A 55,949-nucleotide genomic window follows, 5' to 3' on the forward strand; every position below is an offset into this window, starting at 1 on the left:
CGCGGCGGTGCTCCGGGGCCAGGCACAGCCCGACCAGCGACCGCACCGGACCCTCAGCGCACAGCAGCGCGTCGGCCAGCTCGAACAGCTCATCGGCCCGCCGACCCAGGCATCCATACAGCTGACCGCGGAACTCTCGCAGCCGGTCCAGCCCCGCCGGCCCCACGAAGCTCTGGTCAATCCCGTCGGACAGGGGAAGACTGTCCATCGCGGCCACCGCCGATCTTCGAAGCTCGCTACTCCGAAGGATCACGCGGTGGCCGCCTTCATGCCAGCCCTCGAATCACACTGATGTGACTCCGCCGGCCACGGAGGTTAAACGGCAAGCTCAGCCCACGGGGGGACGGCCATTGCTCGCGGTGTCGGCCGGAGGCCGACGTTGAACGTAACAACAGAAGGCGGGGCAGTTGGTGCCCAGGCGTGGTTCACCGCCGGCCCGCCGCTCCTCGATCAGCTCGCGCAGCGCCGTCACGAAGGCCGGGTGGGTGCCGGCGGTGGCGGCCCGGGCGAACTCCAGCCCCAGCCGCTCGGCGGTCTCCCTGGCCTCGTTGTCGAGATCCCAGATCACCTCGAGGTGGTCGCTGACGAAGCCGACCGGGAACAGCACGACCGCCTTCTCCCCCGCCTCGGCCAGCGCCTCCAGGTGGTCGTTGACGTCGGGCTCCAGCCACGGCACCGACGGCGGGCCGCTGCGGCTCTGCCACACCAGGTCGAAGGGCCGGCCGGGGGCGGCGCGGTCGACGACCTGCTGCGCGGCGGCCTGCAACTCGGCCTCGTAGGCGTGGCCCTCCGGCCCGGCGACGGCGGCCATCGTGTCGGGGATGCTGTGCGCGGTCGCGACCAGGCGGGCCGAGTCGCGCACCTCGGCGGGGAGCTCGGCGAGCGCGGCGGCGAGGGCGTCGGCGTTGGCCCGCACGAAGCCGTCGGCGTCGAAGTAGTGCGGCAGCTTCTCCGCGGTCGGCCCGCTCGGTGCGGCGGCGTCGCCGGTCAGCGCGGCTCGGGCCCGGGCGACGTCCTCGTGGTACTGCCGGCACCCCGAGAACGATGCGTAGGCCGAGGTGGCCAGCACGTAGGCGTGCTGGATGCCGTCGTCGGCCATCTGCTGCCAGACGTCCTCGACGTAGGGCGCCCAGTTCCGGTTGCCCCAGTAGACCGGCAGGTCGATCCCGGCCGAGCGGAGCTCCGCCTCCAGCGCCGCGAGCAAGGCCTTGTTCTGGTCGTTGATCGGGCTGACGCCGCCGAAGTGGTGGTAGTGCTCGGCGACCTCCTCCAGCCGCTCGCGCGGGATGCCGCGGCCGCGCGTGACGTTCTCCAGGAACGGCATGACGTCGTCGTGGCCCTCGGGGCCGCCGAAGGAGAGCAGCAGCAGCGCGTCCCGCCGTCCGGGCGGGGCGGGCTCGGCCGACGGCGGGAGGCCGCCGTTGTTGCGGACGGCCAGCGACGGGTCCTCGTCGGGACGATGGCCGGCCGGGGTGATGTCGACGATGGCGCGGGGCACGTGGTTCTTTCCTCTTGCGGGGCGTCGACGGATGCAGTCACACGCCGACGGCGTGGAAGCCCCCGTCGACGTGGACGATCTCGCCGGTGGTGGCGGGGAACCAGTCGGAGAGCAGGGCGACGACGGCCTTGCCGGCGGGCTCGGTGTCGGTGACCGACCAGCCCAGCGGGGCACGCCCCTCCCAGGCCTCCTCGAACTGCTTGCTGCCCGGGATGGACTTCATCGCCATGCTGCGCAGCGGCCCGGCGGCGACGATGTTGGACCGCACGCCGTCGGGGCCGAGCTCGCGGGCGACGTAGCGGCTGACCGACTCCAGGGCCGCCTTGGCCGCGCCCATCCAGCCGTAGACCGGCCACGCGACGGAGGCGTCGAAGGTGAGGCCGACGACCGAGGACGGGTTCGCCAGCAGCGGCCGGCAGGCCTGGGTGAGCGAGGCGTAGGACCAGGAGGACACCTGGAACGCGGTGGCGGCGTGCTCCCAGGCGACCTCGGGGAAGCCCTCGCCCATGGCCTCCTGCGGCGCGAAGCCGATGGAGTGGACGACGCCGTCGAGGCGGTCGAAGCCCTGCTCGCGCAGCCGGTCGGCCAGCGTCGACAGGTGCTCGGTGCTGGTCACGTCGAGCTCGACCACCGCCGCCTCCTGCGGCAGCCGCTTGGCGATGCGCTGGCACAGCGACAGGGCGCGCCCGAAGTTGGAGAGGACGACGGTGGCGCCCTGCTCCTGGGCGAGCCGGGCGGTGGCGAAGGCGATCGACGCCTCGGTGAGGACCCCGGTGATCAGGATCTTCTTGCCCTCGAGGATGCCGCTCATCAGTGCCCCATTCCCAGTCCGCCGTCGACCGGGACGACCGCCCCGGTGATGTACGCCGCCGCATCGCTCGCCAGGAAACGCACGACGCCGGCGATCTCGTCGGCGTCGGCGTAGCGGCCCAGCGGCACCTGCCCGAGGATTTCCTTCTGCCGGGCCTCGGGCAGCTCCGCGGTCATGTCGGTGGTGACGAAGCCGGGGGCGACGACGTTGGCCGTGATGCCGCGGCTGCCGAGCTCGCGGGCGATCGAGCGGGCCAGGCCCACCAGGCCGGCCTTCGACGCCGCGTAGTTCGTCTGCCCCGCCGAGCCCAGCAGCCCGACGACGGAGGAGACGAAGACCATCCGGCCCGAGCGGGCGCGCACCATCTTGGCGGCCGCGCGCTTGGACACCCGGTAGGCGGCGGTCAGGTTCGCGTCGACGACGTCGGTGAAGTCCTCCTCCTTCATGCGCATGAGCAGGCCGTCACGGGTGATGCCGGCGTTGCTCACCAGCACCTCGACCGGGCCCTGTTGCTCCTCGATCTCGGTGAAGGCGCGGTCGACGTCCTCGGTGCTGGTGACGTCGCACCGCACGCCGAACAGCCCGCCGGGTGCGCCGCTGCCGCGGTGGGTGACGGCGACCGAGTCGCCCTGCTCGGCGAAGGATCGGGCGATGGCGAGCCCGATCCCCCGGTTCCCGCCGGTCACGAGCACCGACCTGCCCACGTCCCACTCCCCTGCGCCGACGACCTCGTTCCCCGTCGAACCTAGCCCCTGGTCGCAGGTCACACCGCCTACCGGCCGGTAGGGGGCTCGCGGGGCGCCCGCCTCAGTCCTCGGCCGGGCGCGCCGCGCGGTAGGCGCCGCCGCCCTGCGGCGCCCCGGCCGGGCGGTGGGCCCGGGCCCGCTCCGCGTTGTCCTCGTGCCGGGCGAAGACGACGGTGCCGAGCAGGAACAGGCCGGAGAGGATGAGGACGACGGCGGTGAACGCGTTGACGAACGGCAGGTCCACCCCGGCGAGCGTCACGGCCCCGAGCCCCACCAGGACGAGCGCCGAGAGAACGGCACCGGCTGCCCGCCAGGGGTTCCGGCCGACCTCCTCGACGCCCTCCTGGGCCTTCTCCTTGGCGTAGTCCAGCGGCTTCCTGGCCCACGGGAAGCGGGTGGCCAGCACCGCCAGCCCTGCCGCGACGAGGACGAACCCCGGCCCGGGCAGCACGAGCAGCGCGATACCGGAGAGGGTCAGCACGGCGCCGAGGACGGCGATGGCGACGGTCTTCACCACCCGTCGGTGCCCCCGCGCGACCGCCTCCATGCCCGTCACGGGCCGCGCGGTCAGGCTGCGCCCAGCTCGCGGGCGACGGCTTCGGCCGCCTCGGTCAGGTGGGCCACCCACTCCGGCAGCCGGTCGCGCGAGTACCGCACGGACGGCGCGGCCAGGGAGAGCGCCGCCCCCTCGACGCCGCCCGCGGCCGGCACGGCGACCCCGACCGCAGTCAGCCCCGCCTCGGTGGCCTGGTCGTTGAGGGCGAAGCCGCGCCGCCGGACCGTGCGCAGCTCGCGCTCCAGCCGGGCGCCGTCGGCCTCGTCCAGGGCGGCCAGGACGGCGGCGCGCCCGGCGTCGTCCATCGCCGCGAGCAGGGCCTTGCCGCCCGAGGCGAGGTGGGCCGGCAGCGTCCGGCCGGTGCGGTCGCCGACGCGCAGCACCTGCCGGCTCTCCACCGTCGCGACGAACCGGACGACGGCACCGGCCAGCAGCACGACGTTGGCCGTCTCCCCCACCGCGTCGACCAGCCGCCGCAGGTGCGGCACGGCCACCTCCCGCAGGGTGGTGACCGACGCCTGGGGCACCGCGCCCGGGCGCAGCACCGGCCCGGGGGCGTACCGGCGGTCGGGCAGCTGCTCGGCGAAGTCGCGGTAGACGAGCATCCCCAGCAGGCGGTGGGCGGTGGACACCGAGACGCCCAGCCGGGCGGCGACGTCGGTCACCCGCATCGCACCTTCCTGCTGGAGCAGCGTCGCCAGCAGCAGCGCCGAGTCGACCGAGCCGATGGCGTACGCCGGCTTGTTCCTCACAGCAGAAAAGCCTATCCCCTCATGCGGAACCTGCGGGACCGTCGGACCGGGCCGCCGGCCGCGGCCGACCACGACGAGGGAGTCGAGCAGTGCAGTTCTACCTGGACGGTTACCGGCCCGGCGATCCGCTGGTCGAGGAGCCGCACCCGTCGGTCGCGGACCGGCCGGAGGGTCTCCCCGACGAGGCGGACGTCGTCATCGTCGGCACCGGGCCGGCCGGCCTGGTCCTCGCCGCCCAGCTGGCCGCCTTCCCCGAGATCCGCACCGTCGTCGTCGACCGGCGGGACGGGCCGCTGCTGGTCGGCCAGGCCGACGGGGTGGCCTGCCGCACCGTCGAGATGTTCGAGGCCTTCCGCCTGGCCGACCAGCTCGTCGCCGAGGCCTACTGGGTCAACGAGGTCGCCTTCTGGCGGCCCGACCCGGCCGACCGCACCCGCATCACGCGGACCGGGCGGGTGCAGGACGTCGAGGACGGCCTCTCGGAGTTCCCGCACGTCATCGTCAACCAGGCCCGGATGCAGGCCTGGCTCCGCGAGCACATGACCCGGTCCGCCGGCCGGCTGGCCCCGCGCTACGGGCTGCACGCCACCGACGTCGCCGTGGATCCCACCGGCGGCTCCGACCACCCGGTCACCCTCACCCTGCAGCACCTCCGGGGTGGCGAGGCGACCGGCGAGGTCTCGACGATCCGGGCCCGCTACGTCGTCGGCTGCGACGGCGCGCGCAGCAGCATCCGGACGGCGATCGGCCGCGAGCTGGTCGGCGACCCGATGAACTCGTCCTGGGGCGTCATGGACGTCCTGGCGGTCACCGACTTCCCCGACATCCGGCTGAAGGCCGCCATCCACTCGGCCAACCAGGGCAACCTGCTGATCATCCCCCGCGAGGGCGGCTACCTGGTGCGGCTCTACATCGAGCTCGACGCCGTCGCCGACCGCGAGCTGCACGAGCGGCGCGCCGTCACGCCCGAGAAGCTGGCCGCCGTGGCCAACCGGATCCTGCACCCGTACTCGATCGACGTGAAGGACGTCGGCTGGTGGTCGGTCTACGACATCGGCCAGCGGCTGTGCGACCGGTTCGACGACGTGCCCGCCGACGAGGTCACCACCCGGCTGCCGCACGTGTTCATCGCCGGCGACGCCTGCCACACGCACAGCGCCAAGGCAGGCCAGGGCATGAACGTCTCGATGGCCGACGCGTGGAACCTCGGCTGGAAGCTGGCCGCGGTGCTGCGGGGCACCGCCCGGCCGGAACTGCTGCACACCTACTCGGCGGAGCGGCAGGCGGTCGCCCAGGAGCTCATCGACTTCGACCGCGAGTTCGCCCGGATGTTCAGCGCACCGCCGACGGAGGAGGGCGGGGACGGCGAGGGTGTGGACCCGGCGGAGTTCCAGCGCTACTTCGTCCAGCAGGGCCGGTTCACCGCCGGCGTCGCCACGCGCTACGCGCCGTCGATGATCACCGGGGGTACCGAGCACCAGCCGCTCGCCGAGGGCTACCCGGTCGGGATGCGGTTCCACTCCGCCCCGGTGATCAGGATCGCCGATGCCAAGCCCCTGCAGCTGGGGCACGTCGCACGGGCCGACGGTGCCTGGCGGCTGTACGTCTTCGCCGACGCCGCGGACCCGACGTCCCCCGGGTCGCGGGCCCGCGCACTGCTGGAGCACCTCGGGTCGGCGGCATCACCGGTGGCCCGGCACACGCCCGTGGGCGCCGACCCGGACGCCGTGCTCGACGTCCGCGGGATCTTCCAGCAGGGGCACCGGGACCTCGCCGTCGACCGGCTGCCACCGGTCCTGCTGCCGCGCAAGGGCCGGTTCGGGCTGGTCGACCACGAGAAGGCCTTCTCCCCCGATCCCGGCGCCGGGGACGTCTTCGCGATGCGCGGCATCGACCGGGAGCGGGGCTGCATGGTGCTGGTCCGGCCCGACCAGCACGTGGCGGCGGTGCTCCCCTTGGACGACCACGACGGGCTGGCCGGCTTCCTGTCCGGCGTGCTGGTCGACGCCCGGTAGCGGACGGCCTCAGTCGCGCCGGCGGCGCCGCAGCCAGCCGCCGCCGTACAGCGCCCAGAGCACGAGCAGCGGCTGGAAGAACAGCCGGACCAGGCGCTTGCGGTCGGTGTCGAGGCCGAAGGCGTCGGTGCCCTCCAGGTACTGCGCGACGTTGCCCGGGAAGATCACCACGAAGAACGCCGCGAGCAGCCCGCCGACGAGCCGCCGCCTCCGCGGGAGCGCGAGGAACGACGCGCCCAGGGCGATCTCGACGACGCCCGAGCCCAGCACCGTGAGGTCCTCGTCGACGGGGAACCAGGCCGGGACCTGGGCCCGGAACTCCTCCCGCTGGGTGGTCAGGTGGAGCACGCCGGCGCTCACCATGACCGCGCCGAGCAGCAGGCGGGCAGCGGTGCGGGCGGCGGCGGGCATGCACGGACCGTAGCCCGCGCGCCGCACCGCTCGTTGACAGCCGGGCCGGGCCGCCCGTAGACAGCGGGGGTGGCTGACGACGTCCCGCGCCGGGTGGCGCTCACGGTGACCGACGGCGTGGCGACCGTGCGGCTGGACCGGCCGGAGAAGATGAACGCGCTGGACCCGGCGATGTTCGGGGCGATCCTGGCCACCGGGAAGGAGCTGATGGCCCGGGAGGACGTCGGCGCGGTGGTGCTCACCGGCGCCGGCCGGGCCTTCTGCGCCGGCCTGGACTTCGGCTCCTTCGCGGACATGGCCGAACGCGGGCAGGAGCGGACCCGCGAGCGCGAGTCGACCGCCCCGGAGCCGCTGGGCGCGGCCCGCGCGCTGGCCCAGCAGGTGGTGCACGTCTGGTCGCTGGTCCCCGCCCCCGTGATCGCGGCGGTGCAGGGGGTGGCCTTCGGCGGCGGGCTGCAGATCGCGCTGGGCGCCGACATCCGGCTGGTCGCCCCGGACGCGCAGCTGTCGCTGATGGAGATCCTCTGGGGCATCGTGCCCGACATGTGCGGCACCCAGCTGCTGCCCGAGCTGGTCGGCCGCGACGTCGCCAAGGAGCTGGCGCTGACCGGGCGCAAGGTCTCGGGCACCGAGGCGGTGCGGCTCGGCCTGGCCACCCGCGAGGCCGCCGACCCGCTCGCCGCCGCGCTGGAGCTGGCCGCCGAGATCGCCGGGCACAGCCGCAGCGCCACCCGGGCGGTCAAGCGGCTGGTCGACCTCGCCGGCCGGGTGCCGCTCGCCGAGGGGCTGGCCGCCGAGCAGGCGGAGATCGGCGCGCTCATCGGCTCGCCGGAGCAGGCCGCCGTCGTCCGCCGCCGGCTGGAGAGCCGCGGCTGAGTCTCCGGACGGCTACCGCGGCACCAGCACCGACCAGGCGTGGTGGGCCAGCCGCCAGCCGCCGGCGTCCTGCACCTCGCCGAGCTCGCCGTCGGCGTCGACGGGCACCGGGCCGCCCGAGATCCGCACCTCGCGACCGCGCAGCACCAGCACGTCGGGGCGGTCGACGTGCCGGCCCGCGGTGAGCGCCGCCGCGTAGGCGGCCCGGGCGACCGGCCCGGTGGCCGCGCACACGACCACGTCGGCGAGGCCGTCATCGGGCCGCGCGTCGGGGGCGAGCGCGGTGCCGCCACCGATCGTCGCGCCGTTGCACACCCCGACCATGAGCACGGGCTGCTCGCCGTCGGCGGCCCAGCCCTCGCCCTCGTGGACGGCGACCTGCCCGTCGACCTCCACGCGCAGCGGCCAGCCGGTGTCCCCCAGCCCCGCGATCGCCGCGCCGACCGGGTAGGCAGCCGCGCCGAGCCGCTGCTTGAGCCGGTGCGCCTCGGCGGCGGCCTCCGCCCCCACCCCGGCGTGGACGGCGTTGACGACCACCGCGCCGGCGTCGTCGCGCAGCAGGTCCAGCCGGCGCGGCACCCCGGCCAGCACCGCGGCGGCGCCGTCGGCCGGGTCCAGCGGCAGCCCGAGGGTGCGGGCCAGGTCGTTGCCCGTGCCGCACGCGATGATGCCGACCGGCTCGTCGGGCGAGAGCCGCCCGGCCCGGTCGAGGGCGGCGACCACCGCGTGCACCGAGCCGTCGCCGCCGAGCACGACGACCCGACGGCCGGGGTGGGCACCCAGCGCCTCGTCGAGGTCACCGGCGTCGGCGGTCGCGGCGACGGCGACGTCGGCGCCGGCACGCAGCCCGGCCACCGCCGCCTCCACCCGCTCGTCCTCGGCGGTCCCCGCCGACCGGTTCACCACGAGCAGCATCCCCGGCTTCCCGGACATCGGGCCTCCTGCCTGGTCGGACGGACGGCCGACCGTACTGGTCGCACCGCCCGGCCCCACGAGCGCCCCGGGTGAGGAGTGCTCAGCCGCGGCGGGCGCGGGAGGCCTCGGCGAGCTCGGCCAGGAGCTGCTCGGTCGTCGGCAGGTCGACGCAGGCGTCGGTGAGGCTCTTGCCGTACTCGAGGTCGCCGGGGTGCTGCTGGTCGAGGTCCTGCCGGCCGGCGACCAGGTTGCTCTCCACCATCACGCCCCGGATGGCCCGCTCGCCGCCGGCGATCTGCCCGGCGAGGTCGCGCACGACGTCGATCTGGCGCAGGTGGTACTTCTGGCTGTTGCCGTGCGAAGCGTCGACGACGAGCACCTCCGGCAGCCCGCGGGCGGCCAGCCGGCGCCGGGCGTCGGCGATGTGGGCGGCGGAGTAGTTCGGGCCGTCCTTGGCGCCGCGCAGGATGACGTGGCCGGTGCCGTTGCCCGTCGTCGACAGCTGCGCGGAGACCCCGTGGGCGTCGACCCCGAGGAACTGGTGCGGTGCCCGCGCCGTCATCACCGCCTGGATGGCGGAGTCCACGCTGCCCTCGGGCGAGTTCTTGAACCCGACCACCGACGAGAAGCCGGACACCCGCTCCCGGGCGGTCTGGTCGGTGACGTTGCGCGCCCCGACGCCGTTGTAGGTGACCAGCCCGTTGACGTACTGCGGCGTCAGCGCGTTCAGCGGCTCGGCGGCCACCGGCACGCCGGACGCGGTGATGCGGCACATCAGCATCCGGGTGGCGACGAGACCGACGCTGATCCGGCTCGACCCGTCGAGGAAGGGGTCGTAGGCGAAGCCCTTCCAGTCGACCTCGGTGCGCGGCTTCTCGGTGTAGGTGCGCATGAGGATCTCGAGGTCGGCGCCGTGCCGCTCGCGCATGCGGGCGATGAAGGCGGCGTACTCGAGCGCGGCCTCCGGGTCGTGGATCGAGCACGGCCCGGCGATCACCGCGAGGCGCTCGTCGGCCCCGGCGAGGATCCCGGTCACCGCCCGTCGCGCGGCGCGCGTGGTGGCGGCCGAGCCGGCCGGCACCGGGACGGCGGCGGCGACCGCGGCCGGGGTGACGACGACGCTGGAGCCGGTGATCCGGGTGTTGACCAGGTCCGAGAGGTCGGCGGCGCCGTCCGGCGAGACGCCGAGCTGCTGCTGGACGCCGGGCAGCAGCTCTGCCAGCTCGGCGTCGATCCGACCGTTGACGCGGGTCTGCACCTCGAGCAGCAGCTCGGCGACCCGCGTCGCGGCGGGCAGGAGCGGTTCGGTGGTCATCGGTCCTCCAGGGCGGCGGTGAGCAGCGCGACGAGCGCCTCGAGCTGGACGTCGGCCGACCCCTGCATCTCCTCGTCGGAGCCGTCGAGCGCACGCGCCGCCAGGCCGGCCTTGCTGTCGATCAGCTCGGCGATCCGGGCGTCGAGGGTCTGCGCGGCGATGATCCGCCACGCGGTGACCGGCTCGGTCTGCCCGATGCGGTGGCTGCGGTCGATCGCCTGGGTCTGCTCGGCGTCGGTCCAGGAGAGCTCGGCGAGCACCAGGTTGGAGGCGACCTGCAGGTTGATGCCCACGCCGGCCGAGGTCAGCGAGCAGACGGCGACGGCGACCTCCGGGTCGTTGACGAAGGCGTCGATGTTGCGCTGGCGCACCGCGGGCGTCTGGTCGCCGCGGATCGAGGAGTAGCGCAGGCCCATGCCCTCGAAGGTCTCCTCGGCCACGTCCATGACGTCGATGTGCTTGGCGAAGAAGACGACCTTGCCGGCGCTGCGGGCCAGCTGCGCGGCGTAGTCGGCGGCGAGCCCGGCCTTCGCCTGCCCGATCCGCCGCATCATCGTGAAGACGTTGTCGCCGCCGGTGCCCGAGGTCGAGTCCTTGAGCTCCCAGCCGGCGACCTTGCGCACCAGCGCGTGGTCGATGCCCTCCACCACGGTGACCGACTCGCGGGCCGCGAGGGCGCTGTCGTAGCGCTTGACCAGGCGGCGGGCGAGCTCCCGCTCGGCCGCGCGGATCGAGCGGCCGGCCTTGTCGTCCAGCTCGACGGGGAGGTCGGCGATGCGGCGGGCGGGGATGTCGGCGGCGACGTCGACCTTGCGGCGCCGGACGATGCCCCGGTCGATCACGCACTGGCGGGCCGCCGGGTAGAAGCCGGGGTCGGCCGGCGTCAGGCCGGTCCCCTCCAGGCACTCCATCAGCTCGCCGAGCGGCTTCTCCTCGTCGATCCAGCCGAGGAACTGCCAGATCGCCCGGAAGTCGTCGATGTCGTTGATCAGCGGCGTACCGGTGAGCGCCATGAGCAGCGGCCGCGCCGCGCGCAGCCGGAGGCGCTGGGACAGCTCCAGCACGTGCTGCGAGCGCTGCGAGCTCTTGTTCTTGATGAAGTGCGCCTCGTCGACGACCATCCCGCCGAACCCGAAGTCGCCCAGCCAGCCCACGTGCCGGTCCAGCACCTCGTAGTTGACGACGACGATGTCGGCGAAGCCGTCGACGCTCTCGCCGTTCCCCTGGATCACGGTGGCCCGGCGCTGGGGCACCCAGCGCGCGGCCTCGCGGGCCCAGTTGGTCTTCACGACGTTGGGGACGACGACGAGCAGCGGGAAGGCCTGCGCCGCCTCCGCCGCGAGCAGCGACTGGGCCGTCTTGCCGAGGCCCGGCTCGTCGGCGAGCAGGAAGGTGCGGTGACCGCTGGCCGCCGCCGCGACCAGTTGCCCCTGGTGCGGCATGAGCTCCAGCCCGGCCGGGGTGAACTGGGAGCTCGGGAAGGGCAGCGGCATGCACGCCGGGGCACCGCCGCCGGCGCGCTCGAAGGAGTTGAACAGCGGCTCCAGCAACTCCCAGCCGGCCAGCCGGCGCGGCCGCACGGCGCTGGGCCGCGCGGCGTCGAAGTCGGGGGCGAGGAAGGGGTTGGCCAGCTGCCGCGAGACCACCGACTGCGGCACCACCTGGCGCTCGGCGGACGCGGCCACGGGGGCGGCGGCCTCCACCGGCGGCGGGGCCTCCTCCTCGGGCGCCTCGATCCCGGCGGCGGCGAGCAGCTCCCGCCGGTGCGAACGGGCCGCCTCGGTGGCGACGGCGTCGTCGGAGAGCAGCGCCAGCAGGCCGGAGTTCCGCACCGCGGTCGTGGCCAGGATCGTCGCGATCCCGTCGAGCCGCTTCAGCTGCTCGGAGCGGCGGCCCTCACCGGTGCTCTGGTCGGCCTGCACCCGGGCGCGCTCCTCGCGCAGCACCAGGGCGATGGCCTGGAACTCGGCGCGCACCGACGGCGTCACGCGGTCGCGCTTGACCGCCGCCTCGACGTCGCGGACGGCGCGGGCGAGCACCGCGATGACGTCGCCCTCGCGGACGCGCCGCTGGGCGCGCGGGGCGCCGCGCCGGGCGCCCGTCGAGCGCCGTCCTGGTCGAGCCACAGACTCCTCCTCTGCACTGCCCGGCAGGGTTGCCGGGCAGGACGCGCACGCGGCCCCCTCGACCGGACGGCGGAGGTCGCGGGGCTGAACGCCCCGCGGAAGGGCTCCGCGATCCGGCCCCGCCCCGCGGCTGCGCGGGAGAACGACGTCTCGGGCCGCGCGCCCCGAGGTCCCCGGGGGACCGTCAGCCCGCCAGACGATGACGGGAGCACCGGTCGCACCAGCGGGCTTCCTCGCCAGGCGAGGGCATGCTGGCCCGCGGCCGGTACGGCCCCCACAGTAGACCCCGTGCGGCGCCGGGTCCCGGGCCGTCGCCGCGCCTCCCCCGGCTCAGCCCCCGACGGTCGCCTGCAGGTCGTTGCGCGGGACGACCCGGAGCGCGCGGAACGGCAGGCCGTGCGCGCCGGGCCGGGCCCACTCCACCTCGACGACCTGCCCGGCCCGCAGGCCCCCCGAGCCGGTCGTGCTCTGCTCCACCGCGGCGGCGTCGGCCCAGCAGCCGCCCGGGAGGTCGGGGGCCTCGATGACCGCGCCCGGGTCCTCCTCGTCCCACCGGACGACGGTGCCGAAGGTCGTGCCGCCCTGCGTCATGGTCCGAGGCTCCGCTCTCCCCGCCCCGCGGGCAAGGCGTGCGGCCGCCGGGGAGGCGGAACCGTTGCGGCCGCGCGCCGCCGGGGGTGGGATGTGCCATGGCTGTCGTCCGGCGCGAGCCCCCCTCCCGTGGCGCGCGGAGCCGCGGCGGCGCGAGGCGCGGGCACGAGGCGCACTCCCCGCACCTGATCCCCGCCGCCGGGTGGCGCCGCGTGCTCCGGCGGGTCGCGCGCCAGGTGCTCAGCGACCGCCTCATGGTGCAGAGCGCCGGGGTCGCGTTCTTCGCCGTCCTGTCGGTCGCCCCCGTGCTGGTGACGGCGCTGTCCATCTACGGCTTCGTGAACACGCCGGAGACGGCGCGCCGGCAGCTGTCCGGGTTGGCGGACGTGCTGCCCACGGACCTCGACGCGATCGTGACCGACCAGCTCACGACGATCACCGCGGCGTCGGCCCAGGTGCTCACCTTCCGGGGGCTCACCGGCCTCGTCGTGGCGCTCTGGACGGCGACGACCGCGATGACCTACCTCATCGACGGGCTCGGCATCGCCTACCACCAGCCGGAGTCGCGGAGCTTCCCGCACCGGGTGGGGCTCGCGCTGGTGTTCGTCCTCGGGGGTGCGGTGCTCCTCGCCGCACTGCTCACCGTCGCCGGGGTCGCCGCGGCCGAGGTCGCCGGGTCGTCCGGCCCGCTCCGGCTCGCCGCCCGGGTCCTCTCGTGGCTGGCGCTCGCCGCGCTCATGGCCGTGGCCCTGGCCGTCCTCTACCGCTTCGGCCCGGACCGGGCGCGCGCCCGGTGGCGGTGGCTCACCCCCGGGTCGGTCCTCGCGACGGTCGTCTGGCTGGCGGTGACCCTCGGCTTCTTCTCCTACGTGCAGAGCCTGGGCAGCTACCAGTCGACCTACGGCTCGCTCGCAGGCGTGGCGATCAGCATGTTCTGGCTGTGGACCACGGTCCTGCTGATCTTCTTCGGGGCCGCGGTGAACGCCGAGACCGAGCGGCAGACCGTGCGCGACTCCACCGTGGGTCCGGAGCAGCCCGCGGGGAACCGGGGCGCCGTCGTCGCCGACGACACCCCGCCGTACCCCGGCGAGTGACGGCGTCCGGGACCGCCCGGCCGGGTCACCCGCCGCCGGGCCGCTCCCTGCGGTAGGTGAGGCGGACGAGGGAGTCGCCCACCGTCTCGACGTCGTGCAGGTGCAGGGGCACCCGGTCGGCGGTGGGGCCGAACAGGCGCTCGCCGCTCCCCAGCACGACGGGGAAGACCGTCAGCCGCACCTCGTCGACGAGGTCGTGCGCCAGCAGCGTCTGCACGAGCAGCCGGCTGGCATGGACGACGACGTCTCCGGCCACCGCGCACCTGAGGCCGGCGACGGACTGCACCACGTCGCCGGTCAGCACGGTGGTGCCGGCCCACCCGGGCTCCGTGAGGGTGGTGGACACGACGTACTTGGGCAGCCCGTTCAACCGGTCGGCCCACTCCCCCGTCCGCGCGGGCCAGCGGGCGGCGAACCACGTGTAGCTCCGGCGCCCGAGCAGCAGCGCGGCCGCCTCCCGCGCCTCCCGGTGCTCGACCTCCGCCCAGGCCCGGCGGTCCGCCTCGCCGATCCGGCCGAACCACCCGCCGCGGTCGAAGCCCTCCTCGCCCGTCGGGTCCTGCACGACCCCGTCGATCGAGACGTTCTCGCTGACGACGATCCTCCCCATCGCAGCTCCCTCCTCGCGGCGCCCTGGGCTGTCGACGGTGCAGACCCCGACACGGTGCTGGACTGAGCGGTCGCGACGCCGAGCAGCTGCTCACCCCGGCGGAACGGCGGGCCACCGACCGGAGGAAGCAGGCCGGTGAGGGACAGCACGTGGCGAACACCGACGCGGCCGAGGAGGCCCGTGCCGGCCCGCTCCCTACGCTGGCGTGATGTTCCTGCTCTTCGGCTTCGGCACCAAGCGCAAGCACCTCGGCCCCGGGGAGACCCGCACCTGCCCGAACTGCCACAACACCACGCGCTGGTCGCGCATCCGGCAGTACCGGCAGTTCTCGCTGTTCTTCGTGCCGGTCGCCCGCTGGAAGCGCCGGGAGCTCGAGGTCTGCGGCATCTGCGGCACCGCCGTCGCCGTGTGACGGGACCGGTGCCCGCGATGGGCAGCGTCGGCCGGTCGCACGGCCCACGACGGAACCGCTGACCGAGGGCGCTCGCGATGAGCGGCAGCCGGTGAAGGGCGACGATGACCGGCGACCGCCCGTCCGCCCGTCCGCCGGATCCGGCGGTCCCGAACGCCGGATCAGGGAACGGACGGCTCGTCGGGGATCGGAGCAGGCAGCTGCTTGGGGCCGGCTTCGGCGGGGCGCGGCCGGTCCTGGCGGTGCAACCGGACGGCGACCAGGGCGACGTCGTCGTCGGGCCGCCCGTGCACGAGCCGTTCCAGCAGCTGGTCGCAGAGCTCCTGCAGCGGCAGGTCGGCCAGCTCCGTCAGCGCACGCTTGAGCCGGTCCAGACCGGCGTCCAGGTCGCTGTCGCGACGTTCGATCAGCCCATCGGTGTACAGGAGCACCGTCGCGCCGCGATCGACGGTGACGACCGACTCGGTGCGCCTGGCGGCCGGCTCGATGCCGAGCATCAGCTCCGCTCGCTGCGCGGAGAGTTCGAGCACGCTGCCGTCCGGCTGCAGGATCAGCGGGGGCGGATGGCCGGCATTCGACCAGCGCATCTGCGTGACCCCGCGCAGCCGCTGGTCCATGTCCTGCTCGATGCGGGCGACGGCGGCGGTGACGAGGGTGCCCATGTCCAGCAGCTCGATCGACTCGTCGAGCCGGGTGAGCACCTCGGCCGGGCCGATCTGGTTGCTGGTCGCGATGCCCCGCAGCACTCCGCGCAGCTGCCCCATCGCCGCCGCGGCGGCGATGTCGTGCCCGGCGACGTCGCCGATGACCAGCACGGTCGCGCCATCACGCTGCAGGAACGCGTCGTACCAGTCACCGCCGACCGCGGCGGCCTCCGCAGCGGGCAGGTACCGGACCACGACCTCGGCGTGGTCCGGTTCCGGCGGGGCGGTGAGCAGGCTGCGCTGCAGCTCCCCGGCGACCAGTCGCTGCTGCCGGTAGAGGCGGGCGTTGTCCAGCGCCATCCCGGCGCGGCTGGCCACCTCACCGGCGGTGGCCAGCTCCTCGACGGAGATGTGCCCGCGGGCCGGGCCGTTGAACAGCGAGAGCAGGCCGACGGTGCGCCCGCGCCCTCGCAGCGGCAGGACCACGAGGGACTCCGGTGCGAGCCGGCCGATCAGCTGGTGCGCCTCACCCTGGTGCAGCACGGCGCGGACCGCGGTCGTCGCATCCCGGTCCACGATCACCTGCTCGCCGGTGCTCAACGTGCGCAGGAGGAACGAGTCGTCCCGCAGCGCGGGGATGCGCACCTGGCAGTAGGCCTCGACGAGCGGCCGGGCGGTGTCGTCGGCGTGCCACCAGCCGACGTCCCGGATCCCCGCGCGGGACCCCGAGGGCATGGCGTCGTCGACGAGGGTGACGACGCACCAGTCGGCCAGCGACGGCACCACGAGCTGGGCGAGACGGGCGACGGCCTGCTCGGCGTGCAGGGTGCCGGTCACCTGCTCGGTGACCGAGGCCAGCAGCTCCAGCCGCGCCGAGGCCCGAGCGGCGCGTTCCTGCTCGGCCCGTCGGACCGTGACATCGAGGAAGTACACCGCCAGCCCGTCGGGGTTCGGCCAGGCCAGCACCTCGTACCAGGAGTCCAGCGGCGGCGGGTAGTACGCCTCGAAGGTGACGGTCTCACCCGACGCCATCGCGTGCCGGTAGTCGACTTCGAAGGGGCTGCCCACCGCCGCCGGGAAGGCCTCCCAGATGTTCTGGCCGACCAGGTTCCCGCTGACCGGCTGCAGCAGCCGCTCTGCGTGGGCGTTCACGTAGGTGAAGCGCCACTGCCGGTCCAGCGCGAAGAACGCCGCCGGCATGGCCTCCAGCACGCGGGTCACGCTGGCGTCGGCCTCGTGCTGGCTGGTGACGTCGTACGCGGCCCCCAGCAGCCGGGACGCCCTGCCGTCGGGGTCGCACAGGGTCCGGCCGCGCGCGGAGATCCACCGGGTGTCGCCGCTGGGCAGGCGCACGCGGTAGAGGGTCCGGACGTCCCCGCAGGTGTCGATGGCCGTCTGCAGGGCCTGCGTGACCCGGGCCAGGTCGTCGGGGTGGACCCGGGCGTTGAATCCCTCGATGCTCCGGTCGAAGTCCTCGGGGTCGTAGCCGAACATCGCGATCAGCCGGTCGTCCCACTCCAGCCGTCCGGTGACCAGGTCCCAGTCGAACGTCCCGATGTCGGCGGCGTCGATGGCCAGCTCACCGCGGAGCCGCGCGGCCTCCTCGTCCCCGAGCAGCACGGGCTCGACCGACTCGTCCACGTTTTCCCCTCTGGTCGGACACCGCGGTCGCGAACGCGCCCGAACAGGTGGGACCCACGCCCGCCAGCAGTCTGACGGTGACCCCGAGGGCCCACAACCGGTGTGTCGCCGAGGTCTCGATCCGTCAGGTCTCCTGACGCACTCCGGGACGCGGCTGGGCTGCGCGGGGCCGTCGCTGCCTCGCCTGCGGTGGCCGAGGCAGGTGGACGGCGTCCGCCGCACGCGTGTCACCCCGCGGGTGACGGGGGCAGCCACCGGGCCAACCAGTCGGCGGACCGGCCGATCACCGCCTCGAGGGCTCCCGGCTCGGGGAACAGGTGCGATGCACCGGGCACCACGCTGAGCTCGTGCTCACCGGTGAGCCGGGTGGCGGCCGCCCGGTTGAGCTCCAGCACCTGGTGGTCGGCACCGCCGACGAGGAGCAGCACCGGCGCACGGACCCGCTGCAGCGCATCGCCGGCCAGATCGGGCCGGCCACCGCGGGAGATGACCGCGCGGACGCGATCCGGCCGGTCGGCGGCGGTGATGAGCGCGGCCGCCGCACCGGTGCTGGCCCCGAAGGTGGCCAGCGGCAGCCCGGCGGCGACCTCCGAGGTCCCCAGCCAGTCCGCGGCGTCGGTGAGCCGCCCGGCCAGCAGCCCGATGTCGAAGCGCAGTTCCCGGGTCGCTGCGTCGACCCGCTCCTCCGCCTCCGTCAGCAGATCCATCAGCAACGTGCCGAGACCGGCGTCCTGGAGACCGGCGGCGACCTGCTGGTTGCGCGGGCTGCGCCGGCTGCTGCCGCTCCCGTGGGCGAACAGCACCACCCCGCGAGCTCCGCCGGGGACGACGAGGTCACCTGCGAGCTGCGCGCCCGAGACGGGCACCTGCACGGCTTGCGTGGATCGGTCAGTCGGCATCGGGGAAGGTCTCCATCTCCCCGCCCGCGGGATGGGCCCCGTGCAGCGGGCTCAGCGCCCGGGACTCGTCGAACCAGCAGAAGGCGTCGTACCGGCGGCCGAGAACCGTGGGCACGTAGTTGCCCCACCGTTCCGCACCCGGGTGGTAGACGACGCCGACCGCGCGGTGCGGGCGTTCCTCGGCCAGCCACCGGGGCTGGTCCGCAGGGAAGACGAAGAGGGCGCCGGCCTCGCTCACCGCGTCGTGCAGCAGCGCCTCGGTACTGCCCCGGCGGGCGGGCGGCAGCGGCATCCGTTCCGTCGGAGCTCCCCAGCTGTCGGCCGCGATCACGCTGCCGTGGTGGCTGCCGAAGCCGACGATCACGACGTCGTCCTCGCCGTACCGCTCGCGGGCCAGCTCCCCGACGTTGACCATGCCCGAGTCCACCATGTCGGTGTACCGGGCGTCGCCGACATGGGTGTTGTGCTCCCAGACGACCGCCTTGGTCCCCGGCCCGTGGTGGTCCAGGAGGTGGTCCAGGGTGTCGACCATGTGGTGGTCGCGGACGTTCCACGACTCCGGTCCGCCGCGGACCATCGCCCGGTAGTAGGCCTCGGCGCCGGCCGCGACACGGGCGTTCTGCTCCGCGTTGAACGCTGCGTCCCGGTCGGCGCCCCCGTCGGTGACTGCTCGGGCGAGGATGTCGCGGAGCATGTCGACCACCGCGTCCTCGCAGCTGGTGGGCACCAACCGCGTCGCGCGGGCGTAGGACTGCGGGTCCTCGGCGTAGGGCTCGAAGCACCGGAACGCGTGCAGCGCGGTGTCCACGTGCTCGGGTTCGTGCTCGCGCAGGTATCCCAGGATGGCTCGCAGGGAGTCCCAGAGGCTGTAGACGTCAAGGCCGTAGAAGCCCACCCGGTCGTGCGGCGGACGCTGCGCGTTGTGCGCGCGCAGCCACCGCGTGAAGTCGGCGACCTCCTCGTTGGCCCACATCCACGTCGGCCACCGCTCGTACCCGCGGAGCACCTCGCGGGGGTCCGCGGCGGACGAGGCCAGCCGCACCGAGCAGTTGACCCGGTAGCAGTCGGGCCAGTCCCCCTCCACCCCGACGAAGGAGAACCCCCGCTCGGTGATCAGCCGGCGGGTGAGCGCCGCCCGCCACGCGTAGTACTCGTGCGTGCCGTGCGATGCCTCCCCGAGCAGCACGACCCGGGCGTCGCCGATCCGGTCCAGCAACGGGTCCAGGTCGTCGGCGGTCCGCAACGGATGGGCCAGATCGCGCACGTGCTTCTCGTCGTTCCCCACGTGGCCGCCCCCTCGATCGTCGTGTTCGCCGTTGCCGGTCACCGCACCGCGCGCACCTCCACCCTGCGCTGTCCCGGAACGCGGCGCACGCCCGGCGCCCGGATGTCCGCGTACCCCGTCCGGCAGCGCCGATGCCTGCCATCGGTCCCCGCTGGTCCGGCCACGGCGGCGATCCGTACCGGTGGCCGGCCGGGGTACAGGACCGGGGCGATCCGCGACGACCCGAGAGGGGCATCCATGTCCTCGACCACCAGACCGTTCGCCGACCGGACCGAGGCAGGTCGGGCGCTCGCCGCCCGGCTGACCGAGCACGCCGGCACCGACCCGGTCGTGCTCGGCCTCCCACGGGGCGGCGTCGTGGTCGCCGCCGAGGTCGCCGCCGCGCTGGACGCGACCCTCGACATCGTCGTCGTCCGCAAGGTCGGCGTCCCCTGGCAGCCGGAGCTGGCCATGGGCGCCATCGCCGCCGTGGACGACGACGTGGAGACGGTGGTGTCCGAGAGGGTGCTGCAGCACCTCCAGGTCGACGACGACGTCTTCGAGCGCGTCCGGCAGCAGGAGATCCGGGAACTGCGCCGCCGCGAGACGGCGTACCGGCAGGGACGCCCCGCGCCGCCGCTCGCCGGTCGGCCGGTGATCGTCGTCGATGACGGGCTGGCCACCGGGTCCACGATGCGGGCCGCCGTCGCCGCGATCCGCCGGCAGGGCCCCGGCCGCCTCGTCCTCGCCGTCCCCGTGGCCTCGCCCACCGCGTGCCGGACCCTCGAGCCGGAGGTCGACGACATGCTCTGCCTCTGGGCGCCGGACTCCTTCTCAGCAGTCGGGCAGGGCTACGAGAGCTTCGAAGCGACCACCGACGAGGAGGTCCGGAACGCGTTGGCCCGGTCCGCGTGATCCACATGCGAGGCGGCACCCGACGGAGGCCTCCGGCGTGGTCAGCCAGGTCCTGGCTCGACACATCTCTCGGGATGTCACCGGTCGCCGCCAGCACACCCGGGCGAGTGGCCGCACCTCCCGCCTCTGTCGATCGCCTCAACGCCCCTGCTCCACCGCGGTCACCACCATGCGAACCGCTCGGTGCTACGAGCGCAGGGTGACGAGACCGAGAGCTTCGGCTTCCCGCGCCAGGCGGCTGTCGAAGGCAGCGACGCGGGCAGCCGCATCCTGGGCGGCGAGCAGGACGCAGCAGTCCGGCATCCGCAGACCCGTGCCGGCACGCAACTGGGCAAGTCGGACGGAAGTGTCGGGGGGAAACGGTCGCTCGTCGACCTCGAGGTCTCGCAGGGCGGAGAGGGCTGCGTCGAGACGACCCGACCGCGCAGGCGCGACCAGCACCTCCGCGAGCGTCAGCGGATTGGCGGCGAACACGTCGTCGATCTCGCGCGCGAGCAACGAATTCGCCGCCTCGTGCTGGACGTCTTCGGCGTCCAGGTATGCGATGAGAACGCTGGCATCCAGCACGATCACGCGGGCCACTCCTCGCGCAGTCGCTGCAGGTAGTCGGAGCCGTAGACCCCGGTCAGCCCACCGCTGTGTGCACGCAGGGCCGCGAGCCGCCGCTGCCGCCGCTCGTCGTGCGCCCGCTGGGCGGCCTGATGACCTTCCAGGGCCAGTCGGGTGAGCAGTTGCGAACGGCTGAGGCCTGGAGCGCGCACCGCCGCTGCGTCCAGAGCAACAGCCAGCTCGTCCGTCTCGGTCACCATGTGGCGCGGGCGAGCAGTTGGCACGAGTGGAGTGTAGCACTTGCACATGGCGGTGTAGCACCGCATGCGTGACGGTCTGCTCGGGGGAAGCCGCCCGCGACGGCCGCCCCCCGCCGTCCAGCACGACGACGATGCATCTCGTCCGTTGGGCAGAGCCCCCTGCCCTCGGCATGTGCGCCGTGCAGTTCACCGCATCGGCGGTCCCGAGGCTCTCCGTCGTCGACAGCGGGGATCAGGCAGGGCGGACGACGGCCAGCCCCGACGCGCTCGCGGCGACACCCAGCTCGGAGTCGCAGGTGATCATCTCGTCCACCCCGACCCGGAGGGCGACAGCCAGGTGGACTGCGTCGTTCGAACGCAGCCTGCCGGGCAACGCCCCGGCCGTCCGCAGATCACCGCGCGTCAGATCGACCAGCGTGATGGTGTCGAGGACGACGCCCACCGCAGCCAGATCGATGTCGTCGGGATGGCGGTTGGCCGCACAGTGCAGCTCGGTGTGGAGCAGCCATGACGCGACCACGTCGGAGATCTCTTCCGACTGCAGGTACGTGGTGAGCGCCGCGGACTCCACCTCTTCGACGAGCAGCTTCATCGCCGCTGACGTGTCCAGGTACGACGTCACCAGCGGCCTCGGGCGTCGTCGGCCAGCTCCTGGCTCGACAGCGTGGCCGTGCGCCGCCGGATCGTCGACAGATCGGCACGAGGCCGGCGCGCTCGCCGCGCCTGTCCCCGCAGGACCAAGTCCTCGACCGTCGCGCCGACCGGGGGAACGATCACCGCGGCCAGCTGACCGTTGTTGGTCACCTGCACCGACTCCCCCGCCGCGACCGCACGAAGAATCTCTCCGCTGTTGTTGCGCATCTCCCGGTGCGTCACCGATTTCATGTAGCACAACGTAGCACCGGCGGGCAGATCCCGGTACGCAACCCGGTGCGACCGCATGGAGGAGAGCGCGGTGTGGCCGCGCAGCGCCCTCGGTCCAGCACGCCTGCACCCGGCTCCATAGGGTCACCGCCATGCGTGCTGTGCAGATCACCCGCTTCGGCGGGCCCGAGGTCCTCGACATCGTCGACATCGCCGAACCGGAGGCGGGTCCCGGCCAGCAGCTCTACGACGTCTCCACCGCCGGCATCAACTACGCCGACACCCACCAGATCGAGAACAGCTACCTCGCCGAGCAGAAGCTGCCGCTGATCCCCGGTGCGGAGTTCGTCGGCACCCCGGTCGGCGGCGGGCAGCGGGTCGTCGGCCTGCTCGACGGCGGCGGCTACGCCGAGAAGGTCGTGGCCCACGACTTCCTGACCTGGGCGGTGCCCGACGGCGTGAGCGACGAGCAGGCCCTCGCCGTCGTCCTGCAGGGCTCGACCGCCTGGCACCTGCTGCGCACCAGCGCGCACCTGGCCGAGGGCGAGACCGTCGTCGTCATCGCCGGCGCCGGCGGCGTGGGCTCGCTGGCCGTGCAGCTGGCCCGCAAGTGGGGCGCCGGCCGGGTCATCGCCACCGCCTCCTCCCCCGAGAAGCGCCAGCTCGCCGAGGAGCTCGGCGCGCACGCCACGGTCGACCCGGCGCTGGCCGACGACGACCCGAAGGCCTTCACCGGCGCGCTGCGCGAGGCCAACGGCGGCAAGCCCGTCGACATCGTGCTGGAGATGACCGGCGGCAACGTGTTCAACGGGTCGCTGTCGGCCCTTGCGCCCTTCGGCCGGCTGGTCACCTACGGCATGGCGGCTCGGCAGGAGACGCGGTCGGTTCCGCCCGGCATGCTCATGCAGAAGAGCCGCGCGGTCATCGGTTTCTGGCTGGCCCACTGCATGGCCCGCCCGCAGATGATGGACGCCGCCATGACCGACCTGCTGGCCATGGTCGACGCCGGTGAGCTGAAGCCCGTCGTCGGCGGCCGCTACCCGCTCTCCGCCGTCGCCGACGCCCACCAGGACCTGCTCGCCCGCCGCACCACCGGCAAGCTCGTCCTCGACCCCAGCCGCTGACCGCTCCGCGCCACGCCGGCTCGACCGCGCGGTGCGGCGCCCTTCCCGCCGTGTACGGCGAGGAGGGCTGCCGCACCGCGCGGTTCACACCAGGCGGTTGGTCCAGAACAGGCTGAGGACCGCACCGAGCAGCACGACCAGGACGCCGGCCCGCACGAACCAGGGGCTGATGTCCTGCGGCTCGGTGGTGTAGCCGATCTGGCTGCCCAGGTCGGCGTACACCTGCTCCAGCTCCGCGGCGCTGGCGGCCTCGCTGTAGCTGCCGCCGGTCTGGTCGGCGATCTCCTCGAGCGCCGCCCGGTCCACCGGCACCGGCACCCGCTCCCCGTCGATGTCGAGGGTGCCGTAGTCGGTGCCGAACGCGATCGTGGAGACCGGCACCCCGGCGGCGCGCGCGGCCTCGATGGCCTGCGTGTCGTCGCGGCCGACGGTGTTGGTGCCGTCGGAGAGCAGCACGATCCGCGCCGGCGGCGGCTCCTCCCCGGCGCTCTCCAGCGAGGCCTGGAAGTTCTCGATCGCCGCCAGCGAGGTGAACACCGCCTCGCCGATCGCCGTCGCCTCCGCGAGGTCCAGGTTCTCGATCGCCACCGCCACCTGCGCCCGGTCGGTGGTCGGCGGCACCACCGTGGTGGCCGTGCCCGCGAACGTCACCAGGCCGAGGTTGATCCGCTCGGGCAGCACGTCGACGAACTCGGTGGCCGCCCGCTGCATCGCCTGGAAGCGGCTCGGCTCGACGTCCTGGGCCTCCATCGACAGCGAGACGTCGACGGCCATCACGACGGTCGCCCGCTCCCGCGGGACCCGCACCTCGGTGCTCGGCACGGCCAGCGACACCACGAGCGTGGCGAGGCCGAGCGCGACCAGCCCGAAGGCGAGGTGCCGCTTCCAGCCGGGCCGCTTGGGCACCAGCGAGCCGAGCAGCGCCACGTTGGTGAAGCGGGCGGCGTACGCCTTGCGCCGCAGCTGCAGCACCACGTACACGGCCACGAGCAGGGCGACCACCAGCAGGGCCAGCAGCCACCACGGGGACTGGAAGGTCATCGGGAGGCCCCTCCGCTGCCGGCACGCCGGCGTTCGGCGACGAAGCGGACGACGTCCATGAGCCAGTCACGGTCGGTCCGCAGGTGCAGGTGCCCGGCCCCGGCCCGGCGCAGCGCCGCCGCCACACGCGTCCGCTGGGCGGCGGCGCCCTCGGCGTACCGGGCGCGGAACTCGGCGTCGCCGGTGGGCACCTCGAGCGTCTGGCCGGTCTCGGGGTCGACGACGGTGAGCAGCCCGACGTCGGGCAGCTCGAGCTCGCGTGGGTCGACGACCTCGACGGCCAGCAGGTCGTGCCGGGCACCCAGGCCGCGCAGCGGGCGCTCCCAGTCGTCGTCGCCGAGGAAGTCGGAGATCACCACGACCAGCCCCCGGCGGCGCGGCGGGCGGCGCAGCGTCTCCAGCGCCGCGGCGAGGTCGCCCCGGCGTCCGGTGCCCGCCCGCGGCGTCGCCACCACCGAGCGGAGCAGCCGCTCGGCGGCGAGCCGTCCGGGCAGCGCCGGGTACCGGTCGACCCGCTCCCCCGTGGTGACGACGGCGCCGAGCCGGTTGCCGCCGTGCACGGTGAGGTGCCCGACCGCCGCCAGCCCGGCGATGGCGAGGTCGCGCTTCTGGCAGTTGGCGGTGCCGAAGTCCAGGCTCGCCGAGAGGTCGACCACCGCCCAGGTCTCCAGCTCGCGGTCGGCGATGGTCTCGCGGACGTGCGCCACCTGGGTGCGGGCGGTCACCGGCCAGTCCATGCGCCGCACGTCGTCGCCCGGGTGGTAGGTGCGCGAGTCACCCGCCTCGCTGCCCGAGCCGGGGACGAGGCCGAGGTGGTCGCCCTGCAGCAGCCCGTCCAGCCGGCGCCGCACGGTGAGCTCGAGCCGGCGCAGCAGCACGTCGGCCGGCCCGTCGGCGAAGCGGGGCGGGGATCCGTCCTCACCCCCGGGACCGGTGCCCGAGCCGGGCGTCGCCGGGTGCAGCAGCAGCCCCTTGTGCTCGGGCGCGGCCGGCGGCGGCTCCGCCCGGCGACGGCGGCCGATCACGTCCGCTGGGACCCGGGTGCGGCGCCGTTGGAGCTGCCGTGCTGCCCGTTGTCCCCGTGACCCGGCTGACCGGGGCCCTGCGGACCCGCGCCGTAGTGCGGGCCACCCGGCGCCTGCGGGCCGTTCTGCCCCCACGGGCCGCCCTGCGGCGGACCGTAGAACGGGCCGACCTGACCGGGCGGCACCGAGGGCCCGCCCGGGACGCCGGGGCCGCCGCCGGAGGCACCCTGCCGGGGCGCGACCTGCGGCAGCGGGACGGTCTGCACGATGCGCTTGACGATGTGGTCGGCCGGCACGCCGTCGGCGAGCGCGTCGTAGGACAGCACCAGCCGGTGGCGCAGCACGTCGGCGGTGACGTCGAGGACGTCCTGCGGGAGCACGTAGTCGCGCCCGCGCACCAGCGCCAGGGCGCGGCCGGCGGCGATCAGCCCGAGCGAGGCCCGGGGGCTCGCGCCGTAGGCCACCCACGTGGCGACGTCCTCCATGCCATGCTCGCGCGGCGACCGGGTGGCCACGACGAGCCGGACGACGTAGTCGACGAGGGCGTGGTGCACGAACACCTGCGAGGCCGTGCGCTGCAGCCGGCGCAACTCGTCCGGGCCGAGCACCGTCTCGGCCACGGGGGGCTGCGAGCCCATCCGGTAGATGATCTCGCGCTCCTCCTCGGCGCTGGGGTAGTCGACCAGCACCTTCATGAGGAAGCGGTCGCGCTGGGCCTCGGGGAGCGGGTAGACGCCCTCGTTCTCGATCGGGTTCTGCGTCGCCAGCACGAGGAACGGGTCGGGCAGCGGGTGGGTGACGCCGCCGATGGAGACCTGCCGCTCGGCCATGACCTCCAGCAGCGCCGACTGCACCTTGGCCGGGGCCCGGTTGATCTCGTCGGTGAGGAGGAAGTTGGCGAAGACCGGGCCCAGCTCGGTGTCGAACGCGTCCTGGCCGGCCTTGTAGATGCGGGTGCCGATGATGTCGGCCGGCACCAGGTCGGGGGTGAACTGCAGCCGGGAGAACGTGCCGCCCACGACGGTCGCCAGCGTCTCGACGGCGAGGGTCTTGGCGACGCCGGGCACACCCTCGAGCAGGACGTGCCCCCGGGCGAGCAGCGCGACGAGCATCCGCTCGACCAGGCGGTCCTGGCCGACGATGACGTGCTTGATCTCGAAGAGCACCCGTTCCAGGCGGGCGGCGTCGACCGAGGGGGGCACGGGTGCCTGCGGGTGGGCGGGCACGCTCTCGGTCGGTGTGCTGGCAGCGCTGGACACGTGGCTCCCTGGTCGTGCCGGGCCGCGACCACCCGGCTCGGGCAGGCCGTCGACGGGGCGGTGTCGTGCCGGCCCCGGCCCAGTGTCCTACACCCGAGGCGTGTGCCGCCGCGCCGTCGCCACCGACCCGCGCGCGCCTTCGCGGAACGACCTGGGAGGGAGGAGGATTTCCCTGCCCACGGCAGGCCGGGGCTGCTAGCGTGTGCGGTGCGTCGGGCAGCTCCCCCCGTGGCTGCCCGACGCCTCACGTCCGGCCTCGTCCCGGCGACGGATCCGGCTCAGCGAGCGCTCGGCCGTACCGCGCCGAAGTAGGTGCTGCTCGAGGTGCGCGCCGGGGCCACGGTCACGTGCTTGCCGCGGTCCGGCGCCTCGATCACCTGACCGCCGCCGATGTAGAGCGCCACGTGCGTGATGGACATGTAGTCGCTCCGGGTGCCGCCCCAGAAGAGCAGGTCGCCGGGCTGCAGGTCGGCGGTCGCCACCTGCTTGTCCCGGTTGAGCCACCACTGGTCCCGGCTGGTCCCGCCGATGGCGATCCCGGCACGGGCGTAGGCGTACTGGGTGAGGCCCGAGCAGTCGAACCCGAAGAGCTGGCTGTCCGGCGGGATCCCGTTGCTGGGGCCGTTGCTGCCGCCGCCGCCCCACGAGTACGGGACGCCGAGCTGCGACCGCGCCGCCGCGATGGCCGTCTCGGCCGCCGATGCCGACGGCGCGCCGGCCGTGCCCCCGGAGGGACGCTCGGGCGTCGGGGTGATCGGGACGGGGGCAGGCACGGGGGCGGGCGCGGGCCTGGTCGGGGTGCGCTGCGGCGCCGGCGCGGCGGCCTGCCGGGCGGCCGCCTCCCGCGCGGCCGACCGGGCGCCCTCCAGCCCCTGCAGCACCTGCTGCGCCTGCTGGAGCTCGGCCTGGAGACCGTCCTCCTGGGCATCGAGCGCGTCCGCCTGCCGGCGCGCTTCCACCTCCTGGGTCTGCGCATCCGCCAGCAGGTCGGCCGCCTGCTGCTGCACGGCGGCGGCCTGCTCGGTCGCCTGCTGGGCGGCCTGCTCCGCCGTCGCGGCCTGCACCTGCAGGACGGTGAGCTCGGCGACGACCTCGGTGCGGTTGGTCCCAGCGGCCTCCAGCAGGGCCGCGCGCTCGATCAGCTCCGCCGGGCCGGCAGCGCTGAGCAGCGCGGTCATGCCCGGAGCGGTGGAACCCTGCATGTAGCTGGCCCGCGCGAAGGAGGCGACGTCGTCGCGCCCCTCCTGGAGGTCGGCGGCCGCCTGGGCCGCCGCGGCGGCCGCGGCGTCGGCGGCGGCGCGGGCGGCGTCGTAGGCCGCCTGCTTGTCCTCGTAGTCCTGCAGCGCGATGAGCGCCGCCTGGTGCAGGGCCTCGGTGTTCGCCCGCGCCCGCGCCAGCTGCGCGCTGATCTCCCCGACGCGCTCGGCGGCGTCTGCCCTCGCCTGCTGCGCGGTACCGAGCTCGGCGTCGCTGGGGTTCCGCGGCGCCGCGCCGGCCGCCGACGGGGTGAGGCCGATCGCCACCGCGGCGACGAGGACCGCCACGACCGCCCGCAGCGCCGCCCGGCCGCGCCCGACCACCCCGGCGGGGGACCGGGTACCGCCCCGCACCGCGCACGTCCGCGCTCCGCTGCCCACCGCTGCCTCTTCCCGACGTCCGACGGGCACCCGGACGGGTGACCCGTCGGGGGCATCGGCGAGAGCCGGCGAACCGTTGAGGAGGCCTCACCCCGAAGGGGTGGATCGCCCGGGTGGATGACGGCGGCTCTCCGCGCGCGCCGTCCTCGCGTGCGGGCCGCCGTCCTCACGCTGGAGCACGAGGACGGCGGCCCGCCGGTGCGGTCGGCGCGGCGGACGAGGGCCGTCGCTCCGGGACGTCAGCGGCGGTGCCAGCGGCCCAGTTCGAGGACGGTGCCGCCGGGGACCTCGCCGCCGAGGCGCCGCAGGATCGCCGCCTCGCCCCGGCGCTGCACGAACGCCCGCGGCCGGGAGTCGACCCACAGCCGGGTCGCGTCGACGTGGGTCGGCGGGACGGAGGTCGTGTCGCGCTCGGTGCGGTTGTGCCCGGCGTCGCCTGGGCAGAACCGGGCGGTGCCCGACCTCCAGGATCGCGTCGTCCTCGTCACCGGCGGGAGCACCGGCATCGGTCGCGCCGTCGTCCACCGCCTGGCCGCCGACCGTGCGCGGGTGGTGGCCTGCGCCCGCGACCAGGGGCGGCTGACCGAGGCGCTGGCCGGCGTCGACGGCGCGACCGGGGTGCGGGCCGACGTCTCCTCACCCACCGACCGGGTGGCGCTCGTCGAGCGGGTGGTCGCCGAGCACGGGCGCCTGGACGCGGTGGTCCTCAACGCGGCGATCGGCTACGCCGGGCTCGTCGAGGACACGCCGCAGGAGGCCGTCGAGACGATGATCGCCACCAACCTGACCGGGGTCGTCGACCTCGCCCGCCTGGCCCTCCCCCACCTGCTGGCCGCGGCCGCCGAGCGAGGGCGGGCCGACGTCCTCGTCACCGCCTCCTCCGCCGCGCTGGCACAGGTGCCGCCGCTGACCGTCTACTCCGCGACCAAGGCCGGCGCGCACGGCTTCGTCAAGGGGCTCCGACGGGAGGTCACCGCCCGCGGCGTCCGGGTGCACTCGATCACCCCCGGGCCGGTGTCGACCGAGTGGCTGGTGCGTGGCCGGGGTGCGGCGCCGGTCTCCGACGAGGACGCCGAGGGGCGGCTCTCCCCCGGCATCCGCCCGGAGCGGGTGGCCGAGCAGGTCGCGCGCAGCCTCGGCTCCTACTGGTCCCGCACGGTCGCCGTACCGCGGTGGATGGGCCTCGCGCGGCTCGGCGAGGTCCCGCCCGTCGACCGGCTCCTCGACATGACCCTCTCCCGGCAGGTGCACCGCATCCGGCGGATCACCGACCGGCTGGTGGCCGAGCGCGACGGTTGAGACCCCGCGCTCGGCCCGGTGGGGGCGCCCTCAGTTCACCTTGCGCTCGGAGCCGGCCCAGAAGTCCTCGCGGAGCTTGAACTTCTGGATCTTCCCGGTGGCGGTGCGGGCCAGCTCGCCGCGGAACTCCACCCGCTTCGGCGCCTTGTAGCCGGCGATCCGGGCCTTGCAGTGGGCGATGATCTCGGCCTCCGTGGCCTGCTCGCCCTCGACGAGGACGACGATGGCGGTGACCATCTCCCCCCACTTCTCCTCGGGGATGCCGATGACCGCGACCTCCGCGACCGCCGGGTGGCTGAACACCACGTCCTCGACCTCGATCGAGGAGACGTTCTCGCCGCCGGTGATGATCACGTCCTTCTTCCGGTCGGAGATCGTCAGGTAGCCCTGCTCGTCGAGCGTCCCGCCGTCCCCGGTGTGGAACCAGCCGTCCTCCAGCGCCTCGGCCGAGGCGTCGGGGTTCTCCCAGTAGCCGGCGAGCACGGTGTTGCTGCGCGCCAGCACCTCGCCGCTGTCGCTGATCGCCATCCGGGTGCCGATCGACGGCACGCCCGCCCGGGACAGCCGCTTGGCGCGCTCCTCCGGGTCGAGGTCGTCGTGCTCGGCGCGCGGCCGGTTGATGGTCAGCAGCGGGGCGGTCTCGGTGAGGCCGTAGATCTGGTTGAACTCCCACCCGAGCTCGGCCTCCACGCGGGCGATGGTCCGCGACGGCGGCGGCGCGCCCGCGACGATGATCCGCACCCGGTCGCGCCCGGGGATCTCGCCGTCCCAGTCTGCGGCGGCGTCCAGGACGGCGTTCCAGACCGCCGGGGCCCCGGCCATCACCGTCACGCCGTGCCGGTCGACGCGGCGCAGGATCTCCGCGCCGTCGATCTTGCGGATCACCACCTGGCGGGCGCCGACACCGGCCATGGCGTAGGGCAGGCCCCAGCCGTTGCAGTGGAACATCGGCAGGGTGTGCATGTAGACGTCGCGGTCGCTGATCTGCATGTGCATGCCGAACGTGACCGCGTTGACCCAGATGTTGCGGTGGGTCATCTGCACGCCCTTGGGCCGCGCCGTCGTCCCGCTCGTGTAGTTGATCGTGGCCGTGGCGTCCTCGTCCGGCTCCGCCCACGGCTGGGGCTCGGCGTCGAACCGGAGCAGCTGCTCGTACTCCTCCCCCGTGCCGAACCGGTGGTCGGCGCGCACGCCCTTGAGCGAGGTCTCCAGCTCGGGGTCGACCAGCAGCACCCGGGCGCCGGAGTGGCCGACGATGTACTCGACCTCCTCTGGCTGCAGCCGGAAGTTGATCGGGACGGCGACCCGGCCGGACGACGGCACCGCCAGCAGCAACTCCAGCAGCCGGGCGGAGTTGTGGCTGACGATCGCCACCCGCTCCCCCTCCAAGACGCCCAGGGCGTCGAGGCCGGCCTGCAGCGCCCGGCCGCGCCGGGCCACCTCGCGGTAGGACACCTCGCCGAGCGACGGTGCGGGCTGCGCCGGCTCGTCGACGATGCCGACGCGGTCGCCGTAGACGAGCTCCGCGCGGTCGAGGAAGTCGCGACTGGTGAGGGGTACGCGCATGCCGGCTCCCGGGCTGCTGGGCCGGTGCGGGCCGGCCGTGGACGTGGTCCCCGTCACGCTATCGGTCGTCGGGGACGGCGACGAGCCGCGCGGCGCGTGCGGCACCGCCGTCCTCCCGCTGGGATCGGGGAACCTGATCGTGGAGGGTCCTCCCTCGGCGCGGACGGTGAGCGAGGACGCGCCACGGCGAGGGAGGACGGGGTCAGCCCGCGGCGACCAGCCGCGGCAGCGCCGGCCCGATCGGCTCGCGCACGACGAGATCGGCGACGTCGTCGTACGGCGTCGGCTCGGCGTTGACCACCACCACGCGGGCCCCGTGGCGGACGGCGACGTCGACCAGCCCCGCCGCCGGGTGGACCTGGAGCGACGTGCCCACCGCGAGCAGCACGTCGCAGTCGCGCGCGGCTGCGCCGGCGGCGTCGATCACGTCGGGGTCCAGCAGCTGCCCGAAGCTGATCGTCGCCGACTTGAGGATGCCGCCGCAGGCGCGGCAGGGCGGGTCCGGCTCACCCGCGGCCACCCGGTCCAGCGCCTCCTGCATCGTCGTCCGGGCGCGGCAGCCCAGGCACTCGACCTCGTGCACGGTGCCGTGGATCTCCACGACCTGCGCGGGGTCCGACCCCGCCGCCTGGTGCAGCCCGTCGACGTTCTGGGTCACCAGCGCGCGCAGCCGGCCCTGCCGCTCCAGGTCGACCAGCGCGGCGTGCCCGGCGTTGGGGCGCACGTCCATGGCGCCCATGTCCCGGCGCATCAGCCAGGCCCGGCGCCGGATGTCCGGGTCGGCGACGTAGTAGGACAGCGTCACGAGCTTCTCGGCGTCCGGGTCACGGGTCCAGACGCCGTTCGGTCCGCGGTAGTCGGGGATGCCGCTGTCGGTGGAGATGCCCGCACCGCTGAGCACGGTGACGCGGCGTGCGGCGGTCAGCCAGCCGGGCAGCGGGTCGGGGACGGTGCCGGTCACACCCGCCACGGTAGGGGCCGGGCGGCCGCGCGGCGGGCCCCGGCCCGGGTCAGGCGCCCGGCCGGCGGCGCGAGCAGGACGACGGCGCACGCGTACGCGGCACCCAGCAGCGTGTCGACGACGTAGTGCTCCCCGGACCAGACCAGGACCACCGGCATGAGCACGGCGTAGGCGACCAGCCCGGCCCGCTGCCAGCCGTACCGGGCCAGCGGCAGCAGCACGATGCACATGAGGACGGCGAAGGCGGTGTGCAGCGAGGGGACGGCGGCGACGAGGTTCACCTGCCCCTGCCCGGTCTCGAGCAGCACCCCCGCGCGCGGCAGCCCCAGAACCTCCCACCCGGCGTTGCTGATCCGCGCGACCGGCTCGATCACGCCCTGCTTGGCGGCCAGCCACGGCGGCGCGGCCGGGTAGAGCACGTAGGTGACCAGCCCGGCGAGGGAGAGCGCCACCACCAGGCGGGCGCAGCGGGCCCAGCGGGCGCGGTCGCGCAGCCACAGCACCGCGAGCACCACGGGGGTGAGCACGAAGTGGCTGCTGTAGACCAGCGTCGCCACGGCCTTCCACCAGTCGGCCCGCACGTGCTCCTGCAGCCACACCGTGGGCAGCACCCCCCCGGTGAGCCAGCGGTCGGCGTCGGCCACCTCGCGCACGTGCACCGGCATGCCCAGGCCGTCGGCCAGCCCCCGGGTGGCGTCGTAGGCCAGCAGCACCGCCACCAGCGGCAGCCAGTCCACGAGCAGGCGCACGAGGCGCCGCCAGCCGTGCGTGACCGAGGTGACGGCCAGCCCCGCGAGCACCCAGCCGAGCAGGACCACGCGGTCGGTCGGCAGGCCGCGCGCCGCGCAGGTGAGCACGAAGGCGACGAGGACTCCGGCCCAGAGCACTGCCGCGACGGCGCGGCCCCGGGCGCCGGCTGCGGTGTCCCGGAGGACGGGCGGGGCCGCCGCCGGGGCGGGTGCCGATGGGTCGACCGCGGTCATGGCGCGGGACCGTAACCGCGCGCCGGCGCACGGGACGGACCCGCGTGCCCGGCACGCCGTCCCGGGGCGAGCGGTGGGGCTGCTGCGGCGGCGCGGACGGGAGGGACGGTCGGACTCCGCGCCTTGCGCCGTCGGTGACACAGGTCACCGGGTGAGGGAAGGGTCGCCTGACTCGGTGCTCCCGGCCGCGGGCTGGGATGATGGGGGGTGGTCAACGACGCGTGATGAACCACGAGGGGTAGGCGCAGAGAAGTGGCAGCCAGCAAGGACAGCTTCGGGGCCCGGTCGACGCTCGCCGTCGACGGCACCGAGTACGACATCTACCGGCTCGACGCGGTGGAGGGCGCGGAGAAGCTGCCCTTCAGCCTGAAGGTCCTCCTCGAGAACCTGCTGCGCACCGAGGACGGCGCGGACATCACCGCCGACCACATCCGCGCGCTGGCGAACTGGGACCCGTCGGCCGAGCCCGACCAGGAGATCCAGTTCACCCCGGCCCGCGTGGTGATGCAGGACTTCACCGGCGTGCCCTGCATCGTCGACCTCGCCACCATGCGCGAGGCCATGGCCGAGCTCGGCGGCGACCCGCAGAAGATCAACCCGCTCGCCCCGGCCGAGCTGGTCATCGACCACTCGGTGATCGCCGACGTCTTCGGCACGCCGGAGTCCTTCGAGCGCAACGTCGAGATCGAGTACGAGCGCAACGGCGAGCGCTACCAGTTCCTGCGCTGGGGCCAGGGTGCCTTCAGCGACTTCAAGGTCGTCCCCCCGGGCACCGGCATCGTCCACCAGGTCAACATCGAGCACCTGGCCCGCGTGGTCTTCCCTCGCGCTGAGGAAACCGCGGGCGGCCCTCGGATCGTGGCCTACCCCGACACCTGCGTGGGCACCGACAGCCACACCACGATGGTCAACGGCCTGGGCGTGCTGGGCTGGGGCGTCGGCGGCATCGAGGCCGAGGCCGCGATGCTCGGCCAGCCGGTCTCGATGCTCATCCCCCGCGTGGTGGGCTTCAAGCTCTCCGGCCAGCTCCCCGACGGCGCCACCGCCACCGACCTGGTGCTCACGATCACCGAGATGCTCCGCGAGCACGGCGTGGTCGGGAAGTTCGTCGAGTTCTACGGCGAGGGCGTCTCCGCGGTGCCGCTGGCCAACCGCGCCACGATCGGCAACATGAGCCCCGAGTTCGGCTCCACCGCGGCGATGTTCCCCATCGACGAGGAGACCATCACCTACCTGCAGCTGACCGGCCGCAGCGAGGAGCAGGTGAAGCTGGTCGAGGCCTACGCCAAGGAGCAGGGCCTCTGGCACGACCCGTCGCGCGAGCCGGTCTTCTCCGAGTACCTCGAGCTCGACCTGGCCACGGTCGTCCCCTCGATCGCCGGGCCGAAGCGCCCCCAGGACCGGGTGGCCATCACCGAGGCCAAGCCCGCTTTCCGCGCCGCGCTGGCCGACTACGTCCAGGCCGACGAGACCGGCGGCGAGGACCGCAAGCCCGGCGTGCCCGGCCAGGAGCAGCCCTACGGCGTCGAGTCGGAGGCCGACGAGGCCTCGGCGGAGTCGTTCCCCGCGTCGGACCCGGTGAGCCCGTTCGCGCACGGCAACGGCGACGCCGGGAAGCCGCACCACTTCGACGGGCACGACGTCAGCCGCCGGCCGAGCAAGCCGACCCGCGTGGTGATGGAGGACGGCACCGAGACCGAGGTCGACCACGGCCACGTGGTCATCGCCGCGATCACCTCCTGCACCAACACCTCCAACCCGCAGGTGATGCTCGGCGCCGCGCTGCTGGCGAAGAACGCCGTCGAGCGCGGGCTGGCCACCAAGCCCTGGGTGAAGACGACGCTGGCCCCCGGGTCCAAGGTCGTCATGGACTACTACGAGAAGGCCGAGCTCACCCCCTACCTGGAGAAGCTGGGCTTCTACCTGGTCGGCTACGGCTGCACCACCTGCATCGGCAACTCCGGCCCGCTGCCGGAGCCGGTGTCGGCGGCGGTCAACGAGGCCGATCTCGCCGTCGTCTCGGTGCTCTCGGGCAACCGGAACTTCGAGGGCCGGATCAACCCCGACGTCAAGATGAACTACCTGGCGTCCCCGCCGCTGGTCATCGCCTACGCGCTGGCCGGGTCCATGGACGTCGACCTGAACAACGACCCCCTGGGCCGGGACGCCGACGGCAACGACGTCTTCCTGCGCGACATCTGGCCCTCGCCGCAGGAGGTCCAGCGGGTCATCGACCAGGCCGTCTCCGCGGAGCAGTTCGGCCGCAGCTACGAGGACGTGTTCGCCGGCACCGAGCAGTGGCAGAACCTGCCCACGCCGACCGGGAACACCTTCGAGTGGGCCGAGGAGAGCACCTACGTCCGCCGTCCCCCGTACTTCGAGGGCATGCCGGCCGAGCCCGCCCCGGTCCAGGACATCACCGGCGCCCGCACCCTCGCGGTGCTGGGTGACTCGGTGACCACCGACCACATCTCGCCGGCCGGTTCGATCAAGGCCGACAGCCCCGCGGGCACGTACCTCCGCGAGCACGGTGTGGACCGCCGCGACTTCAACTCCTACGGCTCCCGGCGCGGGAACCACGAGGTCATGATCCGCGGCACCTTCGCCAACATCCGGCTGCGCAACCAGCTGGTGCCCGGCACCGAGGGTGGCGTCACCAAGAACCACCTGACCGGCGAGACGACGACGATCTACGACGCCTCGCGCGCCTACATCGACGCCGGCATCCCGCTGGTCGTGCTGGCCGGCAAGGAGTACGGCTCGGGGTCCTCCCGCGACTGGGCCGCCAAGGGCACCGCGCTGCTCGGCGTCAAGGCCGTCATCGCCGAGAGCTACGAGCGGATCCACCGCTCCAACCTCATCGGCATGGGCGTGCTGCCGCTGCAGTTCCCGGAGGGTCAGAACCGCGAGTCGCTCGGCCTGACCGGCGACGAGGAGTTCACGATCACCGGGATCACCGCGCTGAACGACGGCTCGGTCCCCCGCACGGTGAAGGTGAAGGCCGGCGACGTCGAGTTCGACGCCCGGGTGCGCATCGACACCCCCGGTGAGGCGAACTACTACCGCAACGGCGGGATCATGCAGTACGTCCTGCGCTCGCTGCGGGGCTCTGCCGCCTGATGCACCTGGTCCTGGGCGGTCGCGGACCCTTGCTCCCCGGCGCGAGCCGGAAGCGGGGGTCCGCGACCGCCCGGGCCCTCCACGCCCGGTGACCGCTCCCCCGGCGCCGGTGCTGGTCGCCTGCGCCCACGGCACCCGCAACCCCACCGGCCGGCGGCTGGTCGCCGAGCTGGCGCTGGCCGCCCGCACGCTGCGCCCCGGCCTGGTCACCGCCGCAGCGTTCGTCGACGTCCAGCCGCCGACGGTCGTCGACGTCGTCGCCGGCCTGTCCGCCGAGGGCCGGCCGGCCGTCGTCGTCCCGCTGCTGCTGTCCGGCGGGTACCACGTGCACGTCGACATCGCCGGGGCCGTTGCCGCGCACGAGTCCGCGGTCGCGGCCCGCCCGCTCGGGCCCGACCCCCGGCTGGCCGAGGTGCTGCACGCCCGGCTGGTCGAGTCCGGCGCTGATCCGGCCGACCCCTCCACCGCCGTCGTGCTGGCCGCCGCCGGGTCCAGCGACCCGCGCTCGGTGGCCGACGTCGACCGGACGGCCGCCCTGCTGCAGAAGTCCTGGGCGGGGCCGGTGACCACGGGCTACGGCTCGGCCGCGCAGCCGCCGGTGCCCGACGCCGTCGCCGCCGCGCGCGGGCGGGGCGTCCGGCGCGTGGTGATCGCGTCCTACCTGCTCGCCCCGGGGCACTTCCACGACAAGCTCGCCGGAGCGGGGGCCGACGTCGTCACCGCACCGCTGCTGCCCGACGACCGGATCGCCGCCGTCCTGCTCGACCGCTACGACGCGGTCCTCGGTGCAGAGCAGTCGGGCCGATAACGTCACGGCGGTGATGTCGCTGATCGGGCTCGCCACCTACCTCGCCCTCGTGGCCCTCTTCCTCTACGCCCTCTACCGGGTGGTGAACCGGGCGGTGCTGCACGCGCTCCGCACCCACTCCGCCGAGGTGCGCGCCGCCGCAGCGCCCGAGGGCTCCTCCCACCCGGGTCGCTGAACCGGGGGCCGCGCCGCCCGGCTCAGGCCTGCCAGCCGAGCAGCCAGCCGCCGACGGCGACGGTGAGGACGAGGACGGCGGCCGCGAGCACCGGGACCATCGGCGTCCACCACGAACGGGCGAGCGCGAGCCGGACCAGCCACGCCGCCAGCACCAGCCAGAGCACCCACAGCGGGAGCAGCGCGTACAGCGGCACGGCCAGCCCGCTCACCAGGTAGAAGTAGCCGACGACCAGGTGCGCGGCGCCCGCCACCCCGGCGAGCAGCAGCGCACCCAGGTCGCGGGCGGTCCCGGTGGACATGGCAGGAGTATGGCCCCGCCGGCGGCGCAGCCGGTCGGGTCAGGGCCGGGCGGGCTCCACCCGGCCGACGACCTTCCCGAAGCCGATGCGTGTGGCGCCGGGGCCAGGAGCGCTCGCGGTGATCGACACCGTGTCGCCGTCCTCGAGGAACCCCCGCGTCGAGCCGTCGGCCAGGCGCAGCGGCTGCGTGCCGTTGGCGGTCAGCTCCAGCAGCGAGCCCCACTGGTCGGGTGCGACGCCGCTGACCGTCCCCGAGGCGAACAGCTCCCCGGCCGAGACCGAGGCGCCGTTCACGGTCAGGTGCGCGAGCTGCTGCGCCGGCGTCCAGTACATGTCCCGGAACGGCGGGCGGCTGACCACCTCGCCGTTGATCCGCACCTCGAGGGCGAGGTCCAGCCCCCACGGGGCGCCGTCGTCGCGCAGGTAGGGCAGCAGCCCGGTGTCGCGCGGCGGCGCCGGCACCCGCGCCGCTTCCAGCGCGGCCAGCGGCACGATCCACGGTGACATCGAGGTACGGAACGACTTGCCGAGGAAGGGGCCCAGCGGCACGTACTCCCAGGCCTGCAGGTCACGGGCCGACCAGTCGTCGACCAGGCAGACGCCGAACACGTGCTCGGCGAACGCCTCCACCGGCACCGGCTCCCCCGGCTCGCTGGGCGCACCGACCACGAATCCGACCTCGGCCTCGAAGTCGAGCTTCCGCGTCGGGCCGAACGGCGGCTGCTCGCCGTCGTCCGGCCCCCCGAGCTGCCCGCACGGCCGCACCACCGGCGTCCCCGACACCTCCACCGTGCCCGACCGGCCGTGGTAGCCGATCGGCAGGTGCCGCCAGTTCGGCGGCAGCGGGTCGGTGCCCGGGCGGAACAACCGGCCGACGTTCTCCGCGTGCTGCCGGGAGCTGTAGAAGTCCACGTAGTCCGCGACGCCGATCGGGCGGTGCAGGCTCACCTCGTCCAGCGGGACGAGATGAGGCTCCACGCGGGCGCGGTGCCGCGCGTCGGTGAGCCACTCGGTGACCTGCTCGCGGAGGTCCCGCCAGGCCCCGGGCCCCGCGACGAGGAACGCGTCCAGCGTGCGGGTCCGGTGGACCGGGAGCCCGGTCATCCCGAACAGGTCGAGGACCGCGTCTCCGATGCGCACGCCGTGCCGGAACCCGGGCCGCCCGCCGCCGAGGAACACCCCCAGCGGCAGGTTGTCGATGCCGAACCCGGTGTCGTCCGGTAGCTCCAGCCAGGTCACGAGGTGGGCCCGCGGCCGGACCACGACCAGGCGTACCGCCCGTCGTCGACCGCCGCGCCGCCCTCGCCGAGCTGCAGCGGCCGGAAGGTGTCGACCATGACGGCCAGCTCGTCGAACCGCTCGGCGCCCAGCGACGCCTCGACCGCGGCCGGCTGCGGTCCGTGCGAGTGCCCGCCCGGATGCACGGTCACCGAGCCCTTGCCGATGCCCGAACCCTTGCGGGCCTCGTAGTCGCCGTCCACGTAGAACATGATCTCGTCGGAGTCGACGTTCGAGTGGTAGTAGGGCACCGGCACCGCGAGCGGGTGGTAGTCGACCTTCCGCGGCACGAAGTTGCAGATGACGAAGTTCGGCCCCTCGAACACCTGGTGCACCGGCGGCGGCTGGTGCACCCGGCCGGTGATCGGCTCGAAGTCCGCCACGTCGAAGGCGTACGGGTAGAGGCAGCCGTCCCAGCCGACGACGTCGAAGGGGTGCTCCGGGACGACGTGCACGGTGCCGGCCAGCCCGCCGGGCCCCTCGCCGCGGTGCTTGACGTACACCTCGACGTCGGTGCCCTCCGCCAGCAGCGGCGCGGCCGGGCCGCGCAGGTCCCGCTCGCAGTACGGCGCGTGCTCGAGGAACTGCCCGTACTTCGACAGGTAGCGCTTCGGCGGGGCGATGTGGCCGTTCGCCTCGATGGCGTAGGTGCGCAGCGGCTCCGCACCGGTGGGCAGCCAGCGGTGCGTCGTCGCCCGCGGGAGGACGACGTAGTCGCCCGGGCCCACGTCCAGCGCCCCGAACACCGTCTCGACCCTCGCCGTCCCGCGCTCGACGAAGACGCACTCGTCGCCGACGGCGTTGCGGTACAGCGGGCTCGGCAGGCTGCTGACCGCATAGGAGATGCGGACGTCGGCGTTGCCCAGCACCAGCCGGCGGCCGGTCACGGGATCGGCCGCCGCGCTTGTCGAGGGCATGGCCTCCTCGCCCGGGAAGAGGTCGTGCAGCTTCAGGTGCCGGGGCACCAGCGGGGCGTTCGGCGTCGTCGCCTGGTCGGGCAGCTGCCACGGGCGGGCGTCGACCAGCGAGGAGGGGACGCCGCGGTGGTAGAGCAGCGAGCTGTCGGAGGAGAAGCCCTCCTCCCCCATCAGCTCCTCGGCGTACAGCCGCCCGTCGGGACGCCGGAACTGCGTGTGCCGCTTCCGCGGCACCTCCCCCACCTGCCGGTAGAAAGCCATCGAGGGTCCCCTCGGACGTAACGGACTGGAACGGCCCCTTCGCAGGGCCGCGCCGCGAGCGGAGCGGGCGGCGGGGGGCGAAGGGGGCCTTTCAGAAGTTGCCGCGCCGTTCCTGCTCGCGCTCGATCGCCTCGAACAGCGCCTTGAAGTTGCCCTTCCCGAAACCCAGCGACCCGTGCCGCTCGATCAGCTCGAAGAAGACCGTGGGCCGGTCGCCGGTGGGCCGGGTGAAGATCTGCAGCAGGTAGCCGTCCTCGTCGCGGTCGACGAGGATCCCGCGGCGCTGCAGCTCCTCGATCGGCACGCGCACGGTGCCGATCCGGGCGCGCAGCTCCGGGTCCTCGTAGTAGGAGTCCGGCGTGGCGAGGAACTCGACGCCCTCTGCCCGCATGGCGTCGACCGTGGCGAGGATGTCGTTGGTCGCCAGCGCCACGTGCTGGGCGCCGGGGCCGCGGTAGAACTCCAGGTACTCGTCGATCTGCGACTTCTTCCTGCCCGGCGCCGGCTCGTTGAGCGGGAACTTCACCCGGTGGTTGCCGTTGGCCACGACCTTGCTCATCAGCGCGGAGTAGTCGGTGGCGATGTCCTCCCCGATGAACTCGGCCATGTTGGTGAACCCCATGACCCGGTTGTAGAAGTCGACCCACCGGTCCATCTCGCCCAGTTCCACGTTGCCCACGACGTGGTCGACGGCCTGGAACAACCGCTTCGGGGACCCCGGCCGCTTGACGAACGACGACGTGCGCCCGACGTAACCGGGCAGGTAGGGCCCGGCGTAGCGGGACCGGTCGACCAGCGTGTGCCGGGTGTCGCCGTAGGCCGCGATAGACGCCAGGCGGACGGTGCCGTGCTCGTCGCCGACGTCGTGCGGCTCCTCCAGCACGGTGGCTCCCTGCGCCCGGGCGTGGGCGGTGCAGCGGTCGACGTCGGGCACGGCGAGCGCGATGTCGACGATGCCGTCGCCGTGCCGGCGGTGGTGGTCGGCCAGCGGGCTGTCCGGGTCGTAGGCGCCCTGGACGACGAACCGCGCCGCCCCCGAGGCGAGCACGAAGGCGTGGTGGTCGCGGTTGCCGGTCTCGGGGCCGGAGTAGGCGACCAGCTCCATGCCGAACGCCGACTGGAAGAAGTGCGCCGTCTGCACCGCGTTGCCCACGACCCAGACCAGGCCGTCCCAGCCGGAGACCGGGAAGGGATCACCGGAGGGGTCGTACTGCACCAGCCCGACCAACTGCTCCAGCTGCCGGCGGTCGAGCCCCGCCAGCCGTTCCTCGTCGTTGAGCGCCTGCTCGAGCGTCACCGCGACCCCTCCCTCGCCTCGGACCATGTGTGCCCCCTCACAGCACACCCGTCGCCCGGCGCTGCGCAAGCACACCGGCTCGTGCTGGCGCGCCTGCACAACCGGGCTAGCTGACGGCGGCGCCAGCTGGGCAGAATGCAGAGCTCCCGACCACGTGGAGGTCCGATGAGCCACCCCCACCGCCTCGACGCCCTCGACGTCGCCCTGCTGGCGGCGCTCCGGCAGCACCCGCGTACGGGACTCGTCGAGATCGCCCGCATGGTCGGCGTCGCCCGCGCCACCGCGACCGCCCGGTTGCAGCGACTGGAAGCAACGGGCGTGGTCACCGGGTTCGGTCCCGACGTGGACGTCACCGCTGCCGGGTTCGGCGTCCAGGCCTTCGTCACCCTGGAGATCGCCCAGGGTGCGCTCGATGCCGTGCACCGGGACCTCGAGGCGATCCCCGGCGTCCTCGAGGCGCACGCCACCACAGGCAGCGGCGACGTCGTCTGCCGCGTCGCCGCCGCCTCGCACGAGGCACTGCAGGAGATCCTGGTGCAGCTGAACCGGTCGTCCTCCGTCGTGCGCTCGACGAGCGTGGTGGCGTTGACCTGCCTGGTGCCGTGGCGCACCCTGCCGCTGCTGCGCTCGGGAGCGGCGCCGGGCTCGGGCCGTTCGCCCAGCTACCGGTAGCGCTCGCGACCCGTGGGCCGCGACCGGCCGAGCACCGCCGGCGGGCCGCGGCGCTGACCTACTGTGGAGCCGATGGACGGCGACGAGCGGAGGACTACGGGCGGCGACGGCCCACCCCCCGAGCCGGCTCCCGCGGACGTCGACGCCGCAGCCGCTCCCGCACCCGGCGACGCGGTGGCCGGCGACGCGGTGGCCGGCGACGCGGTGGCCGGCGACGCGGTGGCCGACCCCGCCCCGAACGAGCAACCCTCGACCTCGACCCGAGGGTCAGGGCCGGTCCGGTCGTGGAGCCGCCCCGTCGCCGTGGCCGCCACCGCCGGGCTGACCGTGGTGCTGGGCTTCGCGCTCGTCGTGCAGATCCGCAGCACCGCCGAGCCGGCCGAGCAGGACGTGCGCAGCGAGGCCGACCTCGTCGTCCTGCTGGACGAGCTGAACGCCCAGGAGGAGACGCTGCGCCAGGAGATCGGTGCCACCCGGGAAACCCTCGAGCAGCTGGGTAGCGGGCAGGAGGAGTCCGGGAGCGCGCTGGAGGAGGCACGGTCTCGCGCGGAGGCCATCGGCATCCTCGCGGGCACCCTCCCGGTCAGCGGCCCCGGGGTGCTGGTGACCGTCCAGGACCCCGACGGCGCCGTCCCCGCGTCGGTGGTGCTCGGCGCCATCCAGGAGCTGCGCGGCGCCGGCGCGGAGGCGCTGCAGGTCGACGGCGTGCGGGTCGTCGCGTCCAGCGCGGTGACCGGCTCCCCCGGCGCCCTGCGCATCGACGGTCAACCGCTGAGCTCCCCCTACGAGTTCCGCGCCATCGGCTCCCCGGCCGCGATGGAGATCGCCCTGTCGGTCACCGGCGGGGTGCTCGCCGACATCGGCCGCGAGGGTGCGCGGGTGCGGGTCGAGCAGGCCGACGACGTGCGGGTGGACGCCACCGTCGACTGACTCCGGCTCACTGCGGGATGAGCAGGCCCCGCAGCTCCTCGGTCAGGGCCTCCCGCGCCTCGGGGTGCTGGTGCCACGCCGCCGGGGTGACCTGGAACAGCGAGATGCGCCACCGGCCGCGCCCCTCGTCGACGGCGATCATCGTGTGGACGGCGTTGAGCTCCGGGTCGAGGTCGCTCGCGCCGGCGGGGATCATCCCGGCGTGCGCGGTCAGCATCGCCACGCCGTCGCCCACGGGGCGGACCGAGCGGACCACGGCCACGTAGGCGGGCGTCTGGTGCGACGAGAACACCTGGCGCAGGTCCGCCGCGATCGACAGCCGGCCGCGGTGGTGGCTCCCGTCGAACCCGATGATGTCGCCGTCGTCGGCGAAGCCGGCCGCCACCGCCGCGCCGCTGCGCCGGTTCCAGCCGTCGATGAACTCGGCGTAGAGCGCCTGGATCTGGGCGTCCTGCGGGTGGGCTGCGGTCACGTCTCCTCCTCGCTGGCGTTCGCCGGTGCGTCCCGACGCGTGCTGCGGTCCTGCGTGGCCGCGCCAGCCCGGCCACGTGTCCCGGCTGCGGCCGCCTGAGACAGCTGTGACGCTAGTGGTCCGGGTGACCAACTCGTTCGATGCTCGCCGGAGTTCCACGCCGTCCGCTCCGGCGCTTTCCCCCTGCTTCCGAGCGCCCGCCACCGTGCGTGCACGGTCGTGCGCGCACGGCCATCGGAAACGTCGTCGATCGGGTCACCCGACGATGATCGGACGCCGCTCCTGCTGCGCGAACTGGGTGCGGTGCAGGTCGGCGTACCGGCCGCCGCGCGCCAGCAGCTCCTCGTGCGTCCCCGCCTCGACGATCCGCCCCTCGTCGACGACCAGGATCTGGTCGGCGCTGCGGATGGTCGACAGCCGGTGCGCGATGACCAGGGAGGTCCGGCCGGCCAGCGCGGTGTCGAGGGCGTGCTGCACCGCGGCCTCGGACTCGCTGTCCAGGTGGGCCGTCGCCTCGTCGAGGATGACGATGCCCGGCGCCTTCAGCAGCACCCGGGCGATGGCCAGCCGCTGCTTTTCCCCGCCCGAGAGCCGGTAGCCGCGGTCGCCGACCACCGTCTCCAGCCCCTCCGGCAGCGATCGCACGAGGTCGGCGATCCGCGCACCGGCGAGCGCCTCCCACAGCTGCTCGTCGGTGGCCTCCGGCCGCGCGTAGCGGAGGTTGGCCCCGATGGTGTCGTGGAACAGGTGCGCGTCCTGGCTGACGACGCCGACCGCGTCACGCAGGGAGGCCAGCGTCGCCCGCCGCACGTCGACACCCCCGACCCGCACCGTGCCGCCGGTGGCGTCGTAGAGCCGGGGCACCAGGTGGGCGATGGTCGACTTGCCGGCCCCCGAGTGCCCGACCAGCGCGACGAGACGACCGGGTTCTACCCGGAAGCTGACGTCGTGCAGGACGTCGACCGGGCCGCCGTGCTCGGGCAGCGACACCTCCTCCAGCGACGGCAGCGAGACGTCGGCGCCCGACGGGTAGCTGAAGGAGACGCCGTCGAACTCGATGGACCGGTCGTCGGCCGGGACGGGGACGGCGTCGGGCGCCTGGCGGATCATGGGCGGGAGGTCGAGCACCTCGAAGACCCGGTCGAAGCTGACCATCGCGCTCATCACGTCCACGCGGATGTTGGACAGGGCGGTCAGCGGCCCGTAGAGCCGGGACAGCAGCAACGCGAGCGCCACCACGTCACCGGCGCTCAGTTCGCCGGTGAACGCGAGCCAGCCGCCGAGGCCGTACACCAGCGCGGTCGCCAGCGCCGCCACCAGCGTCAGCGCGGTGAAGAAGGTGCGCCCGTACATGGCCGAGAGGACGCCGATGTCGCGCACCCGGGCGGCGCGGCCGCGGAAGGACTCGGCTTCGGCCGTCGGCCGGCCGAACAGCTTCACCAGCAGCGCGCCGGCGACGTTGAACCGCTCGGTCATCGTGGCGTTCATCGACGCGTTGAGCGAGTAGGACTCCCGGGTGATCTCCTGCAGCCGGCGGCCGATGCGGCGGGCGGGCAGGACGAACAGCGGCACGAGGACCAGGGACAGCAGCGTGATCTGCCAGGACAGCGTGAGCATCACGCCCGCCGTGAGCACCAGCCCGATGACGTTGCTGACGACGCCCGACAGCGTCGAGGTGAACGCCTGCTGCGCGCCGACGACGTCGTTGTTCAAGCGGCTGACCAGCGCGCCGGTCTGCGTGCGCGTGAAGAAGGCGACCGGCATGCGCTGGACGTGCTCGAAGACCTGGCTGCGCAGGTCGTAGATGACGCCTTCGCCGATGCGCGCGGAGTACCAGCGGGTGCCCAGGGAGATCCCGGCGTCGACCACGGCCAGGCCGGCGATGACCAGCGCGATCTGCACGATGTCGCCCGCGGTGCCCTCGAGCCCGGCGATCCGGTTGACGATGTCGCCGGCCAGCAGCGGGGTGATCACGCCGATGACCGAGGAGCCGACGACGAGCAGCAGGAAGAAGGTGAGCTCGCGCCGGTAGGGCCGGGCGATGCCGACGATCCGCCGGACGGTGCCCTTGGGCAGCTGCCGCGCGGTCACCGCCGGGTCCCGCTTGAACGACCGCATGGCCGCCATGGAGGTCATGGACTGGCTCACGTCCATGCCACCTCCCTCGTCCCGCCGGTCGCGCCCCGGCGGCTGCTGCAACCGGGGCGCGACCGCGCTTGTTCCTGGGAGCCTCTCAGCAGCCGCTGACTATTTCGTGCAGCCGCTGCACCTGGGCGGCGCGCTCCGCGGCGTCCTGGGCACCGGCGTCGTTGCGCACGGCCGAGCGGACCAGCGCCGCGGTGGCCCGGCTCGCACCCACCGGCGGGGCGAGGAGCGCCGCGGTCAGGTCGGCGACGGCGTCGTCCAGCTCCGCGCGCGGCACCACCGCGGTCGCCAGGCCGATCGCCTGCGCCTCGGCGGCGCCGACGGCGCGACCGGTCAGGCACAGCTCCAGCGCCCGCGCGTAGCCGACGAGTTCGACCAGCGTGCTGGTGCCGGTCAGGTCGGGGACCAGTCCGAGCGTCACCTCGGGCAGCCGCAGCTGCGCGTCGTCGGTGAACACCCGCAGGTCGCAGGCGAGCGCCAGCTGGGCACCGGCGCCGACGGCGTGGCCCTGCACCGCCGCCACCGATACGACGCCCGGCGAGCGCAGCCAGCGGAAGCCGGCCTGGTAGCCGCGGATCCGCTCCCGCGCCTCCTCGACCGGCAGCCGCCCGAGCTCACCCAGCCCACCTCCCGCGCTCGAGCCGGTGTCGAACATGCTGCGGTCCAGGCCGGCCGAGAAGGAGCGGCCGGAGCCGCGCAGGACGACGACCCGCACGTCGTCGTCCAGCGACGCCCCCACGTCGGCCAGCGCCGACCATGTGTCCGGCGTCTGGGCGTTCAGCTGATCCGGCCGGTCCAGGGTGACGGTGAGGACGGCGCCGTCGCGGCTCGTCCGCACCCAGCCGGGCGGAGGGGAACTGGTGGGGTCCGCGGTCACGCCCCCGCCTCGCCGACCCTCGTCAGGCGCGGACCGCGCGGTGCAGTGGCTACTGGTTCGTTCGCACGCTTCCTCACGTCTTCTTGCTGTTCCGGTTGGCCCCGCCGCGGCTGCGCAGCGAGGCCCCGGACTCCGAGAGCAGCCGGTGCACGAAGCCGTAGGACCGGTTCGTCGAGGTGGCCAGGGAGCGGATGCTCTCGCCCTCGTCGTACCGCTTGCGCAGCTCGTCGGCGAGCGTCGACCGGTCACCGCCGGTGATCCGCTTGCCCTTGCCGAGGTCCGCAGTGCTCGTGTCGGCCATGGCTCCCCTCCGTGTCGGCCACCGGCCCACCGGCACAACCGGCGCGCGACGGCCCGTCGTTGGCTGTCCGCCCTGGTGCCGCCGTCCCGTCGACCACGGCTCCCTCGGACCCATGATCACCCAGACGGGGGACGACGGCCACGTGAACCGAGACCTGCCGGAGTCATGCGACGTCGGGGGGTTGGGGAGTCGCTGCGGAGCGCCGACGGGCAAGTGGTTGCGTTTCGACCCGGATTTCGTCTACCGCAACGTCAGGATCATGGATGCGCGCGTGTCAGACGTCGTCGACCTCGCTGTGGTCTACAGCCGGCGCCTCGCCGCCGCCGGCGAACCGATCGTCAACAGCCATGCGTGACCAGCCGAGGTGTCCCGGAGTAGATCGCCAACCACGGCGGCCGATGGCCGCGACGAATGCCTCCTCCGCCTCGGCGGAGACGTGCACACTCCGCTCGGCCTCCGCGTGCGACTGGTGAGAGCTCTCTTCGAACCCGCCCCACTCAGGGTGCTCGCCGGTCCACTCGTGAGCTGCTTCAGCCACCGACGCGAGAAGCGCCTGCCGTTCGCCAGCCGCTCGACTCCGTTCGAGGTCATCGATCACGACGGCAGTCTGCAACGGAGCTACGACAGAGGCCCGCGACGAGCGATTCCCCTGGGATCCCGACGGCACGCCGTGACAGGCCGGCGCCGAACGGGAGCAGTCGCGCTCTGCCCCGTCCGGCGGGGCAGAGAGCTACTGTCCGCGGAACACGTGCCCAGCCTCCCGGGCCGCGACGGGCATCGACCGCCGCGGCGCCGAGCCGCGATCACCGCCGAGCAGGCCTACGCGAGCTCGACCAGGTCGGCGAGGTCCTCGCTCCACGCGTCCTCGGTGCCGTCGGGCAGCAGGATCACCTTGTCCGGGTCCAGTGCCCGCACGGCGCCCTCGTCGTGGGTGACCAGCACGATCGCGCCCGCGTAGGTGCGCAGCGCCTCGAGCACCTGCTCGCGGCTGGCCGGGTCCAGGTTGTTCGTCGGCTCGTCGAGGAGCAGCACGTTGGCGCCCGAGACGACGAGCGTCGCCATCGCCAGCCGGGTGCGCTCACCGCCCGACAGCGTGCCGGTGCGCTGGTCGACCGTCTCGCCCGAGAAGAGGAACGCGCCGAGGATGCGGCGCAGCTCGGTGTCGGTGCTGTCGGGCGCCGACGAGCGCATGTTCTCCAGCAGCGTGCGGTCCATGTCGAGCGTCTCGTGCTCCTGCGCGTAATAGCCCACGCGCAGCCCGTGGCCGGCCTTCACCTCACCGGTGTCGGGGCTCTCGGTGCCGGCGAGCATCCGCAGCAGCGTCGTCTTGCCCGCCCCGTTGAGCCCGAGGACGACGACGCGCGCGCCCCGGTCCACCGCGAGGTCGACGTCGGTGAAGATCTCCAGCGAGCCGTAGCTCTTGGACAAGCCCTCGGCGGTGAGCGGCGTCTTCCCGCACGGAGCCGGCGTGGGGAACCGCAGCTTGGCGACCTTGTCCTGCACCCGCACGTCGGCCAGCCCGGCCGCCAGGCGCTCGGCCCGCTTGTCCATGCTCTTGGCCGCCTTGGCCTTGGTGGCCTTGGCGCGCATCTTGTCGGCCTGGGCGTTGAGCGTGTCGATCTTGCGCTCGGTGTTGGCGCGCTCCTGCTTGCGACGCCGCTCGTCGGTCTCCCGCTGCGCCAGGTAGGGCTTCCAGCCGAGGTTGTAGACGTCGACGGTGGCCCGGTTGGCGTCCAGGTGCCAGACCTTGTTGACGACGGCGTCGAGCAGCTCGACGTCGTGGCTGATGACGATCAGCCCGCTCTTGTGGCCGGCCAGGAAGCCCTTGAGCCAGGTGATCGAGTCGCCGTCGAGGTGGTTGGTCGGCTCGTCGAGCAGCAGCGTCTCGGCGTCGGAGAAGAGGATGCGGGCGAGCTCGACCCGGCGGCGCTGGCCGCCGGAGAGCGTGCGCAGCGGCTGGGCCAGGACGCGGTCGGGCAGGCCGAGGTTGGTGCAGATGCGCGCGGCGTCGCTCTCCGCGGCGTACCCGCCGAGCGCGGCGAACTGGTCCTCCAGCCGACCGTAGCGGCGGACGGCCCGGTCGCGCTCGTCGTCGTCCGCGGGCTCGGCCATGGCGACCTGCGCCTTGACCAGCTGGGCCTTCAGGACGTCGAGCCCCCGGCCGGAGAGCACCCGGTCGCTGGCGGTGATGTCGAGGTCGCCGCTGCGGGGATCCTGCGGCAGGTAGCCGATCTCGCCGGTGACGTCGACCTTCCCGGCGTGCGGCAGGCGCTCACCGGCGAGCGTGGTGAGCGTGGTGGTCTTGCCGGCGCCGTTGCGTCCGACGAGCCCGATGCGGTCACCGGGTTGCACCCGCAGGTTGGCCTCGCTGATGAGGATGCGGGCGCCGGCGCGCAGCTCCAGGCCGGTCGTCGTGATCACTGCACCCAGGGTAGGCGCTCGACCGCCGGGTGCCGAACGCTTCGAGGGTGATTCGGGCGGCACCGCCGCGGGCAGGGTGCTCCGGTGACCCCGGAGGCGCGGACGACCCGGCCGGTGGCATCTCCGCCGGTGCCGCCGTTCCCGTACGCTGCCAACCCGCCGCAGGTGCTCCTCGCCGTGGGCGCCGTGCTGCTGGTGAGCGGCGCGGCGGCGCTGGCGTCGGTCCAGGGCGGGCCGCTGGTCAGCGGGGCGCTCCTGGTGCTCGCCGGGCTCGCCGCGGCCGGCTCGGTCCGGGCGGACCGCTCGCGGCTGCGCAGCTCGGCCGAGACCTTCGCCGCCAGCTCCGCGGGCTTCGCCCTGGCGGCGGGCGACGTCGGCGCGCTGCGCACCGGGGACCCGCTGTTGCCGCTGGTGCTGGCCGGCGCCTTCGTCCTGCTGCACCGCACCTCCCCCGCCACCGCCGCGTGGCCGCTGGCCGCGTGGGCGGGTCTGCAGCTCGCCGTCCTGCGGCTGCTGGACGGGGTCACCGCCCCCGTGCGCACCGAGTTCCTGCTGGCCGTCGCGCTGGCGGGCCTCGCGGTCGCGCTTTTCGCCCGGCCGCTGGTGGCCCGGCTGGTCCTGGCGACGACGGCTTTCTGGTTCGCCACCGGGGTGCTGGCCGGCCTCCAGGAGGCGTGGACGGCCGGTCCGGCCGCGCGGTGGCCGGCCGCGGCGCTGGTGGCGGCCGCCGCCGGCGGGCTGCTGCTGGCCCGGCTGCGCGCACCGCTCGACGTGCTGCTCGGCCCCCCGCGGCTGGTCCCCGTCGTCTCCGGCGCCGTGACCGGGGCCGCCGTCGCCGGGGCGTCGTCCGCCGGGGGGCCGGTCGTCGTCGCCGTGGCCGGGTTCGCCGGCGTCCTGGGAGCCGCGGTGGCGGCCGGTGCGCTCAGCGGGTGGCGGCGCGGGTTCCTGCTGCCCGTGGCCCTCACCGGCGGCGTGCTGCTGGCCGCCCTGTCGGTCCTCCGCCTGGTGGCCGGCACGCACTGGTCGGCGCTGGCGCTGCTGCTTCTCCTGACGGCGGCCCCGACGCTGTGGGTGGCAGCCCGGCGCTCCGACGACCGCCCCGTGGCGGCGCCCACGGCGGTCGGTTGCCTGGCCGGGGCCGCGGTCCTGGGTCTCCCCGACGGCTGGGCCTCCCCCGCCGGCGCCGCCGTCCTGCTGACCGCGCTGTACGTGGCCGCGCTCGGCACGGCGGCGGTGCTGGACCGCGACTCCCGGCGGGCCACGGTCACCGCCGCGGCGGTCGTCGCCGCGCTGGCCGTGCTGCTCCTGCTGGTCCTGGGGGACCGGGAACAGGTGCTGGCCCACCTGGCGGTCCAGGGCACCACGACGCTGGGCTGGGCATGGTGGACCGGTCGGGCGGACGCCAGCGACGCCGGCGCCGCGACCGACGCCGGCACCGCCTGGCGGGTGGGCGCGGCCCAGGTGGTGCTCGCCTGCTGGATCGCGGCCGCGCTCGCCGGCACCGGCACGGTGGAGGCCTGGACGCTGCCGGCCGCCGGCGGACTGCTGCTCGCGTCGGGGCGGGCACTGGTGCGTGAGCCGTCGTGGCCGTCCTGGGGCCCGGGCCTGCTCGTGGCAGCCGTCCCGTCGACCGCGCTCGCCGCCCTCTCCCCCGACGGGCCGCGCGCCGTGCTGGTGCTGGCTGCCGCCGCGGTCGCGATGGTGGCGGGGAGCCGGGCCGGCGTCCGGGCACCGATCCTGGTCGGAGCGGGCTCGGCGCTGGTGCTGGCGCTGGGCCTGGCGGTGCGCGCGCTGCCGTGGCCGGTCGCCGCCGCGCTGGCGGTGGGCACCGTGCTCCTGCTCGTGGGGGTGCTGCGCGAGCGGACGCCGGTCGCCGGGTTCGCCGCCCGCCTCGCCGACCTGCGGTGACGATGCGACCCTCCGGGTCGCACCGGGACCAGGGCCGTGACAGGCCCCGGAGACGCCGGCACGCGGAAGAGGGTCAGACCCGGAAGCCGAGGGCGCGCAGCTGCTCGCGGCCGTCGTCGGTGATCTTGTCCGGGCCCCACGGCGGCATCCAGACCCAGTTGATCCGGATGTCGTCGACCAGCCCCGGGCCGGGGCCACCGGTGAGGGCCTGGCGGGCCTGGTCCTCGATGACGTCGGTGAGCGGGCAGGCCGCGCTGGTCAGCGTCATGTCGATGATCGCGACGTTGCTCTCGTCGACGTCGAGGCCGTAGACGAGGCCGAGGTCGACGACGTTCACGCCCAGCTCGGGGTCGACGACGTCGCGCATCGCCTCCTCGAGGTCCTCGAGCAGCGCCGACTTGTAGGCGGGCAGGTCACCCGGGGCGCCGTCGGTGGCGGGCGTCGCGTTCCCGGTCACGGCGTTCTCGGTGGTCTCGCTCATCACTGGCCTCCGGCCTGGGTCGTGGACAGGGCTCGGGCGGACGCGTCCTTGAGGGCCATCCAGCTCATCAGCGCGCACTTGATGCGCGCCGGGTACTTGGAGACGCCGGCGAACGCGACGGCGTCCTCCAGCTCGTCCTCGAGCTTCTCGGCGACGGCGGGGTCGCCCTTGGCCTGCATGAGGGTCATGAAGTGCTCGCCGGTCTCCAGCGCCTCGGTCACCGGCTTGCCGACCACGAGGTCGTACATCGCCGAGACCGACGCCTGGCTGATCGAGCACCCCATGCCCTCGTAGGACACGTCGGCGACGGTGTCGCCGTCGAGCTTCACCCGCAGGGTCACCTCGTCACCGCACGTCGGGTTGACGTGGTGCACCTCGGCGTCGAACGGGTCGCGCAGACCGCGTCCGTGCGGGTTCTTGTAGTGGTCCAGGATGATCTCCTGGTACATCGACTCGAGCTGCATCAGCGGATCGACCTCACACCGTTCCGAAGAACTTCTGGGCCGCGCGAATTCCGTCGGCCAGCGCGTCGACGTCGTCGTACCCCGTGTGCACGTAGAACGTCGCCCGGGTGGTGGCCGGGACGCCGTAGCGCCGCACGACCGGCCACGCGCAGTGGTGCCCCACGCGGACGGCGATGCCGAGGTCGTCGAGCACCTGCCCGACGTCGTGCGGGTGGACGCCCTCGACGGTGAAGGAGACCGCTCCCCCGCGGGCGACGGTGTCCGGCGGGCCGATCACCGTGACGCCGGGGATCTCGGCGAGCTTCCCCAGCGCGTAGCCGGTGAGCGCCCGCTCGTGCTCCTCGACCTTGTCCATGCCGAGGGCGGTCAGGTACTCGACGGCGGCCCCGAGCCCGACCACCTGCGCGGTCATCGGCACGCCGGCCTCGAAGCGCTGCGGCGGCGGCATGAAGGTGGAGCCCTCCATGCGCACGACCTCGATCATCGAGCCGCCGGTGAGGAACGGGGGCAGCGCGTCGAGCACCTCGTAGCGGCCCCACAGCACGCCGACGCCGGTGGGCCCGAGCATCTTGTGCCCGGAGAACACCAGGAAGTCCGCGCCCAGGGCCGCCACGTCGATCGGCTGGTGCGGCACCGACTGCGCGCCGTCCACCAGCACCAGGGCACCGACCTCGCGGGCCCGCGCCACGATCTGCTCGATCGGGTTGATGGTGCCCAGGATGTTGGACTGCTGGGTGACGGCGACGAGCCTGGTGCGCTCGTTGACCACCGTCGCCAGGTCCGACAGGTCCAGCCGGCCGTCGTCGGTCAGCCCGAGCCAGCGCAGGGTCGCCCCGGTGCGCTCGCACAGCTGCTGCCACGGGATCAGGTTGGCGTGGTGCTCCATCTCGGTGACGACGATCTCGTCACCCTGGCCGACGGCGTGGGTCCGGAACTCCGGCTCCTTCGCCGTGGCCGCGTTGGACAGCGCGTAGGCCACCAGGTTGATCGCCTCGGTGGTGTTGCGGGTGAAGACGACCTCGTTCTCGGGAGCGCCGATGAACGCGCCGACCTTCGCCCGGGCCTCCTCGTAGGCGCCGGTCGCCTCCTCGGCGAGCTGGTGGGCCCCCCGGTGCGGCGCAGCGTTCACGTTCTCGTAGAACCAGCGCTCGGCGTCGAGCACCTGGCGCGGCTTCTGCGAGGTGGCCCCGGAGTCGAGGTAGACCAGCCGCTTCCCGTCGCGGACGGTGCGGGACAGGATCGGGAAGTCCGCCCGGATCGCCTCGACGTCCAGCGGGAGCGGGGTGCGCGCCCCCGTGGCGGGACGCGAGGCGGTCGAGGTCATGCCGCGGTCTCCCCCGACCCCTTCGCGTACGCCGCGTAGCCCTCGTTCTCCAGCTTCTCCGCCAGCTCCGGGCCGCCCTCCTCGGCGATCCGGCCGCCCACGAAGACGTGCACGAAGTCGGGCTTGATGTAGCGCAGGATCCGCGTGTAGTGGGTGATCAGCAGGACGCCGACGTCCCCCTCCTCGCGGGTGCGGTTGACGCCCTCGGAGACGATCCGCAGCGCGTCGACGTCGAGGCCGGAGTCGGTCTCGTCGAGGATCGCGATGCCCGGCTTGAGCAGGCGCATCTGCAGGATCTCGTGGCGCTTCTTCTCACCACCGGAGAAGCCCTCGTTGACGTTGCGCTCGGCGAAGGCCGGGTCCATCTCGAGCGCTTCCATCTCGCTCTTGACGTCCTTGACCCAGGTGCGCAGCTTCGGCGCCTCGCCCTTGATGGCGGTGGCGGCGGTGCGCAGGAAGTTCGACACCGAGACACCGGGCACCTCGACCGGGTACTGCATGGCGAGGAACAGGCCGGCACGGGCCCGCTCGTCGACGCTCATCGCGAGGACGTCCTCGCCGTCGAGCGTGACGCTGCCGCCGGTGATCGTGTACTTCGGGTGGCCGGCGATCGAGTAGGCCAGGGTGGACTTGCCGGACCCGTTGGGGCCCATGATCGCGTGCGTCTCGCCGGAGCGGACGGTCAGGTCGACGCCGCGGAGGATCTCCTTGGCGTCGTCACCCTCCCCCACGCTGACGTGCAGGTCGCGGATCTCCAGAACGGACACTTCTTCTCGCTCCTCAGTTGGCGGCCGCGGCGGGGAGGGTGCCGTCGGTCTCGGTGTCGACGTACACGTCCTCCCCCTCCACGCGGACCGGGTAGACGGGGACCGGCTCGGTCGCCGGCAGGTTGGTGGGCTCGCCCGTGCGCAGGTCGAAGCACGACCCGTGCAGGAAGCACTCGATCGTCGGCGCGCCGTCGAAGGTCTCGACATCGCCGTCGGTCAGCGGGACGTCGGCGTGCGAGCAGCGGTCCTCGAGCGCGTAGACCGCACCCTCGTACCGGACGACGGCTAGAGCATCGACGTGGCCGCCGGCCGCCAGCTCGACCCGCAGCGCACCCGTCTCCTTGATGTCGGAGAGGGCGCAGACGCGTTCGAAGGCCATGGTCAGGACACCTCGACCGGCTGCTCGTCCAGGGCGGGCAGGGCGCCGAGGCGCTCGTCGATGGCGGCCATCAGCCGGTCCTGCAGCGCGTCCAGGCCGATCCGCTGCACGACGTCGGCGAAGAAGCCGCGGACGACCAGGCGGCGGGCGGTCTCGGCCTCGATGCCGCGCGAGCAGAGGTAGAACAGTTGCTCGTCGTCGAACCGGCCGGTGGCGCTGGCGTGGCCGGCGCCGACGATCTCACCGGTCTCGATCTCCAGGTTCGGCACCGAGTCGGCGCGGGCGCCGTCGGTGAGCACCAGGTTCCGGTTGAGCTCGTAGGTCTCCGTGCCGGTGGCCGCGGGCCGGATGCGGACGTCGCCGATCCAGACCGTGCGGGCGCCCTCCCCCTGCAGCGCACCCTTGTAGAGCACGTCGCTGGAGCAGTTGGGCACCGCGTGGTCGACCCACAGGCGGTGCTCCTGGTGCTGCGTCTCGTCGGAGAAGTAGACGCCGAAGAGCTCCGCGCTGCCGCCGGGACCGGCGTACTGCACGTTGCTGACCAGGCGGACCAGGTCGCCGCCGAGGGTCACCACGACCTGGGTGAAGGTGGCGTCCCGGCCGACGACGGCGTCGTACTGCCCGCCGTGCACCGCCCCGGGCGCCCAGTCCTGCACCGACACGAGCTTCACCTGGGCGCTGTCGCCGACGAGGACGGAGACGCCCCCGGCGTACCGGGCCAGGCCGCTGTGGTCGAGCACGATCGTCGCCTTCGCGAAGGCGCCGACCTCGATCACAAGGTGGCCCCAGACGACGTCCTCGGAGCCGGAGCCGGCCAGGCCGAGGGTGACCGGGCGGCCGAGCTGGGCCTCCTTGGCCACGCGGACGACGGCGGCGCCACCGCTGCGCTGGCGGGCCAGCGCCGCGAGCCGGTCGACCGGCTCGGGCAGCCCCTTGAGCAGCGGGTCGCCGACCTCGACGCTGGTCAGCTCGACGCCCTCGGGCAGGTCGGTGGTCCAGGTGAGGTGGGCGTCCGACGGGGCGCCGTCGAGCAGCGGCCTGAGCCGCTTCATCGGCGTGAAGCGCCAGGTCTCCTCGCGTCCGGTCGGCACGCCGAAGGCGTCCGGGTCGATCGAGGTGAACCGCTCGGCGGGCGAACCGGTGGGCGTGGCCCCGCCGTGCGAGTGCGCGCCGGGCGCGGCCTGCCCGGCCGTGCCGGTGCCGGCGGCCGGGACGGCCGGCGGACCGGCCTGCGTCCCGACGCCGTCGCCGAACAGCTCGCCGGCGAGGGTGGCCGACTCGGTGGTCAGCCCGGTGGTGGTGGGGGCGTTCTGGTCGGGCATCAGCCGACGGCACCTTCCATCTGCAGCTCGATGAGCCGGTTGAGCTCGAGGGCGTACTCCATGGGCAGCTCGCGGGCGATCGGCTCGACGAACCCGCGCACCACCATCGCCATGGCCTCGTCCTCCGAGAGGCCGCGGCTCATGAGGTAGAAGAGCTGGTCGTCGCTGACCCGGGAGACGGTCGCCTCGTGGCCCATGGCCACGTCGTCCTCCCGGACGTCGACATAGGGGTAGGTGTCCGACCGGCTGATCGTGTCGACCAGCAGCGCGTCGCACTTCACCGTGGACTTCGAGCCGTAGGCGCCCTCGTCGATCTGCACCAGGCCGCGGTAGGAGGTTCGGCCACCGCCGCGGGCCACCGACTTCGACACGATCGTCGAGGAGGTGTGCGGCGCGGCGTGCACCATCTTGGCGCCGGCGTCCTGGTGCTGCCCCTCGCCCGCGAAGGCGATCGAGAGCACCTCGCCCTTGGCGTGCTCGCCGGTCATCCAGACGGCCGGGTACTTCATCGTCACCTTGGAGCCGAGGTTGCCGTCGACCCACTCCATGGTCGCGCCCTCGTGGGCCACGGCCCGCTTGGTGACCAGGTTGTAGACGTTGTTCGACCAGTTCTGGATGGTCGTGTACCGGCAGCGCGCGTTCTTCTTGACGATGATCTCGACGACCGCGG

At 74.1% G+C, this 55,949-nt stretch carries 55 protein-coding genes and 2 pseudogenes (1 of these 57 running past the window's edge); 13 read left to right on the forward strand and 44 right to left on the reverse strand.

Going from position 1 to position 55,949, the window contains the following annotated elements; genetic code table 11:
- From BMW62_RS08705 to BMW62_RS08730, 6 genes and pseudogenes are all read right to left on the reverse strand, one after another.
- A pseudogene (locus BMW62_RS08705) lies at positions 1-208 on the reverse strand (transposase); the annotation flags it as partial.
- A 120-nt stretch (positions 209-328) separates the two neighbouring features.
- Positions 329-1,498, reverse strand: a complete 1,170-nt coding sequence (locus BMW62_RS08710; protein ID WP_091930474.1) for a ferrochelatase — start codon at positions 1,496-1,498, stop codon at positions 329-331.
- A gap of 37 nt (positions 1,499-1,535) precedes the next feature.
- Positions 1,536-2,309, reverse strand: coding sequence for an enoyl-ACP reductase FabI (fabI, locus tag BMW62_RS08715; protein ID WP_170852293.1), 774 nt, complete (start codon positions 2,307-2,309; stop codon positions 1,536-1,538).
- Positions 2,309-3,013, reverse strand: coding sequence for a beta-ketoacyl-ACP reductase (locus BMW62_RS08720; RefSeq protein ID WP_091930476.1), 705 nt, complete (start codon positions 3,011-3,013; stop codon positions 2,309-2,311). The genes fabI and BMW62_RS08720 overlap by 1 nt, the downstream gene beginning before the upstream one ends.
- A gap of 103 nt (positions 3,014-3,116) precedes the next feature.
- Positions 3,117-3,602 carry a PGPGW domain-containing protein gene (locus BMW62_RS08725; RefSeq protein WP_244523936.1) on the reverse strand — a complete coding sequence of 162 codons (486 nt, stop codon included), beginning with the start codon at positions 3,600-3,602 and terminating at the stop codon, positions 3,117-3,119.
- A 20-nt stretch (positions 3,603-3,622) separates the two neighbouring features.
- Positions 3,623-4,363: an IclR family transcriptional regulator gene (locus BMW62_RS08730; RefSeq protein ID WP_091930477.1), complete on the reverse strand. Its 741-nt coding sequence runs from the start codon at positions 4,361-4,363 to the stop codon at positions 3,623-3,625.
- An 89-nt stretch (positions 4,364-4,452) separates the two neighbouring features.
- On the opposite strand from BMW62_RS08730, the gene BMW62_RS08735 reads away from it, so the two are divergent.
- Positions 4,453-6,378 carry an FAD-binding monooxygenase gene (locus BMW62_RS08735; protein ID WP_091930478.1) on the forward strand — a complete coding sequence of 642 codons (1,926 nt, stop codon included), beginning with the start codon at positions 4,453-4,455 and terminating at the stop codon, positions 6,376-6,378.
- 9 nt (positions 6,379-6,387) lie between these two features.
- Here the strand turns inward: BMW62_RS08735 and BMW62_RS08740 are convergent, their stop codons facing one another.
- Positions 6,388-6,789, reverse strand: a complete 402-nt coding sequence (locus BMW62_RS08740) for a DoxX family protein (protein ID WP_091930626.1) — start codon at positions 6,787-6,789, stop codon at positions 6,388-6,390.
- Positions 6,790-6,858: 69 nt separating this feature from the next.
- Here BMW62_RS08740 and BMW62_RS08745 point away from each other — a divergent pair, with 69 nt between their 5' ends.
- A complete protein-coding gene (locus tag BMW62_RS08745; protein WP_211435050.1) occupies positions 6,859-7,665 on the forward strand; it encodes a crotonase/enoyl-CoA hydratase family protein in 807 nt (268 codons plus the stop codon).
- Positions 7,666-7,677: 12 nt separating this feature from the next.
- On the opposite strand, the gene BMW62_RS08750 is transcribed toward BMW62_RS08745, so the two are convergent.
- From BMW62_RS08750 to BMW62_RS08765, 4 genes are all read right to left on the reverse strand, one after another.
- Positions 7,678-8,598 carry a diacylglycerol/lipid kinase family protein gene (locus tag BMW62_RS08750; protein ID WP_091930480.1) on the reverse strand — a complete coding sequence of 307 codons (921 nt, stop codon included), beginning with the start codon at positions 8,596-8,598 and terminating at the stop codon, positions 7,678-7,680.
- Between the two features lie 82 nt (positions 8,599-8,680).
- Entirely contained in the window at positions 8,681-9,895 is a 1,215-nt protein-coding gene (locus tag BMW62_RS08755) for a 3-deoxy-7-phosphoheptulonate synthase (RefSeq protein ID WP_091930481.1), read from the reverse strand.
- Complete coding sequence (locus BMW62_RS08760; RefSeq protein WP_091930482.1) at positions 9,892-12,021, reverse strand: DEAD/DEAH box helicase; 2,130 nt, start codon at positions 12,019-12,021, stop codon at positions 9,892-9,894. The genes BMW62_RS08755 and BMW62_RS08760 overlap by 4 nt, the downstream gene beginning before the upstream one ends.
- A 330-nt stretch (positions 12,022-12,351) precedes the next feature.
- On the reverse strand, positions 12,352-12,612 hold the full coding sequence (locus tag BMW62_RS08765; RefSeq protein ID WP_091930483.1) for a hypothetical protein: 261 nt from the start codon (positions 12,610-12,612) through the stop codon (positions 12,352-12,354).
- A 98-nt stretch (positions 12,613-12,710) separates the two neighbouring features.
- Here BMW62_RS08765 and BMW62_RS08770 point away from each other — a divergent pair, with 98 nt between their 5' ends.
- A complete protein-coding gene (locus tag BMW62_RS08770; RefSeq protein WP_091930484.1) occupies positions 12,711-13,706 on the forward strand; it encodes a YihY/virulence factor BrkB family protein in 996 nt (331 codons plus the stop codon).
- A gap of 25 nt (positions 13,707-13,731) precedes the next feature.
- Here BMW62_RS08770 and BMW62_RS08775 read toward each other — a convergent pair whose 3' ends face one another.
- Entirely contained in the window at positions 13,732-14,316 is a 585-nt protein-coding gene (locus BMW62_RS08775) for a dihydrofolate reductase family protein (protein WP_091930485.1), read from the reverse strand.
- Positions 14,317-14,524: 208 nt separating this feature from the next.
- Between BMW62_RS08775 and BMW62_RS08780 the strand changes: the two genes are divergently transcribed.
- Positions 14,525-14,728 carry a zinc-ribbon domain-containing protein gene (locus BMW62_RS08780; RefSeq protein ID WP_091930486.1) on the forward strand — a complete coding sequence of 68 codons (204 nt, stop codon included), beginning with the start codon at positions 14,525-14,527 and terminating at the stop codon, positions 14,726-14,728.
- 161 nt (positions 14,729-14,889) lie between these two features.
- Here the strand turns inward: BMW62_RS08780 and BMW62_RS08785 are convergent, their stop codons facing one another.
- From BMW62_RS08785 to BMW62_RS08795, 3 genes are all read right to left on the reverse strand, one after another.
- A complete protein-coding gene (locus BMW62_RS08785) occupies positions 14,890-17,013 on the reverse strand; it encodes a SpoIIE family protein phosphatase (RefSeq protein ID WP_091930487.1) in 2,124 nt (707 codons plus the stop codon).
- A 227-nt stretch (positions 17,014-17,240) separates the two neighbouring features.
- The gene (locus BMW62_RS08790; RefSeq protein ID WP_091930488.1) at positions 17,241-17,912 is read right to left on the reverse strand and encodes a dienelactone hydrolase family protein; all 672 of its coding nucleotides are present in this window, start codon (positions 17,910-17,912) and stop codon (positions 17,241-17,243) included.
- A complete protein-coding gene (locus tag BMW62_RS08795) occupies positions 17,902-19,197 on the reverse strand; it encodes an erythromycin esterase family protein (protein WP_211435051.1) in 1,296 nt (431 codons plus the stop codon). The genes BMW62_RS08790 and BMW62_RS08795 overlap by 11 nt, the downstream gene beginning before the upstream one ends.
- 237 nt (positions 19,198-19,434) lie before the next feature.
- On the opposite strand from BMW62_RS08795, the gene BMW62_RS08800 reads away from it, so the two are divergent.
- Entirely contained in the window at positions 19,435-20,091 is a 657-nt protein-coding gene (locus BMW62_RS08800) for a phosphoribosyltransferase (RefSeq protein WP_091930489.1), read from the forward strand.
- A 186-nt stretch (positions 20,092-20,277) separates the two neighbouring features.
- Here the strand turns inward: BMW62_RS08800 and BMW62_RS22570 are convergent, their stop codons facing one another.
- The 4 genes from BMW62_RS22570 to BMW62_RS08815 form a co-directional block, all read right to left on the reverse strand.
- Positions 20,278-20,664, reverse strand: coding sequence for a type II toxin-antitoxin system VapC family toxin (locus tag BMW62_RS22570; RefSeq protein WP_170852294.1), 387 nt, complete (start codon positions 20,662-20,664; stop codon positions 20,278-20,280).
- The gene (locus tag BMW62_RS22575; RefSeq protein ID WP_170852295.1) at positions 20,661-20,924 is read right to left on the reverse strand and encodes a hypothetical protein; all 264 of its coding nucleotides are present in this window, start codon (positions 20,922-20,924) and stop codon (positions 20,661-20,663) included. Before BMW62_RS22575 ends, BMW62_RS22570 begins: the two co-directional genes overlap by 4 nt.
- Before the next feature lie 208 nt (positions 20,925-21,132).
- Positions 21,133-21,522 (reverse strand): type II toxin-antitoxin system VapC family toxin, encoded by a 390-nt coding sequence (locus BMW62_RS08810; RefSeq protein WP_091930491.1) that lies wholly within the window; start codon positions 21,520-21,522, stop codon positions 21,133-21,135.
- Complete coding sequence (locus BMW62_RS08815; protein WP_091930628.1) at positions 21,519-21,785, reverse strand: type II toxin-antitoxin system Phd/YefM family antitoxin; 267 nt, start codon at positions 21,783-21,785, stop codon at positions 21,519-21,521. Before BMW62_RS08815 ends, BMW62_RS08810 begins: the two co-directional genes overlap by 4 nt.
- A 131-nt stretch (positions 21,786-21,916) precedes the next feature.
- Here BMW62_RS08815 and BMW62_RS08820 point away from each other — a divergent pair, with 131 nt between their 5' ends.
- On the forward strand, positions 21,917-22,888 hold the full coding sequence (locus BMW62_RS08820) for a quinone oxidoreductase family protein (protein ID WP_091930492.1): 972 nt from the start codon (positions 21,917-21,919) through the stop codon (positions 22,886-22,888).
- A gap of 84 nt (positions 22,889-22,972) precedes the next feature.
- Here BMW62_RS08820 and BMW62_RS08825 read toward each other — a convergent pair whose 3' ends face one another.
- The 5 genes and pseudogenes from BMW62_RS08825 to BMW62_RS23150 form a co-directional block, all read right to left on the reverse strand.
- Positions 22,973-23,929, reverse strand: a complete 957-nt coding sequence (locus BMW62_RS08825; protein WP_091930493.1) for a VWA domain-containing protein — start codon at positions 23,927-23,929, stop codon at positions 22,973-22,975.
- Positions 23,926-24,954 carry a DUF58 domain-containing protein gene (locus BMW62_RS08830; RefSeq protein WP_091930494.1) on the reverse strand — a complete coding sequence of 343 codons (1,029 nt, stop codon included), beginning with the start codon at positions 24,952-24,954 and terminating at the stop codon, positions 23,926-23,928. The genes BMW62_RS08825 and BMW62_RS08830 overlap by 4 nt, the downstream gene beginning before the upstream one ends.
- A 263-nt stretch (positions 24,955-25,217) precedes the next feature.
- A pseudogene (locus BMW62_RS08835) lies at positions 25,218-26,129 on the reverse strand (MoxR family ATPase); the annotation flags it as partial.
- Positions 26,130-26,491: 362 nt separating this feature from the next.
- On the reverse strand, positions 26,492-27,850 hold the full coding sequence (locus tag BMW62_RS08840) for a C40 family peptidase (protein WP_244523922.1): 1,359 nt from the start codon (positions 27,848-27,850) through the stop codon (positions 26,492-26,494).
- Positions 27,851-28,089: 239 nt separating this feature from the next.
- The gene (locus BMW62_RS23150) at positions 28,090-28,338 is read right to left on the reverse strand and encodes a hypothetical protein (protein WP_091930496.1); all 249 of its coding nucleotides are present in this window, start codon (positions 28,336-28,338) and stop codon (positions 28,090-28,092) included.
- On the opposite strand from BMW62_RS23150, the gene BMW62_RS08850 reads away from it, so the two are divergent.
- Positions 28,304-29,149 carry an SDR family oxidoreductase gene (locus BMW62_RS08850; RefSeq protein WP_091930497.1) on the forward strand — a complete coding sequence of 282 codons (846 nt, stop codon included), beginning with the start codon at positions 28,304-28,306 and terminating at the stop codon, positions 29,147-29,149. The genes BMW62_RS23150 and BMW62_RS08850 overlap by 35 nt on opposite strands.
- Positions 29,150-29,179: 30 nt before the next feature.
- Here the strand turns inward: BMW62_RS08850 and BMW62_RS08855 are convergent, their stop codons facing one another.
- The 3 genes from BMW62_RS08855 to BMW62_RS08865 form a co-directional block, all read right to left on the reverse strand.
- On the reverse strand, positions 29,180-30,715 hold the full coding sequence (locus BMW62_RS08855) for an AMP-binding protein (protein WP_091930630.1): 1,536 nt from the start codon (positions 30,713-30,715) through the stop codon (positions 29,180-29,182).
- Between the two features lie 202 nt (positions 30,716-30,917).
- On the reverse strand, positions 30,918-31,676 hold the full coding sequence (locus tag BMW62_RS08860; RefSeq protein WP_091930498.1) for an SIR2 family NAD-dependent protein deacylase: 759 nt from the start codon (positions 31,674-31,676) through the stop codon (positions 30,918-30,920).
- Positions 31,673-32,659, reverse strand: coding sequence for a phosphatase PAP2 family protein (locus BMW62_RS08865; protein WP_091930499.1), 987 nt, complete (start codon positions 32,657-32,659; stop codon positions 31,673-31,675). Before BMW62_RS08865 ends, BMW62_RS08860 begins: the two co-directional genes overlap by 4 nt.
- A gap of 252 nt (positions 32,660-32,911) precedes the next feature.
- On the opposite strand from BMW62_RS08865, the gene BMW62_RS08870 reads away from it, so the two are divergent.
- The 3 genes from BMW62_RS08870 (at position 32,912) to BMW62_RS22580 (ending at position 36,762) form a co-directional block, all read left to right on the forward strand.
- Positions 32,912-35,779, forward strand: a complete 2,868-nt coding sequence (locus BMW62_RS08870; protein ID WP_091930500.1) for an aconitate hydratase — start codon at positions 32,912-32,914, stop codon at positions 35,777-35,779.
- Between the two features lie 88 nt (positions 35,780-35,867).
- Positions 35,868-36,587 carry a sirohydrochlorin chelatase gene (locus BMW62_RS08875; RefSeq protein WP_244523923.1) on the forward strand — a complete coding sequence of 240 codons (720 nt, stop codon included), beginning with the start codon at positions 35,868-35,870 and terminating at the stop codon, positions 36,585-36,587.
- A gap of 10 nt (positions 36,588-36,597) precedes the next feature.
- A complete protein-coding gene (locus BMW62_RS22580) occupies positions 36,598-36,762 on the forward strand; it encodes a hypothetical protein (protein ID WP_170852296.1) in 165 nt (54 codons plus the stop codon).
- Positions 36,763-36,784: 22 nt separating this feature from the next.
- On the opposite strand, the gene BMW62_RS08880 is transcribed toward BMW62_RS22580, so the two are convergent.
- The 4 genes from BMW62_RS08880 to hppD form a co-directional block, all read right to left on the reverse strand.
- On the reverse strand, positions 36,785-37,063 hold the full coding sequence (locus BMW62_RS08880; protein ID WP_091930501.1) for a hypothetical protein: 279 nt from the start codon (positions 37,061-37,063) through the stop codon (positions 36,785-36,787).
- A gap of 39 nt (positions 37,064-37,102) precedes the next feature.
- Positions 37,103-38,326, reverse strand: coding sequence for a fumarylacetoacetase (gene fahA, locus BMW62_RS08885; RefSeq protein ID WP_244523924.1), 1,224 nt, complete (start codon positions 38,324-38,326; stop codon positions 37,103-37,105).
- Positions 38,299-39,519: a homogentisate 1,2-dioxygenase gene (locus tag BMW62_RS08890; protein ID WP_091930502.1), complete on the reverse strand. Its 1,221-nt coding sequence runs from the start codon at positions 39,517-39,519 to the stop codon at positions 38,299-38,301. The genes fahA and BMW62_RS08890 overlap by 28 nt, the downstream gene beginning before the upstream one ends.
- Before the next feature lie 91 nt (positions 39,520-39,610).
- Positions 39,611-40,816 (reverse strand): 4-hydroxyphenylpyruvate dioxygenase, encoded by a 1,206-nt coding sequence (gene hppD, locus BMW62_RS08895; RefSeq protein WP_091930503.1) that lies wholly within the window; start codon positions 40,814-40,816, stop codon positions 39,611-39,613.
- A gap of 165 nt (positions 40,817-40,981) precedes the next feature.
- On the opposite strand from hppD, the gene BMW62_RS08900 reads away from it, so the two are divergent.
- Together BMW62_RS08900 and BMW62_RS08905 are read left to right on the forward strand one after the other, a co-directional pair.
- Positions 40,982-41,488, forward strand: coding sequence for an Lrp/AsnC family transcriptional regulator (locus BMW62_RS08900; protein ID WP_091930504.1), 507 nt, complete (start codon positions 40,982-40,984; stop codon positions 41,486-41,488).
- 72 nt (positions 41,489-41,560) lie between these two features.
- Positions 41,561-42,418 carry a DUF881 domain-containing protein gene (locus BMW62_RS08905; protein WP_091930505.1) on the forward strand — a complete coding sequence of 286 codons (858 nt, stop codon included), beginning with the start codon at positions 41,561-41,563 and terminating at the stop codon, positions 42,416-42,418.
- A 7-nt stretch (positions 42,419-42,425) separates the two neighbouring features.
- Here the strand turns inward: BMW62_RS08905 and BMW62_RS08910 are convergent, their stop codons facing one another.
- The 6 genes from BMW62_RS08910 to BMW62_RS08935 all read right to left on the reverse strand — a co-directional run bounded on the left by BMW62_RS08910 (position 42,426) and on the right by BMW62_RS08935 (position 48,634).
- Entirely contained in the window at positions 42,426-42,890 is a 465-nt protein-coding gene (locus tag BMW62_RS08910; protein WP_091930506.1) for an SgcJ/EcaC family oxidoreductase, read from the reverse strand.
- Between the two features lie 255 nt (positions 42,891-43,145).
- Positions 43,146-45,044 carry an ABC transporter ATP-binding protein gene (locus BMW62_RS08915; protein ID WP_091930507.1) on the reverse strand — a complete coding sequence of 633 codons (1,899 nt, stop codon included), beginning with the start codon at positions 45,042-45,044 and terminating at the stop codon, positions 43,146-43,148.
- Positions 45,045-45,123: 79 nt separating this feature from the next.
- A complete protein-coding gene (locus BMW62_RS08920) occupies positions 45,124-45,912 on the reverse strand; it encodes an enoyl-CoA hydratase/isomerase family protein (protein ID WP_244523925.1) in 789 nt (262 codons plus the stop codon).
- 73 nt (positions 45,913-45,985) lie between these two features.
- Positions 45,986-46,213, reverse strand: coding sequence for a helix-turn-helix domain-containing protein (locus BMW62_RS08925; protein ID WP_014376958.1), 228 nt, complete (start codon positions 46,211-46,213; stop codon positions 45,986-45,988).
- Between the two features lie 274 nt (positions 46,214-46,487).
- Complete coding sequence (locus tag BMW62_RS22585) at positions 46,488-46,811, reverse strand: hypothetical protein (protein WP_170852297.1); 324 nt, start codon at positions 46,809-46,811, stop codon at positions 46,488-46,490.
- A gap of 221 nt (positions 46,812-47,032) precedes the next feature.
- Entirely contained in the window at positions 47,033-48,634 is a 1,602-nt protein-coding gene (locus BMW62_RS08935) for an ABC-F family ATP-binding cassette domain-containing protein (RefSeq protein ID WP_091930510.1), read from the reverse strand.
- Between the two features lie 114 nt (positions 48,635-48,748).
- On the opposite strand from BMW62_RS08935, the gene BMW62_RS08940 reads away from it, so the two are divergent.
- Positions 48,749-50,542 (forward strand): SCO7613 C-terminal domain-containing membrane protein, encoded by a 1,794-nt coding sequence (locus tag BMW62_RS08940; RefSeq protein WP_139206225.1) that lies wholly within the window; start codon positions 48,749-48,751, stop codon positions 50,540-50,542.
- A gap of 73 nt (positions 50,543-50,615) precedes the next feature.
- On the opposite strand, the gene BMW62_RS08945 is transcribed toward BMW62_RS08940, so the two are convergent.
- The 7 genes in view from BMW62_RS08945 to sufB are tightly spaced (at most 13 nt apart) and all read right to left on the reverse strand, a layout consistent with a single transcriptional unit that may run on beyond the window.
- Complete coding sequence (locus BMW62_RS08945; RefSeq protein ID WP_091930512.1) at positions 50,616-51,023, reverse strand: metal-sulfur cluster assembly factor; 408 nt, start codon at positions 51,021-51,023, stop codon at positions 50,616-50,618.
- Positions 51,023-51,487, reverse strand: a complete 465-nt coding sequence (gene sufU, locus BMW62_RS08950; protein ID WP_091930513.1) for a Fe-S cluster assembly sulfur transfer protein SufU — start codon at positions 51,485-51,487, stop codon at positions 51,023-51,025. The genes BMW62_RS08945 and sufU overlap by 1 nt, the downstream gene beginning before the upstream one ends.
- Positions 51,488-51,500: 13 nt before the next feature.
- Positions 51,501-52,811 (reverse strand): cysteine desulfurase, encoded by a 1,311-nt coding sequence (locus BMW62_RS08955; RefSeq protein ID WP_091930514.1) that lies wholly within the window; start codon positions 52,809-52,811, stop codon positions 51,501-51,503.
- Complete coding sequence (gene sufC / locus BMW62_RS08960) at positions 52,808-53,578, reverse strand: Fe-S cluster assembly ATPase SufC (protein ID WP_091930515.1); 771 nt, start codon at positions 53,576-53,578, stop codon at positions 52,808-52,810. Before sufC ends, BMW62_RS08955 begins: the two co-directional genes overlap by 4 nt.
- A 13-nt stretch (positions 53,579-53,591) precedes the next feature.
- Positions 53,592-53,957 carry a non-heme iron oxygenase ferredoxin subunit gene (locus BMW62_RS08965; protein ID WP_091930516.1) on the reverse strand — a complete coding sequence of 122 codons (366 nt, stop codon included), beginning with the start codon at positions 53,955-53,957 and terminating at the stop codon, positions 53,592-53,594.
- 2 nt (positions 53,958-53,959) lie between these two features.
- Positions 53,960-55,279: a Fe-S cluster assembly protein SufD gene (gene sufD, locus BMW62_RS08970; RefSeq protein ID WP_170852298.1), complete on the reverse strand. Its 1,320-nt coding sequence runs from the start codon at positions 55,277-55,279 to the stop codon at positions 53,960-53,962.
- Positions 55,279-55,949: the end of a Fe-S cluster assembly protein SufB gene (gene sufB, locus BMW62_RS08975; RefSeq protein ID WP_091930517.1), read on the reverse strand. 769 nt of this gene lie beyond the right edge of the window; only the last 671 of its 1,440 coding nucleotides appear in the window; its start codon lies off the right edge, out of view — the gene reads right to left on this strand; it ends in the stop codon at positions 55,279-55,281. Before sufB ends, sufD begins: the two co-directional genes overlap by 1 nt.

This window comes from Blastococcus sp. DSM 46786 (assembly GCF_900109665.1).
GTDB classification, from domain to species: Bacteria; Actinomycetota; Actinomycetes; order Mycobacteriales; family Geodermatophilaceae; genus Blastococcus; species Blastococcus carthaginiensis.

Excerpts from the sequence above, each read along its gene's own strand:
- BMW62_RS08825 (WP_091930493.1), bottom strand. The coding sequence starts at position 23,929 with ATGACCTTCCAGTCCCCGTGGTGGCTGCTGGCCCTGCTGGTGGTCGCC.
- BMW62_RS08750 (WP_091930480.1), bottom strand. The coding sequence starts at position 8,598 with ATGTCCGGGAAGCCGGGGATGCTGCTCGTGGTGAACCGGTCGGCGGGG.
- BMW62_RS08965 (WP_091930516.1), bottom strand. The coding sequence starts at position 53,957 with ATGGCCTTCGAACGCGTCTGCGCCCTCTCCGACATCAAGGAGACGGGT.
- BMW62_RS08955 (WP_091930514.1), bottom strand. The coding sequence starts at position 52,811 with ATGACCTCGACCGCCTCGCGTCCCGCCACGGGGGCGCGCACCCCGCTC.
- BMW62_RS08900 (WP_091930504.1), top strand. The coding sequence starts at position 40,982 with ATGAGCCACCCCCACCGCCTCGACGCCCTCGACGTCGCCCTGCTGGCG.
- BMW62_RS08865 (WP_091930499.1), bottom strand. The coding sequence starts at position 32,659 with ATGACCGCGGTCGACCCATCGGCACCCGCCCCGGCGGCGGCCCCGCCC.
- fabI (WP_170852293.1), bottom strand. The coding sequence starts at position 2,309 with ATGAGCGGCATCCTCGAGGGCAAGAAGATCCTGATCACCGGGGTCCTC.
- BMW62_RS08880 (WP_091930501.1), bottom strand. The coding sequence starts at position 37,063 with ATGTCCACCGGGACCGCCCGCGACCTGGGTGCGCTGCTGCTCGCCGGG.
- BMW62_RS08780 (WP_091930486.1), top strand. The coding sequence starts at position 14,525 with ATGTTCCTGCTCTTCGGCTTCGGCACCAAGCGCAAGCACCTCGGCCCC.
- BMW62_RS08765 (WP_091930483.1), bottom strand. The coding sequence starts at position 12,612 with ATGACGCAGGGCGGCACGACCTTCGGCACCGTCGTCCGGTGGGACGAG.
- BMW62_RS08945 (WP_091930512.1), bottom strand. The coding sequence starts at position 51,023 with ATGAGCGAGACCACCGAGAACGCCGTGACCGGGAACGCGACGCCCGCC.
- BMW62_RS08905 (WP_091930505.1), top strand. The coding sequence starts at position 41,561 with ATGGACGGCGACGAGCGGAGGACTACGGGCGGCGACGGCCCACCCCCC.
- BMW62_RS08925 (WP_014376958.1), bottom strand. The coding sequence starts at position 46,213 with ATGGCCGACACGAGCACTGCGGACCTCGGCAAGGGCAAGCGGATCACC.
- BMW62_RS08790 (WP_091930488.1), bottom strand. The coding sequence starts at position 17,912 with ATGCCGACTGACCGATCCACGCAAGCCGTGCAGGTGCCCGTCTCGGGC.
- BMW62_RS08770 (WP_091930484.1), top strand. The coding sequence starts at position 12,711 with ATGGCTGTCGTCCGGCGCGAGCCCCCCTCCCGTGGCGCGCGGAGCCGC.
- BMW62_RS08890 (WP_091930502.1), bottom strand. The coding sequence starts at position 39,519 with ATGGCTTTCTACCGGCAGGTGGGGGAGGTGCCGCGGAAGCGGCACACG.
- BMW62_RS08725 (WP_244523936.1), bottom strand. The coding sequence starts at position 3,602 with ATGGAGGCGGTCGCGCGGGGGCACCGACGGGTGGTGAAGACCGTCGCC.
- BMW62_RS08775 (WP_091930485.1), bottom strand. The coding sequence starts at position 14,316 with ATGGGGAGGATCGTCGTCAGCGAGAACGTCTCGATCGACGGGGTCGTG.
- BMW62_RS08855 (WP_091930630.1), bottom strand. The coding sequence starts at position 30,715 with ATGCGCGTACCCCTCACCAGTCGCGACTTCCTCGACCGCGCGGAGCTC.
- sufD (WP_170852298.1), bottom strand. The coding sequence starts at position 55,279 with ATGCCCGACCAGAACGCCCCCACCACCACCGGGCTGACCACCGAGTCG.
- BMW62_RS08755 (WP_091930481.1), bottom strand. The coding sequence starts at position 9,895 with ATGACCACCGAACCGCTCCTGCCCGCCGCGACGCGGGTCGCCGAGCTG.
- BMW62_RS08800 (WP_091930489.1), top strand. The coding sequence starts at position 19,435 with ATGTCCTCGACCACCAGACCGTTCGCCGACCGGACCGAGGCAGGTCGG.
- BMW62_RS08815 (WP_091930628.1), bottom strand. The coding sequence starts at position 21,785 with ATGAAATCGGTGACGCACCGGGAGATGCGCAACAACAGCGGAGAGATT.
- BMW62_RS08820 (WP_091930492.1), top strand. The coding sequence starts at position 21,917 with ATGCGTGCTGTGCAGATCACCCGCTTCGGCGGGCCCGAGGTCCTCGAC.
- sufU (WP_091930513.1), bottom strand. The coding sequence starts at position 51,487 with ATGCAGCTCGAGTCGATGTACCAGGAGATCATCCTGGACCACTACAAG.
- BMW62_RS08740 (WP_091930626.1), bottom strand. The coding sequence starts at position 6,789 with ATGCCCGCCGCCGCCCGCACCGCTGCCCGCCTGCTGCTCGGCGCGGTC.
- BMW62_RS08915 (WP_091930507.1), bottom strand. The coding sequence starts at position 45,044 with ATGGACGTGAGCCAGTCCATGACCTCCATGGCGGCCATGCGGTCGTTC.